Source organism: Cytobacillus firmus, from assembly GCF_023657595.1.
GTDB lineage: Bacteria > Bacillota > Bacilli > Bacillales > Cytobacillaceae > Cytobacillus > Cytobacillus firmus_B.
This window is the reverse complement of record NZ_CP098323.1, coordinates 3164088-3221758: the sequence shown is the minus strand read 5'-3', so window position 1 is coordinate 3221758 and position 57671 is coordinate 3164088. Positions and strand designations below refer to the sequence as shown.

Annotated in this window: 58 protein-coding genes (2 of these 58 cut by a window edge); 48 read left to right on the top strand and 10 right to left on the bottom strand. The window is 42.5% G+C overall.

Going from position 1 to position 57671, the window contains the following annotated elements:
- The 3 genes from NAF01_RS16270 to NAF01_RS16260 all read left to right on the top strand — a co-directional run.
- On the top strand, positions 1 to 35 hold the 3' portion of the coding sequence (locus NAF01_RS16270; protein WP_048011365.1) for an aliphatic sulfonate ABC transporter substrate-binding protein. Its footprint begins 958 nt before the window's first position; only the last 35 of its 993 coding nucleotides appear in the window; the start codon falls outside the window, past its left edge; it ends in the stop codon at positions 33 to 35.
- 141 nt (positions 36 to 176) lie between these two features.
- Positions 177 to 758, top strand: a complete 582-nt coding sequence (locus tag NAF01_RS16265) for a LemA family protein (protein ID WP_226617525.1) — start codon at positions 177 to 179, stop codon at positions 756 to 758.
- A complete protein-coding gene (locus NAF01_RS16260) occupies positions 755 to 1504 on the top strand; it encodes a TPM domain-containing protein (RefSeq protein WP_222501391.1) in 750 nt (249 codons plus the stop codon). The genes NAF01_RS16265 and NAF01_RS16260 overlap by 4 nt, the downstream gene beginning before the upstream one ends.
- A gap of 36 nt (positions 1505 to 1540) precedes the next feature.
- Here the strand turns inward: NAF01_RS16260 and NAF01_RS16255 are convergent, their stop codons facing one another.
- On the bottom strand, positions 1541 to 2137 hold the full coding sequence (locus NAF01_RS16255; protein ID WP_222501393.1) for a class I SAM-dependent methyltransferase: 597 nt from the start codon (positions 2135 to 2137) through the stop codon (positions 1541 to 1543).
- A 129-nt stretch (positions 2138 to 2266) separates the two neighbouring features.
- On the opposite strand from NAF01_RS16255, the gene cdaS reads away from it, so the two are divergent.
- Positions 2267 to 2866 (top strand): sporulation-specific diadenylate cyclase CdaS, encoded by a 600-nt coding sequence (cdaS, locus tag NAF01_RS16250; RefSeq protein ID WP_048011369.1) that lies wholly within the window; start codon positions 2267 to 2269, stop codon positions 2864 to 2866.
- A 33-nt stretch (positions 2867 to 2899) separates the two neighbouring features.
- Here cdaS and NAF01_RS16245 read toward each other — a convergent pair whose 3' ends face one another.
- Entirely contained in the window at positions 2900 to 3055 is a 156-nt protein-coding gene (locus tag NAF01_RS16245; RefSeq protein ID WP_250800799.1) for a hypothetical protein, read from the bottom strand.
- A 99-nt stretch (positions 3056 to 3154) separates the two neighbouring features.
- Here NAF01_RS16245 and NAF01_RS16240 point away from each other — a divergent pair, with 99 nt between their 5' ends.
- Positions 3155 to 3826, top strand: coding sequence for an SOS response-associated peptidase (locus NAF01_RS16240; protein WP_222501395.1), 672 nt, complete (start codon positions 3155 to 3157; stop codon positions 3824 to 3826).
- Positions 3827 to 4113: 287 nt separating this feature from the next.
- Here NAF01_RS16240 and NAF01_RS16235 read toward each other — a convergent pair whose 3' ends face one another.
- Positions 4114 to 4578, bottom strand: coding sequence for a DinB family protein (locus NAF01_RS16235; RefSeq protein ID WP_048012077.1), 465 nt, complete (start codon positions 4576 to 4578; stop codon positions 4114 to 4116).
- A 184-nt stretch (positions 4579 to 4762) separates the two neighbouring features.
- On the opposite strand from NAF01_RS16235, the gene NAF01_RS16230 reads away from it, so the two are divergent.
- Entirely contained in the window at positions 4763 to 6883 is a 2121-nt protein-coding gene (locus NAF01_RS16230) for a peptidoglycan D,D-transpeptidase FtsI family protein (RefSeq protein ID WP_250800798.1), read from the top strand.
- A 39-nt stretch (positions 6884 to 6922) separates the two neighbouring features.
- Here NAF01_RS16230 and NAF01_RS16225 read toward each other — a convergent pair whose 3' ends face one another.
- Positions 6923 to 7102 carry a hypothetical protein gene (locus tag NAF01_RS16225; RefSeq protein WP_250800797.1) on the bottom strand — a complete coding sequence of 60 codons (180 nt, stop codon included), beginning with the start codon at positions 7100 to 7102 and terminating at the stop codon, positions 6923 to 6925.
- 225 nt (positions 7103 to 7327) lie between these two features.
- On the opposite strand from NAF01_RS16225, the gene NAF01_RS16220 reads away from it, so the two are divergent.
- The gene (locus NAF01_RS16220; protein ID WP_048012064.1) at positions 7328 to 7609 is read left to right on the top strand and encodes a hypothetical protein; all 282 of its coding nucleotides are present in this window, start codon (positions 7328 to 7330) and stop codon (positions 7607 to 7609) included.
- A 176-nt stretch (positions 7610 to 7785) separates the two neighbouring features.
- Here the strand turns inward: NAF01_RS16220 and NAF01_RS16215 are convergent, their stop codons facing one another.
- A complete protein-coding gene (locus tag NAF01_RS16215) occupies positions 7786 to 8298 on the bottom strand; it encodes a DUF3231 family protein (RefSeq protein ID WP_048012065.1) in 513 nt (170 codons plus the stop codon).
- Between the two features lie 156 nt (positions 8299 to 8454).
- Here NAF01_RS16215 and NAF01_RS16210 point away from each other — a divergent pair, with 156 nt between their 5' ends.
- From NAF01_RS16210 to NAF01_RS16145, 13 genes are all read left to right on the top strand, one after another.
- Positions 8455 to 8769, top strand: a complete 315-nt coding sequence (locus tag NAF01_RS16210; protein WP_048012066.1) for a hypothetical protein — start codon at positions 8455 to 8457, stop codon at positions 8767 to 8769.
- 512 nt (positions 8770 to 9281) lie between these two features.
- Positions 9282 to 10364, top strand: coding sequence for a hypothetical protein (locus tag NAF01_RS16200; RefSeq protein ID WP_226617529.1), 1083 nt, complete (start codon positions 9282 to 9284; stop codon positions 10362 to 10364).
- The gene (locus NAF01_RS16195; RefSeq protein WP_226617530.1) at positions 10351 to 12519 is read left to right on the top strand and encodes a molybdopterin oxidoreductase family protein; all 2169 of its coding nucleotides are present in this window, start codon (positions 10351 to 10353) and stop codon (positions 12517 to 12519) included. The genes NAF01_RS16200 and NAF01_RS16195 overlap by 14 nt, the downstream gene beginning before the upstream one ends.
- Complete coding sequence (locus NAF01_RS16190) at positions 12520 to 13080, top strand: 4Fe-4S dicluster domain-containing protein (protein ID WP_048012011.1); 561 nt, start codon at positions 12520 to 12522, stop codon at positions 13078 to 13080.
- A 12-nt stretch (positions 13081 to 13092) separates the two neighbouring features.
- Positions 13093 to 13617 carry a Rieske (2Fe-2S) protein gene (locus NAF01_RS16185; protein WP_197216964.1) on the top strand — a complete coding sequence of 175 codons (525 nt, stop codon included), beginning with the start codon at positions 13093 to 13095 and terminating at the stop codon, positions 13615 to 13617.
- A complete protein-coding gene (locus NAF01_RS16180; protein WP_048012057.1) occupies positions 13607 to 13798 on the top strand; it encodes a hypothetical protein in 192 nt (63 codons plus the stop codon). Before NAF01_RS16185 ends, NAF01_RS16180 begins: the two co-directional genes overlap by 11 nt.
- A gap of 5 nt (positions 13799 to 13803) precedes the next feature.
- Positions 13804 to 14115 carry a hypothetical protein gene (locus NAF01_RS16175; protein WP_048012056.1) on the top strand — a complete coding sequence of 104 codons (312 nt, stop codon included), beginning with the start codon at positions 13804 to 13806 and terminating at the stop codon, positions 14113 to 14115.
- Entirely contained in the window at positions 14102 to 14377 is a 276-nt protein-coding gene (locus NAF01_RS16170; RefSeq protein WP_048012055.1) for a hypothetical protein, read from the top strand. Before NAF01_RS16175 ends, NAF01_RS16170 begins: the two co-directional genes overlap by 14 nt.
- Positions 14378 to 14382: 5 nt before the next feature.
- A complete protein-coding gene (locus NAF01_RS16165; protein ID WP_048012058.1) occupies positions 14383 to 15891 on the top strand; it encodes a nitrate/nitrite transporter in 1509 nt (502 codons plus the stop codon).
- 35 nt (positions 15892 to 15926) lie between these two features.
- Positions 15927 to 16577, top strand: coding sequence for a sensor histidine kinase (locus tag NAF01_RS16160; protein WP_048012054.1), 651 nt, complete (start codon positions 15927 to 15929; stop codon positions 16575 to 16577).
- A 286-nt stretch (positions 16578 to 16863) separates the two neighbouring features.
- The gene (locus tag NAF01_RS16155; protein ID WP_048011333.1) at positions 16864 to 17517 is read left to right on the top strand and encodes a response regulator; all 654 of its coding nucleotides are present in this window, start codon (positions 16864 to 16866) and stop codon (positions 17515 to 17517) included.
- Complete coding sequence (locus NAF01_RS16150) at positions 17507 to 17959, top strand: GAF domain-containing protein (protein ID WP_048011334.1); 453 nt, start codon at positions 17507 to 17509, stop codon at positions 17957 to 17959. The genes NAF01_RS16155 and NAF01_RS16150 overlap by 11 nt, the downstream gene beginning before the upstream one ends.
- Positions 17960 to 17983: 24 nt before the next feature.
- Complete coding sequence (locus NAF01_RS16145) at positions 17984 to 19711, top strand: PAS domain-containing sensor histidine kinase (RefSeq protein WP_048011335.1); 1728 nt, start codon at positions 17984 to 17986, stop codon at positions 19709 to 19711.
- A 42-nt stretch (positions 19712 to 19753) separates the two neighbouring features.
- Here the strand turns inward: NAF01_RS16145 and NAF01_RS16140 are convergent, their stop codons facing one another.
- The 4 genes from NAF01_RS16140 to fbpA form a co-directional block, all read right to left on the bottom strand.
- The gene (locus NAF01_RS16140; RefSeq protein ID WP_156185208.1) at positions 19754 to 20950 is read right to left on the bottom strand and encodes a chromate transporter; all 1197 of its coding nucleotides are present in this window, start codon (positions 20948 to 20950) and stop codon (positions 19754 to 19756) included.
- A gap of 5 nt (positions 20951 to 20955) precedes the next feature.
- Positions 20956 to 21264 carry a PadR family transcriptional regulator gene (locus tag NAF01_RS16135; RefSeq protein ID WP_048011337.1) on the bottom strand — a complete coding sequence of 103 codons (309 nt, stop codon included), beginning with the start codon at positions 21262 to 21264 and terminating at the stop codon, positions 20956 to 20958.
- Positions 21265 to 21416: 152 nt separating this feature from the next.
- Positions 21417 to 21554 (bottom strand): hypothetical protein, encoded by a 138-nt coding sequence (locus NAF01_RS16130; protein ID WP_197087755.1) that lies wholly within the window; start codon positions 21552 to 21554, stop codon positions 21417 to 21419.
- A gap of 13 nt (positions 21555 to 21567) precedes the next feature.
- Positions 21568 to 21732: a Fur-regulated basic protein FbpA gene (gene fbpA / locus NAF01_RS16125; protein WP_082139028.1), complete on the bottom strand. Its 165-nt coding sequence runs from the start codon at positions 21730 to 21732 to the stop codon at positions 21568 to 21570.
- A 181-nt stretch (positions 21733 to 21913) separates the two neighbouring features.
- Here fbpA and NAF01_RS16120 point away from each other — a divergent pair, with 181 nt between their 5' ends.
- From NAF01_RS16120 to NAF01_RS16035, 18 genes are all read left to right on the top strand, one after another.
- Positions 21914 to 22237, top strand: coding sequence for a MerR family transcriptional regulator (locus NAF01_RS16120; protein WP_197216955.1), 324 nt, complete (start codon positions 21914 to 21916; stop codon positions 22235 to 22237).
- Positions 22238 to 22439: 202 nt separating this feature from the next.
- A complete protein-coding gene (locus tag NAF01_RS16115) occupies positions 22440 to 23192 on the top strand; it encodes a threonine/serine exporter family protein (protein WP_048012038.1) in 753 nt (250 codons plus the stop codon).
- A 24-nt stretch (positions 23193 to 23216) separates the two neighbouring features.
- A complete protein-coding gene (locus NAF01_RS16110; RefSeq protein ID WP_048012039.1) occupies positions 23217 to 23660 on the top strand; it encodes a threonine/serine exporter family protein in 444 nt (147 codons plus the stop codon).
- A gap of 146 nt (positions 23661 to 23806) precedes the next feature.
- The gene (locus tag NAF01_RS16105; RefSeq protein WP_197216952.1) at positions 23807 to 25522 is read left to right on the top strand and encodes an ABC transporter ATP-binding protein; all 1716 of its coding nucleotides are present in this window, start codon (positions 23807 to 23809) and stop codon (positions 25520 to 25522) included.
- A 226-nt stretch (positions 25523 to 25748) separates the two neighbouring features.
- On the top strand, positions 25749 to 27488 hold the full coding sequence (locus NAF01_RS16100) for a serine hydrolase domain-containing protein (protein WP_250800796.1): 1740 nt from the start codon (positions 25749 to 25751) through the stop codon (positions 27486 to 27488).
- Positions 27489 to 27548: 60 nt separating this feature from the next.
- The gene (locus NAF01_RS16095) at positions 27549 to 29663 is read left to right on the top strand and encodes a glycoside hydrolase family 3 protein (RefSeq protein ID WP_226618158.1); all 2115 of its coding nucleotides are present in this window, start codon (positions 27549 to 27551) and stop codon (positions 29661 to 29663) included.
- Between the two features lie 290 nt (positions 29664 to 29953).
- Entirely contained in the window at positions 29954 to 31213 is a 1260-nt protein-coding gene (locus NAF01_RS16090; protein ID WP_048012050.1) for an exo-beta-N-acetylmuramidase NamZ family protein, read from the top strand.
- Between the two features lie 143 nt (positions 31214 to 31356).
- Complete coding sequence (gene nagE / locus NAF01_RS16085; RefSeq protein WP_226617535.1) at positions 31357 to 32733, top strand: N-acetylglucosamine-specific PTS transporter subunit IIBC; 1377 nt, start codon at positions 31357 to 31359, stop codon at positions 32731 to 32733.
- Positions 32734 to 33040: 307 nt separating this feature from the next.
- Complete coding sequence (locus tag NAF01_RS16080) at positions 33041 to 33181, top strand: hypothetical protein (RefSeq protein ID WP_156185226.1); 141 nt, start codon at positions 33041 to 33043, stop codon at positions 33179 to 33181.
- Positions 33182 to 33343: 162 nt separating this feature from the next.
- Complete coding sequence (locus tag NAF01_RS16075) at positions 33344 to 33778, top strand: hypothetical protein (protein ID WP_226617536.1); 435 nt, start codon at positions 33344 to 33346, stop codon at positions 33776 to 33778.
- A gap of 109 nt (positions 33779 to 33887) precedes the next feature.
- Positions 33888 to 34229, top strand: coding sequence for a nuclear transport factor 2 family protein (locus NAF01_RS16070; protein ID WP_226617537.1), 342 nt, complete (start codon positions 33888 to 33890; stop codon positions 34227 to 34229).
- Between the two features lie 126 nt (positions 34230 to 34355).
- Positions 34356 to 35231, top strand: coding sequence for a carbon-nitrogen hydrolase family protein (locus NAF01_RS16065; protein WP_163144428.1), 876 nt, complete (start codon positions 34356 to 34358; stop codon positions 35229 to 35231).
- 3 nt (positions 35232 to 35234) lie between these two features.
- Positions 35235 to 35912 (top strand): GNAT family N-acetyltransferase, encoded by a 678-nt coding sequence (locus NAF01_RS16060; RefSeq protein WP_226617538.1) that lies wholly within the window; start codon positions 35235 to 35237, stop codon positions 35910 to 35912.
- A 458-nt stretch (positions 35913 to 36370) separates the two neighbouring features.
- On the top strand, positions 36371 to 37729 hold the full coding sequence (locus tag NAF01_RS16055; RefSeq protein ID WP_226617539.1) for an LVIVD repeat-containing protein: 1359 nt from the start codon (positions 36371 to 36373) through the stop codon (positions 37727 to 37729).
- Positions 37730 to 37987: 258 nt separating this feature from the next.
- Positions 37988 to 40954: a formate dehydrogenase subunit alpha gene (fdhF, locus tag NAF01_RS16050; RefSeq protein ID WP_226617540.1), complete on the top strand. Its 2967-nt coding sequence runs from the start codon at positions 37988 to 37990 to the stop codon at positions 40952 to 40954.
- Positions 40947 to 41513, top strand: coding sequence for a helical membrane plugin domain-containing protein (locus NAF01_RS16045; protein WP_222499753.1), 567 nt, complete (start codon positions 40947 to 40949; stop codon positions 41511 to 41513). The genes fdhF and NAF01_RS16045 overlap by 8 nt, the downstream gene beginning before the upstream one ends.
- Before the next feature lie 225 nt (positions 41514 to 41738).
- Positions 41739 to 42644: an HD-GYP domain-containing protein gene (locus NAF01_RS16040; RefSeq protein WP_250800795.1), complete on the top strand. Its 906-nt coding sequence runs from the start codon at positions 41739 to 41741 to the stop codon at positions 42642 to 42644.
- Between the two features lie 13 nt (positions 42645 to 42657).
- On the top strand, positions 42658 to 42978 hold the full coding sequence (locus NAF01_RS16035) for a hypothetical protein (protein WP_048012068.1): 321 nt from the start codon (positions 42658 to 42660) through the stop codon (positions 42976 to 42978).
- A gap of 159 nt (positions 42979 to 43137) precedes the next feature.
- On the opposite strand, the gene fdhD is transcribed toward NAF01_RS16035, so the two are convergent.
- Positions 43138 to 43935 carry a formate dehydrogenase accessory sulfurtransferase FdhD gene (fdhD, locus tag NAF01_RS16030; protein WP_048012069.1) on the bottom strand — a complete coding sequence of 266 codons (798 nt, stop codon included), beginning with the start codon at positions 43933 to 43935 and terminating at the stop codon, positions 43138 to 43140.
- Positions 43936 to 44111: 176 nt separating this feature from the next.
- Between fdhD and NAF01_RS16025 the strand changes: the two genes are divergently transcribed.
- From NAF01_RS16025 to NAF01_RS15980, 10 genes are all read left to right on the top strand, one after another.
- The gene (locus NAF01_RS16025) at positions 44112 to 44471 is read left to right on the top strand and encodes a Na-translocating system protein MpsC family protein (protein ID WP_035329572.1); all 360 of its coding nucleotides are present in this window, start codon (positions 44112 to 44114) and stop codon (positions 44469 to 44471) included.
- A gap of 316 nt (positions 44472 to 44787) precedes the next feature.
- The gene (locus tag NAF01_RS16020) at positions 44788 to 46095 is read left to right on the top strand and encodes a coiled-coil domain-containing protein (RefSeq protein ID WP_250800794.1); all 1308 of its coding nucleotides are present in this window, start codon (positions 44788 to 44790) and stop codon (positions 46093 to 46095) included.
- A 691-nt stretch (positions 46096 to 46786) separates the two neighbouring features.
- Positions 46787 to 47479, top strand: coding sequence for a FadR/GntR family transcriptional regulator (locus tag NAF01_RS16015; protein ID WP_048011045.1), 693 nt, complete (start codon positions 46787 to 46789; stop codon positions 47477 to 47479).
- A gap of 62 nt (positions 47480 to 47541) precedes the next feature.
- Entirely contained in the window at positions 47542 to 48864 is a 1323-nt protein-coding gene (locus tag NAF01_RS16010) for an FAD-binding oxidoreductase (RefSeq protein WP_197249369.1), read from the top strand.
- Positions 48865 to 50223, top strand: a complete 1359-nt coding sequence (locus NAF01_RS16005; protein WP_163144403.1) for a (Fe-S)-binding protein — start codon at positions 48865 to 48867, stop codon at positions 50221 to 50223.
- Positions 50220 to 51680 (top strand): FAD-linked oxidase C-terminal domain-containing protein, encoded by a 1461-nt coding sequence (locus NAF01_RS16000; protein WP_250800793.1) that lies wholly within the window; start codon positions 50220 to 50222, stop codon positions 51678 to 51680. The genes NAF01_RS16005 and NAF01_RS16000 overlap by 4 nt, the downstream gene beginning before the upstream one ends.
- A gap of 183 nt (positions 51681 to 51863) precedes the next feature.
- Positions 51864 to 54041 carry a malate synthase G gene (locus NAF01_RS15995; RefSeq protein ID WP_222499742.1) on the top strand — a complete coding sequence of 726 codons (2178 nt, stop codon included), beginning with the start codon at positions 51864 to 51866 and terminating at the stop codon, positions 54039 to 54041.
- Positions 54042 to 54410: 369 nt separating this feature from the next.
- Entirely contained in the window at positions 54411 to 55190 is a 780-nt protein-coding gene (locus NAF01_RS15990; RefSeq protein WP_222499740.1) for a fumarylacetoacetate hydrolase family protein, read from the top strand.
- 44 nt (positions 55191 to 55234) lie between these two features.
- Positions 55235 to 56011: an IclR family transcriptional regulator gene (locus tag NAF01_RS15985; protein ID WP_048011067.1), complete on the top strand. Its 777-nt coding sequence runs from the start codon at positions 55235 to 55237 to the stop codon at positions 56009 to 56011.
- A 253-nt stretch (positions 56012 to 56264) separates the two neighbouring features.
- A protein-coding gene (locus NAF01_RS15980) for an L-lactate permease (protein WP_048011051.1) crosses the window boundary here: on the top strand, positions 56265 to 57671 show its 5' portion. Its footprint extends 384 nt past the window's final position; the window shows 1407 of its 1791 coding nt (coding positions 1-1407); its start codon is at positions 56265 to 56267; its stop codon lies off the right edge, out of view.

Sequence of the window (57671 nt, the reverse complement as noted above, 5' to 3'; positions counted from 1 at the left end):
TCAGTGAACTGATTGCAAAGAACTTTATTAAATAAGCATATTTGAACCGGAGCCCATATGGGTTCCGGTTTTTCTTGTGGTATAGGGGAAAGGAATCTCCTGGTTTAACTTTCACCCAAAAAAGGAAAAATACCATGCAAGCGACAAAAACTACATAGAAACAGGAGTGGCTAAAAATGAAAAAAAAAGGTATGGGAGTTATAATTGCCGTGATTGCGGCAGTAGTCATAGCAGGTATGATGCTGATGTCCAGCTATAACGGATTTGTCAGTGCTGAGGAAAATGTGGATCAGGCATATTCTCAAATTGAAAACCAGCTGCAGCGAAGACTGGATTTGATTCCTAATCTGGTAAATACGGTAAAGGGGTATGCTGCACATGAGAAGGAGACCATTCAGGCGGTATCTGATGCACGTGCCAGATTGGCGGGAGCCCGTTCGCCTGAAGAGGAAGCAGCAGCAAACGCAGAACTGTCAAGCGCTCTGAGCAGGCTGCTTGTAGTAGTTGAGAACTATCCCAACCTGAAAGCGGATAAGCAGTTCACCCAATTAATGGACGAGCTTGCCGGTACGGAAAACCGGATTTCGGTTGCCCGAAAGGATTATAATGACCAGGTTTCTGTATATAACAAAAAAGTAAAAAGGTTTCCGGGTGCAATTGTAGCCGGGATTACAGGCTTTGATGAGAAAGAATATTTCAGGGCGGATCCTTTGGCGAATGAAGCACCTGAAGTTGACTTTGGAGGCAATGGAGAATGATCAGCCGCAGGGTCTTTTTGACCCTTCTTTTAGTAAATTTAATAATGGGGGCATTCATAGTCCATGCAGATGAATCCATACCCCAGCCTGCTGGAGATATTTATGTCAAGGATTTTGCAGGTGTTCTAAATGAACGGGAAAAATCTGAGCTGATTAAACTGGGGAGACAATTGGAGGATCAGACAACTGCACAGGTGGCAGTGTTACTTGTTGATACAATTGGGGACAGGCCGATTGAAGAATATGCAAATGAAGCTTTTCGGTCATACGGCATAGGCAGCGCTGCTGAGAATAATGGTGTCTTACTAGTTGTGGCCATGCAGGATCGGAAGGTGCGCATTGAGGTTGGATATGGGCTTGAAGGCCGGATTCCTGATGGAAAAGCCGGCAGGATTCTGGATCAGGTTACTATACCATATCTCCAGGAAGGCCATTCGGGTAGAGCGGTAATTGAAACCTACAAGGTGCTTGTACAGGAAGCTGCCGGAGAAGAAGTGAATTTAGGGAATAGCGGCGATTATGCAGATCCAGGGACAAAGGATGGAGGCGTTGGCATCCCGTCCTGGCTGCTGATTATCATTGCTGTCGGTTTGCTGTTTCTTGATATTAAATTCTTTGGAGGAGCCTTTACATATGCCATACTTTCCATTCTCTCAAGAGGGGGAGGCGGAGGCAGAGGAGGCGGCGGTCCGCGAGGAGGCGGAGGCGGCTCATCAGGCGGTGGAGGAGCCAGCCGGGGCTGGTGAAACGAAGAAGAGCGGGGGCATCCCTGCTCTTTTCTATTACTTAATTCCAGTTACACAAACAGTTAATACGGGCCGGGCCTCTTTATATGAGATGAAAATGGAATGGAATCCTGCAGCCTCCATATCAGCTTTGATTACCTGCCCCAGATTTTTGGTTATGGTTTCATCTGCTCCTTCTTCTCTCGGCTGAACCGTGATGGCAATTACTCCGTCTTTCTCAAGCATCCCATGCAGATGCTGAAGGGATTCTCTTGGTTTTGTCCAGAGTGGATAATTGTTGACTGAAAAGATTTTATTATACTTTTTATCCGGAAAGTAGTCGTGGATATCTTTTACGAACAATCGAACCTTTCCCTGCTGGATATAGTCATCATTCAGTTTGGCTGCAGCAGCTTTCATATCTTCTGATACATCGACGCCATCCGTTTCTGAATGGCGCCAGTGATCCATTATATGCTTTATGCTGTATCCTGGGCCAAAGCCAACCTCTAAAATTGAGTCTCTGCGATTTATCTGTAATTGTTCAATAGTCCATTTGTTAATCTTGCGGTTTTCAAAGTACATAATTTTCCCCGCAAGCTTTCCCAGTAATCCTTCTGGCTTCTCAAATTGTTTTCCTAAAATATCGAACATGTCTCTCACCTCGGTGTTTAATACTTATATTTAGTCTCTTTATAGAGGTTCTAAACCTATTCCGTAAAATGGATAAATAATTTTTTACTGGAAAAGGTACTATTATGAATTAAGATTGGAGGAAGTCCGGTGATTTATGGAGAAGAACAATACCGAAAAGATTTAAATCGGTATATTGGAAATATTGATGATCAAATTCACTCGCTTTCCAAAACTCTTGAGGAATTCAGCTGCTGTATTTTATCTGATTTCGAAACCTTGCAGAAAACTGTTGCAGAAGCCCACACCATTGCTTCGACTTATTATCTGCAGTCATATTTAGCTCCTTTTACGAAGGAGTATTCAAGTGTATCACTCGCTGCCCAGCATCTATCTGAAAAAAGGCATGGTGGGCTGATTGTTGTAGAAAGAAGACAGCCGGTTGAAGAATATATACATAACGGGACGCCGATAGGAGCAAAAGTAAGCAACACATTGATTGAAACGATCTTTTATCCGGGAAACCCGCTGCATGATGGAGGTACATTAATAAGGGAAGACATCATAGTTTCTGCAGGAAGCATTCTCCCCCTTACAAATAAAACCATTGAAGGAAAGAAACTTGGGACAAGGCATAGAGCGGCAATTGGCATCACGGAAAATTCAGACGCGGCTGCCATAGTCGTATCAGAGGAAACAGGCCGCATTTCTTTTGCAGTAGATGGCCAGCTGTATACAATCCGCACTTAAAAATCCCCCTGATATTGGGGGATTTCATGTTAGTTATTTCTTATTAATTTGCTTTCCGCTTTTTTTCTGGCTTTGTGATTTATTGTTGCTCGCCTGAAACTCGCTTCCCAGTTCAACATCGTTTCGCTTATCCTGTTTTTCAATTTGGGCTCTCGTTTGATTTGGATTTTGTCTGCCTTGTTTTGTCATATTTCATTCCTCCCTTGAAAATAGCTGACAGTCTTAATATGCGCTATAACCGGGAATAGATGAACAATATATTGAAATTTACTGAAAGAGGTGATTATCGTGTGCGGCAGGTTTACTTTAACTGAAACAATTCATAAACTTCAGCTGCTGTTTGGGTTTGAATATGCAGAAGGTGAGGTAATGCCCAGATATAATATTGCCCCCAGCCAAAATATCTTAACAGTCACTGGTGACGGCAAGCAGCGGATTGGCAGGCAGATGAAGTGGGGGCTGGTCCCTTTCTGGGCGAAGGACGAAAAAATAGGATATAAAATGATAAATGCCAGAGCAGAAAGCATCGACTCGAAGCCAAGCTTTAAAGCTCCCTTTAGAAGCAAAAGATGCTTAATCCTTGCCGATGGATTTTATGAATGGAAGAAAACCGATGAAGGCAAGCAGCCTTACAGGTTTATTATGAAAGATGAACAGCCTTTCGCTTTTGCAGGAATTTGGGATATCTGGAATAAAGGCAAAGCTCCTTTGTTAACCTGTACAATCATAACAACGGGGCCTAATGAAGTAACAGAGGAAGTTCATGACAGAATGCCGGTTATCCTAAAGGAGAATGATTTTGAGGATTGGCTTAATCCCCGCTTTCATGATACTGAATATCTGAAGTCTTTACTTGAACCTTACCCGGCTGAAAAAATGGATAAATATCCGGTATCAGCCAAAGTAAATTCACCCAAAAATGAACTGGCAGAATTAATTTCTCCACTTAATAGTTTATAAAGTGAAACTTCAATCAGTGGGGGGGTTCCTTATCCCCCACTGATTGTTAGTCGCGTTCTAGTGTCGCTAAGATCTCCGCTAGCGCTTCGATCAATCGACACTACGAACCCGATTGGTTCAACTAAGCCTCTGCCTGTGCATCGGCTAGTTTCACTGTATCTCACCAATCGGGCCTTTACGGGCAGTTTGACCCCCGCTTATCCACCTTTGATTCCTCTGAGTCTTAAAGTGGGGGTCTTACTGCCCGTTAGACTGCGATAAAACGGACGCGTGATGCGTCCGTCTCCTTACCCTCTGCTCACAAACATCGGAAGCTCCGTATGGCCCATTTCCCGTACATAAACAAACAGGTTCCCTTTATGGTGAATTTCATGATCCATTGCAATCTGCAGCAGCTGGCTGCCGCTCAGTTCCATTCCGAAAATTCCCGTCATATCAATTTTTCTTTCCAATTCCTCACTGGTTAAGGATGAAATCACTTCAATTGTTTTCGCTGTGAATTTTTCAGCAGCCTCAGTTAGGCTGGGGGCAACTTCATCGAACTTTTCGCCAAACACTGCCGGGCTGCCGTCTTTTGCTGTTTTGGCAAACATATAAAAGGAAGTGAGCATATGGGTAACCAGTTTGCCCGCCGGCATGCTTGTTTCAGCTGGTTTATAATCAATATTTTCTTCATCAATCTTCCTGATCAGCTCATTAGTCACCTTTCTATGTGATAAAAAATAGGTTAAGTACTTTTGTGCTCTTTCCAAATTAATTCCCTCCTAAAAAGATAATCAGAATTAAATTTCAACTAAACTTGTGTAAATCCCTTTATATTACAAAAAGTTTATAGCTGGCAGGAATTTTGCGAAATTCGTGGAATTATTTAACAGGGGAAGATTTGGAAGAATCTCTAGATTACAGACGTTTTGTTCACAGGGGGGAGATTCAAATATGGGGAAAAAGAAGAAAAAGAAAAGCCATGTGCCTTTTAGGGTCAATTTATTGTTTTTCTCTGTTTTTGTGTTATTTTCATCATTAATCTTAAGGCTTGGTGTAGTTCAGATTGTAAATGGCGAGACATACAAAAAAGAAGTCGACAGGACGGAAGATGTCATCGTATCGAACCCGGTTCCAAGGGGAAGGATGCTTGACCGGAACCATCAGGTTATCGTGGATAATATCCCGAAGAGTGCGATTACATATACCAACCGGAATGCCAAACAGGACGAAATGCTTCAAGTGGCAGAGCGGCTGGCTGTTTTGATTGATAAAAAGACCGATAAAGTGACCGAACGGGATAAGAAGGATCATTGGATCTTGAAAAACCCGGAAGCTGCCGGGGAAAAAATAACTGATAAGGAATGGAAGCTTTTTAAAGAAAAAAAACTGGATGATAAGGAAATCTATAAGCTGCAGCTAAAAAGAATCACAGAAGAAGACCTGAAGCAGCTGAGCAAGCAGGACCTCGAAGTGCTGGCCATTTTCCGTGAATTTACGAGCGGCTATGCGATGACACCGCAAATTGTTAAGAATGAAGGGGTATCACAAAAAGAATATGCGGCGGTCAGCGAGAATCTTCAATATCTTCCAGGTGTCAATACAACCACTGACTGGGACCGGACTTATGCTTTTGACAGTACGCTGCAAACAGTGCTTGGGAAGGTTACGGATTCCGGTGAAGGACTGCCGCAGGAAAGGCTGGATTATTTCCTGTCCAGAGATTACAGCAGAAATGAACGTGTAGGAAAGAGCTATCTGGAAATGCAATATGAAGATGTTCTGCATGGCCAAAAATCAAAGGAAAAGCTTATTACGAAAAAAGGGGAAATTCTCGGGAGTGAATTGGTTTCTGAAGGCCAAAGAGGTAAAGATCTTGTCCTGACAATTGATATGGATCTTCAGAAGGCTGTGGAAAAAGTTTTGGAAGAGGAAATTTGGGCTGCCAAGCAGACCCGGGGAACTTATTTAATGGATCGTGCGTTTGTCGTCCTAATGGATCCGCATACAGGTGAAGTCCTGACAATGGCAGGAAAGATGATTGGCAAAGATGATAATGGCAAAACCGTTCTGCAGGATTATGCGCTGGGTACCATTTCATCTTCTTACAATGTGGGATCCTCTGTAAAAGGGGCAACTGTTCTAACTGGCTATAAAACGGGTGCAATTACACCCGGAACGACCTTTTTGGATGCACCGATGAAAATTGCAGGAACCCCGCAGTTGAAAAAATCATGGTTTAACTTTCAGGCAATCATGAACGAAACAAGGGCACTGCGTATCTCCTCAAACGTATATATGTTTAAAACAGCCATTGAAATTGCGGATGCACGTTATGCTTATGATCAGCCTCTTGGATTTAAAAATCCTAATGCATTTGAAGATATGAGAGAATCTTTCGGCCAATTTGGCCTTGGTGTCAGAACTGGCATTGATTTGCCGAATGAGGCAATAGGCTATGAAGGACCTCTCCGATTGCCGGGATTCCTGTTAGACCTTGCAATCGGACAGTATGATACCTATACTCCAATGCAAATGGCCCAATATATATCAACGATAGCCAATGGAGGATATCGCATTCAGCCGAGGCTTTTAAAAGAAATCCGTGAGCCGGCAACGGAGCAGGAGGAACTTGGCCCAATCTGGAAAGATATCCAGCCGACTGTCTTAAATACGATAGATGTAAGCGAAAGAGAGCTAAGCACTGTTAAAGAGGGACTAAGACAGGTGATGCAGCATCCTGAAGGAACTGCATATAGAAGGTTCGCAGACGCACCATATTCCCCTGCAGGAAAAACTGGTACAGCGGAAGCATTTTATGACGGCCCGCTCAAAAAAAAGGGTGATAAATTAATAGATGTTATGAACTTGAGCCTTGTTGCCTATGCGCCCCATAATAATCCTGAAATTGCCATGTCAGTCATTGTTCCATGGGCATACCAGGGAAGAAGCGGGCATACAGCAAATTATGAAATTGGCAGAAAAGTATTAGATGCCTATTTCGAGCTGAAAAAGAAGCGGATGTCCGGTACAGAACAGCAGACGCCTGCCGAAAAAGATTCAGAAGAGACCTGATATTTTTTGGCCTAAGACGGCTGGACAAAAAGCCTTTCCTTATTGGGAATGGCTTTTTTTATACCTGAATTTATTTTTAAAGTGTTTGAATTTTTCCTTAATCAAAATCGGTTTATCATTTTTTCCAAAGACTTTGCGATTAACCATGAATTGAATCGTTTCTTCCAGAATAGCAAGGATTATAATAGGGATGAAGATTACCAGAAACCAAAACCACATTGCTTCTGCTCCTTTCGTCTGATCGCATACAATTTATTTATATTCAGTAATGTACAGATAATGATGCGAATGGAAAAATAAGCCATTCATTATCCTGGCTTAACCATTTCCTGGTTGTTTTGTTAAATAACCTATTTATACTAAAATAAACTTCTGCTTCTTTAAGGTACTGTGTAGTTTAATGAAAGAGCATTCGGGAAAATAAGGTAAAAAGGAGGTCTTGACATGAAAACAATCAATGTAGAGCTTCAATATGATGACCAGGAATTAACTAATAATCAGACAAAAGCATTTGATCAATTGAAGAGCCATCTCGAAGGAACAGGATTTAAAGTGGTAACGATTATGGAAAATGATCAATATCTTAAGGAGAATTCCGGCCTTCCTAATCAAAAGAAAAACAAAGTGCTGCCATCCCAGCCTGAAGGAGCAGAACCTGATATTAATTCCAGCGGTGCGGGAGGCATGGTCTCCCCTGATTCCAGTGAAAGCAAATATTCTGAGTAAGTCATGAGCTTTAGTCCTTTGCGGACTAAGGCAATTGGATTGATTGGGGGAGAATTTTTAATGAGGTTTGGGGTCGTAAAAGCAGAAAACTGCTTTCATATCCTTACGAAACAATAAGAGAGCAGACAATGTACTCTGCTCTCTTTTCCATACAGCGATGTTTTATATGCAGCCCATTAGCAATTATCTGATTTGTGAAGGTGAAGCGGCGGTGGTATGAGCCATCCTTTTTCTTTGTTCATTCGAAGAACCTTTAAGCCTAAAGCAGCTTTCTGAGTATGAAATTGGCCAAACATGCCTGCAATATCTTCACGGATACATTGGCCCATAATTGTACTGCAGCCAACCAATCCTGCAGCCAGGTCTCCTGCTAATTTTGCAGCTACTTCAGGATCCATAAATCTGGCACCGGCAGGAATATCGTTAACACAAGCATCAGGTCTGTCAGGCGGTGCGGGAGGAAGACCAATCCCGTTTTCCTTCAACATCGCTTCGATCTGTTCTTCCTCCTGCTTGCAGAGGCGAATAGCTTCCTGAAGCATTTTCTTTAAGTCCTCATCTCCAGAGTGGCTTACCATTGTCTGGTATGCAGAGGCCATTCCTTTTCCTGCGAGCAAGTAAGACCATGTGCTAAAAACTTCACCATAATGCATAGGCTCGTCCTTTGGATTTCCGCTTAATATACCCATAGTATACCTCCTGATAAAATTCATTAGTGTGCCACCTTCCTTAAAATGCACAGGTATATCATGCCCATCAGGAGCATGAAAATGTAATGAATATTAAATGGTTAAACTTCGTCTATTTGTGGTAAATATCGTATAAAAGCAGAGGAGATGAAAATTATGGACCAAACAAAAAATACCTATTATATAGATATTGAAAATGCGCAGATTTACACCGAACCGGTAGAAGCTGCCGAATGGCAGTTTAAAATATTTGCGACTGACGAAGAATTGGCTCAGTTAAATGAATACATTAACGAGAATTATGATGCAGATCTTAAAACATTTGCCCGAGCCCATGTACCGTTCCTGGAGTACCACAAAGAATCGAAAAATGATGAGTACGATGCATCCATGGAAGGCATATATAAAATGATTTATGATCTGGGTGATGACGAAGCCCGGAAACATATAGAAGGAATGGGAATACTGTAATCGAAAATATGCAGCTGGTCTTTAAGCGGACTGGCTGTTTTTAAATAAAATAATCCATAAAAAGAACCGTCTATTCTGCTTTCATCAGAATGACGGTTTTTATATTTGTTCCTGTATAGTTGTTCTTTTTTAGTTTTTGTTTTCCTTGTTCGCATGTCGCTAAACACAAATGGGCTCCGATTGCATTCAGGGTTTCTTTTTCCCTCACGCACTGCTTTTTCCCTTACCTTCTTAGCAGATGATTTTGCCATATTACCAGCTCCTTTTGTTAGGATTGTATCATTAATTCCTAGATAATTCCATCCCCGGCAGACAGGTTTACTGCCGTTCAAAAAGACCGTGAATGTTTTTTTTTTGTCAGCAGCTTTGTACTTTGAGTATCTGTCATTTCTAGAATTTTTTAAGATAGGGGAATTTCCCCCTCCGAATGGGGAAGTTCCCCGATATGGAAAAACTCCTCCCGCTTATACAATAAGGTTAAGGTAATTGTTTGTGAATGAGGAGGAGTTATTATGCAGGCAAAAGCTGCAGTCAATCAAAAATCAGGGAACACATTAAACAATGCGTTTGCATCACATTTTGCCAAGTCAATGTTTTTATCTGTAACAGCATTAGCTATTCTTTCTTTTATTGGCACAAGAATGTTTACACATGTTGACTTGAACCTGTACGGATATATGGTCGGAACGATCGTGTTTATTGGAGGGTTCTTCTATAGATTCATCGCCTGGGGCGAAAGGCCGCCAACAAAGCTTATCCTGAAAAAAGGATTAAAACTGTTATTTAGAAAGTCAACGCCAAAGACATCTGTTGAGCATCTGGCAACCTACAATTTTATCTGGAATAGGGGAATTTACCGATGGACTCAGCACGTACTGATCGGCTGGGGCTGTATCTTATCCTGCTTCGTTACATTCCCTCTCGTTTTCGGCTGGATGTATTTTACGATGGATGACAATGGCCATTACAACATAATTGCAATGGGCATGAAGGTAATGACTGTCCCGGCGGATGGCATTATCGCCAACCTTTCTTACAACGCACTGAATATTACAGCAGTAATGGTAATCGCCGGTGTTTGCATGGCGCTATATCGCCGCCTGAAAAATATGCAGGCAAGAGCGGAGCAGAAATTCCTGTATGATTTCATGCCTTTATATATGCTGCTGCTAGTTAGCATCACAGGGCTGGCTTTAACCTTTATGAATATCTTTTTACACGGGGCGGGACAGCCGGCAATGTCACTGATCCATCAATGGTCAGTTATCATTACACTGATTTACCTGCCATTTGGAAAGCTTGCACATATTCCTTTCCGGCCAATGAGTGTTCTGGCAAGAAACTACCGGGAACATTATGCCGAACAGGGCATGAAGGAATGCACGGTCTGCGGAGATCAGTTCGTTTCAGTTGAACAATCAAAAGATGTCGTCGATGTACTCGGCGTGAACGCTATTGAATTTAAAGCAAAGGAAGGTCATCATCTTGCAGAAATGTGCCTCCCTTGCCGAAGAAAGTACCGGATTGCACAATTTTCCGGATTCCCTACTCATGAAGTGAAGGTCAAGGAGGCAAACCAGAATGCAAAGGGATAAGTTTTTTAAAGAAATTGAGAATCTAAACCATCCGAATGAAAAATTAATAAAAACACACTGCAGCTATTGCGGTATGCAATGCGGAATGAATTTGAGGGTTAATACACAGACAAACAAAATCATAGGGGTTGAACCCCGTTATGACTGGCCGGTTACTGTCGGGAAAATGTGTCCGAAAGGGGTTACCGCCTACCAGCAGACTAACCACAAAGACCGCCTGCTGAAGCCGCTGATCCGGGATGATGCTTCTTTAAAAGGAACGGCAGAAGGGTTCCGGGAAGCAAGCTGGGATGAGGCATATGATTTGATCGCAAAGAAATTCAAAGAGCTTCAGACAGAATACGGAAAAGATTCACTCTCCGTCTTCAGCGGAGTTTCCATGACAAATGAAAAATGTTATCTGACAGGCAAGTTTGCCCGGGTTGCTCTGGGAACGCGCTATATAGACTATAACGGCCGTTTCTGTATGTCCAGCGCTGCCGGCGGATTCCTTCGTTCTTTCGGGGTAGATAGAGGTTCAACATTGCCTTGGACAGATATTCATGAAACGGATTGCCTGTTTATCGCCGGAAGCAATACAGCTGAATGCCATCCAACCTCCATGTTCCGTATTTGGAACGTTCAGGAAAGAGGCGGTTATATCATTGTGGTGGATCCCCGTGAAACGCCAATTGCAAGAAGGGCTGATCTTCATCTTGATCTGCAGCCTGGAACAGACCTTGCACTCGCCAACGGAATTGTAAATCAATTGATTGAAATGGGCTATATAGATGAAGAATTCATTAACAAACATACAAACGGTTTTGAAGAAACAAAGGAACTTATAAAAGATTTTACACCTGAATATACAAGCATGCTGACTGGTGTGGCGCCTGAAAAAATTATTCGCGCTGCTGAAATATACGGAAAAGCTCCAAATGCGGTAGTTATGTTTGCAAGAGGTGTGGAACAGCAGCATAAGGGTGTTGATAATGTTTCCGCCTACACAAACATGGCTCTTGTAACAGGAAAAATCGGCCGCCCTAAAGCCGGAGTAGCTACATTCACCGGACAGGGCAATGGACAGGGCGGAAGAGAGCACGGGCAAAAGTCAGATTTGCTTCCAGGCTACCGGAAAATTACAAATCCAAAACATGTTGAAGAAGTATGCAATGTATGGGGCATTACACCTGAAGAAATGCCGCAGCCTGGTGTATCTGCTTATGAAATGATTGAACTGATGGAGCAAAAGACGATTCGCGGTTTATACCTTCTATGTTCGAATCCGGCTGTATCAGCACCAAATCAAAATTTTGTGAGGAAAGCATTTAAAGCCTTGGATTTCATGGTCTGCTCCGATTTCTATCTTTCTGAATCGGCAGAGTTTGCAGATGTGATCCTGCCGGCAGTTACCTGGTCAGAGGATGAAGGGACAGTAACAAATATTGAAGGACGTATTATAAAAATCAACAAAGCACAGGAGCCTGTTGGTGAATCAAAGCCGGACTGGCAGATTCAAGTGGAGCTGGCTGAGCGGTTAGGCAGAGGAAAATATTTTTCTCACCTGAAAACAGCCAGAGATGTTGCAGATGAGTTCAGGCTGGCAACTAAGGGCGGCTATGCTGATTATTATGGTGCCACATGGGATAAGATCGATAAGCAGGATGGAGTTTTCTGGCCTTGTAAAGACGAAAAAGATGAAGGTACACCACATATGTTCCTTGATAAAAAGTTTTACCATCCAGATGGCAAAGCGAAGATATGCGCCCTGCCATACCGTCCGCCAGCGGAAGAACCGTGTGAAAAATATCCGCTCCGTTTAACAACTGGCCGTGTGGTTTACCATTATCTATCAGGAAATCAGACTAGGAGAATTCCTTTCCTTCACGATATGTGTCCTGAACCATATGTGGAAATCCATCCGGAAACAGCATCAACATATAATATGGAACATGAAGAAAGAGTCCGTCTGTTTACAAGAAGAGGCGAGGCTATCTATAAAGTCAAAATTACGGAAGCCATCCGCAAGGATACAGTCTTTGTTCCATACCATTTTGGACATGAAGACTCTATTAATCTATTAACGATTGCAGCGTTAGATCCAATCTCCCGTATGCCTGAATTCAAGGCATGTGCTGCACAGCTGGAAAAAGTCGAATTAAAGAAGGTGCAATAAATGAAAAAGAGGCTGTATTTGGAACTTGAAAACTGTATAGGATGCCGTTCTTGTCTGGCAGCATGTACACAATGCGGGGGGCACGAGGAGCGCAACAGAAACTATGTGTATGATGTAAATCCTCTTGTGAACCGGCAGACGATGCCTCTCATGTGCCTTCACTGTGAAAACCCGGCATGTGCGCGAAGCTGTCCTGCCCAGGCCATTCAGATTCATGAGACAGGCGCTGTGCTGTCTGCACTTGTCGAAAAGTGTATTGGCTGCCAGAACTGTACAATTGCCTGCCCATATGGCATACCAAAGTTTGATCACGAGGAGAACTTAATGTATAAATGCGATCTATGCATTGATCGTACAAAAGATGGAATTCCTCCTATGTGTGCGAGTGTGTGTCCATCCAATACACTTCAATGGCTGACAGATGAAGAAATAGAAAACAAGAAGAAGCAATTTAACCTTGATAACGGCAAATGGGTTACAAGCATGCCATATCTTGAAGGTGAAACAAACGTAAAAGTAAATCTGCCGGGAATCCTGCAGGGGATTACAAAGCTGTTTTAGGAGGGGTTAGGGATGTCTGATAAGAATAACAAGATTCCCTTTAATGAAGATAACTATACGCACAATATCGAACGGAATAACGAAAGAAAACTGGATAGACGGGGATTCATGAAAACTTTGGTTGGTGCGGCCGGTGTATTTGCGGTTTCCTCCCTTCCCTGGGGGGCGGTAGCTGCCAAAGAATTGATGGGGCTTGGCGAAAAGGAATATCCTCATAAGAAAATAACCGAAGTAAGCAAGCTGCCAATCGGCGATGCTGTGGAATTCAAGTTTCCCGGAGATCATGATGATGCAATATTAATCCGCTTATCAGAGAAAAAATATGTTGCCTATCAGAACGCGTGTACACATCTGCGCTGCCCGGTATTTTGGGTGAAGGAGCAGGGTGAAATGATTTGCCCTTGCCACCACGGCAAGTTCGATGTGGAAACTGGTGCGCCGACTGCGGGACCGCCAAGAAGGCCGCTTCCGGAAATACAGGTTAAGGTGGAGAATGGCGCAATTTATGCGGTGAGGGTGAAGCGTTATGAATCGTAGATACCTTGGAGTCATTATTTTGGCAGCGATATTAATGATGAATATTGTCTTTACTCAATATATGGTCCACCAATATTATTACGAAAACTATGAAAATGTACTGATTTTCGGCGGGCTGAATATTGTTCTTTTTCCCCTGGCTGTATTCGCTTATAAAAAGACGATTAACATGAGGGCGTGATTCATATGAACAGTGAAACATATCTTGATTTTTGTTTTGTCAGAGAACGATCTGGGGATTTTGCTCCGGAAGTAGACCAGATTCTCTCCGATCTCTTTAAGGGAGTCCGCCTGAACTGGTACTTGGATGAAAAGTCACATGAAGGCATGGACATTGTTGTAGCAGAGGTAAAAGGCATGAGCAAATGGCAATCGGAAGAGGAAACCATTGAATTTATAGAAGAAAATGCAGGAGAATCTTTCTGGAAATATCTGCAGGGATACCAGATGTATGTTTATCCTGCCAAAAGAGGGTGCGGAAGCTGTGGAACTCATTAAAAAAGAGGATCTGGACGGATTTGTCCGGGAGAAGGTTCAGGTGGCAATCTTAGATGAAGATGGAAGTGACAAAGCACCATTTGTTCCTAAGATAATTGAAAAAACCGGACTTTGTCCTGATGGAACACACTTGCGGATTTATTTTGATCATATGAACTTTTTTGCGGTCCCGCTGACCTCTTCTGCAGAAGCATCTGAGACCCAGTGGGCGGCAATTGATCAGGAAGCCGGATTAAAATATGTAATTAAGAAGAGAGCGTGAACAAAGTGATAAAAAAAATACAGCTTCCATTGCAGACGTTAAACTTAGTGGCCGGATTTATGGTTTGGGTGCTGATATCCTCCCTTATGCCGTTTATAAAGGAAGACATCAATATTCCATCCGATAAGCTTGCCCTTGTAACAGCTGTTCCGGTCATCCTCGGATCGCTGCTTCGGATACCTTTGGGGTATTATGCTAATCAGTTTGGCGCAAGAGTAATCTTTATGCTGAGTTTTATTCTTCTATTATTTCCAGTCTATTATATCAGCATAGCAGATTCGATTACTGATTTGCTTATCGGGGGATTATTCCTCGGCCTTGGAGGAGCGGTATTCTCTGTTGGGGTTACATCCCTTCCGAAGTATTACCCAAAGGAGCGCCATGGGTTTGTAAATGGCATTTACGGGGCAGGCAATCTTGGAACAGCCATCACTGCCTTTGCAGCACCAGTTGTTGCCACGAAATTTGGATGGTCTCTAACTGTACAAATTTACCTTGTTCTGCTGGGGATTTTCATTGCGGCTAACTTCTTACTGGGTGATAAAAAAGAAGTTAAGGTACAGACTCCGCTTCTTGAGCAAATAAAAGGAGTCTATAAAAATGAAAAACTATGGCTATTGAGCTTATTCTATTTTATTACCTTTGGATCATTTGTGGCGTTTACTATTTATTTGCCAAACTTCCTTGTAGCTCACTTTGAACTTGATAAAGTTGATGCAGGATTAAGAACAGCAGGCTTCATTGTTCTTGCAACTGCCATGAGACCAATAGGCGGCTGGCTGGCTGACCGTTTTCACTCTTTAATTTTGCTGATGTTTGTTTTTGGAGTCTACACCATTTCTGCGGTGATACTATCACTATCTCCTTCAATCACATGGTATACATTCGGATGCTTAAGCATTGCTCTATCAGCAGGAATTGGAAACGGGGTCATATTTAAGCTTGTGCCAATGTACTTCCAGAAGCAGGCCGGTATCGTAAATGGAATTGTGTCTGCGATGGGCGGTCTGGGCGGATTTTTCCCTCCGCTGCTTTTGACTCTCCTATTTAACATTACAGGGCATTATGCAATTGGTTTTATGGCATTGTCTCAGGTCGCGCTTGCCAGCCTGATTCTGGTTGTTTGGATGTATTACCAGGGAAGGATGGAAATTGCGAGCCAGGTTATTGATCATACAATTGAAGGTATTCTGGTTACAGATAAGAACGGAAAAATTATTTCTGTAAACCCTGCTTTCACAGAAATTACCGGTTATAAACAAGAGGAAGTAGTCGGAAAAAATCCGAGTATCCTTAAATCAGGAAAGCAGTCTAAAGGCTTCTACCAGGACTTGTGGACTTCAATAGAAAACAATGGGTTCTGGCAAGGGGAAATATGGAATTCCCGCAAGGATGGGGAAGAATACCTCCAGTGGCTTACCATTAGTGCAATTAAAAATGATGCCGGTGATGTAGTCCAATATGCAGGCATGTTCAGCGATATTTCCAGCCACCGGGTGAAAAAAGCAAAATAAAAGCAAAAAAGTAATTTCAAAAGAGGAGGGATGAAATGGAAACCCAGCCAGCAAAGAAAAATATCAGCTCATATATTATTCAATCTCAGGAAGATGAGATCAAGCGCATCGCCCTGGAGCTTCATGAAGGGGTAGGGCAAACGCTTTACAGCTTGTATACAGGCATGCAGTTCATTCAGACAGCTGTCGATCAGCCGGAGATGAAAGACTATATTGGGGATATGGCACAAATGATGGAAAAAACAATTCAGGAAATCAGGCTTCTGGCTGTGGAATTGCATCCCCCTGCTTTAGGAACCCTCGGTCTCTTGCCTGCTATGAAAAGTTATCTGAAATTATACACTTCCACATATGGAATCATCGTTGATCTTCAAAATGAGGGAAAGGAAGTGCAAATCAGGGAACGGGAAAGGATTACTCTGTTCCGTGTTTGCCAGGAAGCCCTGGCTAATATAGCAAGGTATGCTGACACAATGAGTGCAGGCATTATTCTTCGGTGGGAACCGGGAAAGCTTTCAATTACTATTCAAGATAAGGGGAAGGGCTTTGATGTAGATGCCGCGATGAAAAATTCAGCCGGCATTGCGGCCATGATGGAGAGAATGCTGTTAATCAACGGCAGATGCGTCATCAGCTCAAAAATCGGTGAAGGGACTTCAATAGATATCACCCTTCCGTTATACTAAGATTATACTTAACAAGGGATCTGCATATAGCGGCTCCCTTGTTGCCTATTATAGATTTTTATCGCAGTCTTACTGCCCGTAAAGGCCCGATTGGTGAGATACAGTGAAACTTGCCGACGCGCAGGCAGAGGCTTAGTTGAACTAATCGGGTTCGTAGTGTCGATTGATCGAAGCGCTAGCGGAGATCTTAGCGACACTAGAACGCGACTAACAATCAGTGGGGGATAAAGCCCCCACTGATTGAAGTTTCACTTTATATACGGACAAATGCTAAGGGGGAGCGGGCTTGATCAATATTTTACTTTGCGACGACCACGCGGTGGTCAGGATGGGATTGAAAATGCTTTTAAATAACCATGATGACATGCAGGTGGTTGGTGAAGCTTCTGAAGGCAATGAGGGGATTCAGCAGGCACTGGAATTAAAGCCTGATGTGGTTGTCATGGATTTAAGCATGCCCCATGGGAAAGATGGCATGTCGGCAACCTCAGAATTAAAAAAATTAATGCCTGAAATAGCAATCCTTATTTTAACCATGCATGATGATGAAGAGTACTTATTCAGGGCGATTCAAGCGGGCGCTTCCGGGTGTATTTTAAAGAGTGCACCCCATGATGAACTGCTCGCAGCAATCCGGTCTGTTGCAAGCGGGAATGCGTATTTGCATCCTTCTGCAACCAAAAGGCTGATGGAAGAATATATCGGAAGTGTGAAGCAGGGGAACACCGATACATTCAACCTTCTTTCCGACAGGGAGAAAGAAGTTCTTACATTAATAGCCAAAGGGTTTTCCAATAAGGAAATTGCTGAACAGCTTGTGATCAGTGTCAAGACAGTTGAAACACATAAAGGTAATTTAATGGAAAAGCTTCAGATGAAAACCAGGCCGGAGCTCGTTTCTTACGCCTTAAAGAAAGGGCTGCTTGGCTATGGAATATAAGGGGTGCAGTCCCAGAGAAAGCGTCCAAATCGATCAGGCTTGTGAGAAGGTGCTGACTAAGCTTGAATGTGATTTTGTTGGATTGGCACTGCAGAATACGGATGGCCCGGATGTAAAATGGCATTATGCCGCAGGAAACAGCAACGAGAAATATAAGCGGATAACAGTAAGGTACGGCAAAGGCATCGCAGGGAAAGTGATTTCAACTGGAAGGCCGATGTATGTGGACAACTTTCCCGAAAATATTGCCGGGAAAGCATTGGAATACCCGATTATGCTTGCTGAAGGCCTGAAACAAGCATATGCTGTTCCCATTCATTTTAAAGGAATCCCCAAGGGGGTCCTCTTGATCGGGAACCGGTCGGGACAGCCTATAAATGAGAACAGGCAAAGTACAGCAAGGGATGCAGCCAGGACACTTGAAAAAAAGCTGAATGGTTAAAATAATGCAACTGGAGGAACGTAAATGGACAGGAATAATCAGCTGGCGAATAAGAGAGAGATTGCTCCTGATTCCAGTGATGCAACGATTCTTGTAAATAGATTTGGGAACATCTCTTATGCGAACGGGCAGGCACAAGAGCAATTTGGATATAGCGAACAGGAGCTGCAGGGGAAGAGCCTGGAGGAATTGCTTCCTGAGATCACTCTGCTTGAAACAGAAGAGGGCAAAGTGGTTCACCAGTATGGACAGCACCGTAATGGTGGTGTATTTTCCATTTTTTACAGAATTAATTCTTTCAAGCTGGCAGAAGAAAGCTTTTATCTAATCGTTTTTCACTCAGTCAAAGACCGTTCCCGCTTAAAAAAGCAGCAGTCATATCCGTTAAATGAATTAGTTGACCTGCAATTTGCCCTGGATGAATCAACCATTGTCGCCTTTACAGACAGAAAAGGGAAAATCACCTATGTGAATGAAAAGTTCTGTGAGGTATCGAAATATTCGGCAGAAGAGCTGATAGGCAAGGACCATAGAATTATAAACTCCTCATACCATTCCAAGGATTTTATGGAAAATCTTTGGACTACTATTTCGAGCGGGGAAGTCTGGCGCGGAGAAATTAAAAACAAAGCCAAAGACGGTACTTATTATTGGGTAGATACTACGATCGTTCCTTTTATTGATGAAAAAGGGAAGCCGTATAAATACCTGGCCATCCGGAAGGAAATAACTGAATATAAGCGTGTTGTCGAGGAGCTGAAAAATTCCGTAAACGAGCTGATCGATTTAAAGTTTGCCCTGGATTCTTCATCCATTGTGGCCATTACAGATCAGAAAGGCACGATTACGTATGTGAATGATCAATTCTGCAGCATCTCAAAATATTCAAGGGAAGAATTGCTGGGACAGGATCATAGAATTATAAACTCAGGGTACCATTCCAGAGATTTTTTCAGAGATTTATGGAGGACCATTACTTCCGGGAGGGTATGGAAAGGCGAGATCAAGAACAGAGCTAAGGATGGAACTTATTATTGGGTGGATACCACGATCGTCCCATTCCTTAATGAAAAAGGGAAACCCTATCAGCACCTTGCTATTCGACATGAAGTCACACAGCGAAAAAATGCAGAAGAAGAGCTGCAGAAAATGATGACAAGAATAATAGATGTTCAAGAGGATGAGCGGAAAAGGCTGTCACGGGAACTTCACGACGGAATAGGACAAAATTTATACAGCCATCTGATTACCATTAATAGGCTTCAGGCTGAAATAAGCCATCCGCTGCTTGATCAAATGCAGGATGAGGCTACTGAAATCATTGAAGAGCTGCGGGATCTTTCATGGGAGCTTCGTCCCTCAGTGCTTGATGACCTGGGTCTGATACCTGCGATCCGATCCTACCTGGTCCGTTTTTCAGAACATCATAATATCAATGTTCATTTTGATTGTTACCTGGCTTCCCGCCTTAGTTCAAATAAAGAAATCACCATCTATAGAATCATTCAGGAAGCACTGACAAATATAAGGAAATATGCTGAGACAGATGAAGCAGCAGTTACAATCAGGCAAATGGAAACAGAAATCCGCATTGTCATTGAAGATAAAGGCAGAGGGTTCAATGTTAATGAAGTTTCAAGAGGAGTCGGCCTTTTTAGCATGGAAGAGCGGGCAAAAGCTGCAGGCGGTTCTATAAATGTTTATTCAGAAGAAAATAAAGGCACAAAAATTATACTTGAAATTCCGTTATAGAAAAAAGCTGCCGAGTGGTTGGCAGCTTTTTTCGATGCGTTTCTAAAATACATATCCTAATAAAGTTCCGCCGATTGCTCCTGTCACAACAATGATCCAAGGCGGCAGTTTCCAATAAACAAGCATGCTGAATAATACTGCGGCAAAGGCAAAATCCGCCGGCTCCAGGATACTGCTGGTCCATATGGGATGATAAAAGGCAGAGATTAAAATGCCGACAACTGCCGCATTCACACCCATTAATGCGCCCTTGATGTTAGGATTGCGGCGAAGTGTGTCCCAAAATGGGAGTGTTCCTAAGATCAGCAGAAAAGCAGGGAGGAAGATTGCAGCCGTTGCAAGCAAACCGCCCTGCCAGCCGTTCATCACTGCTCCAAGATAAGCAGCGAAAGTAAATAACGGCCCCGGCACTGCCTGAGCTGCACCGTATCCTGCCAAAAAGGCTTCTTCACTTAGCCAGCCTGTTGGGACGAATTCTCGTTCCAGCAAAGGAAGGACAACATGACCGCCGCCGAAAACCAGAGATCCTGAACGATAAAAGCTGTCAAATAAAGCAACCCACTCCACTGCGGTTAGCTCCCTTAAAATAGGAAGCCCTATTAAAAGGCTAAAAAACAACACTAAACAGCCAATGGCAAAGCCTTTGGAGATTGGGAACTCCATCGGTGCATTATCGTTATCTGCATGCTTTTTATAGATTAAAAATCCGATAAAACCAGAGACAAGGATGACCGCAACCTGCGTAATGGCTGTCTGCCATAAAAGTGTTGCAATAATTGCAAGCAGTGCCAGCGTTTTTCGGGGAAGGTCAGGTACAAGCTTTTGTGCCATTCCCAGGACAGCGTGAGCCACTACGGCCACCGCGACAATTTTAAGGCCGTGAATCCAGCCGGCTTCTGCCGGATTAATGCCTTGAAGAAGAATGGCGAAAATGATCAGAGCGATGACCGATGGCAAGGTGAAACCAAGGAAAGCCATTATGCCGCCGGCTGCTCCAGCCCTCATGACACCAATGCCAATTCCGACCTGGCTGCTTGCAGGACCGGGAAGGAACTGACAAAGTGCAACTAAGTCTGCGTAGCTTTTCTCATCCATCCATTTTCTTCTGCGGACATACTCATCGTGGAAATACCCGAGATGAGCTACAGGTCCCCCGAAAGAGGTTAGTCCAAGCCTTGTTGAAACCATTAATATTTCCAGTAAAGTTTTAAGGCCAGTTTTGTTTTTTTTCATATGCATCTCCTTTAATCCTTAATTTCTTTAAAAAGCTCATAAGCTTTTTTTCTCGCTTCTTCCAAAACCATAATCCCTTTTTCGGTTGCGGTATAATACTTTCTGATTCTGCCATCGACATTTTTCTTTTCCTGTTGAAGGAGCCCGTCTGACTCCATTGAATGTAGGATCGGATACAATGTTCCGGAACTGATGCTGTATCCATGCTCTCTCAGTTCTTCAGCCATCCATGCTCCGAAGACAGGGTGCTCCTTTGCATGATGAAGAATATGGATTTGAATAAACCCCAGAAAAAGTTTTCGCAGTATTTTATCTTCCAAGCAAAAGCCTCCTTTGTTAATTTCGAAAATCGATATCGGATTTCGATAATTGGATGATACCAAAATAAAGGTGACAGGAAAAGGGGAGTATCTAAAATTTACAAAACTTTAACATAGGCATAAAAAAGAACGCTCTTTAAAGCGTTCCATTATCAGCTATTCTGTTCATTTCTTAGAATTTCATAAGCCTGATAGCCGGCTTCTGCCGTTAACTTTTCCCACAGCTGATCACGCAGTATATCGAGTTCAATAATCCTTCTCGCCAGATCTATTGTATTTTTTGATTCCATAATGGCCCCCTGATTAATAACGGAATGAATTGCTGTTTTTTTTAAATATATCCTCAAGTTCCGTTAGGGTCAGCTTTTGTAAAGCAGGTTCAGAATGCTGATATTCGCTCCCTGATTTGACCAGCAGATCAATTAGATATTGGCGTTTTTTCTCAATGGCTTTCCGTAAATATTGCATTACTGTCTCCTCTTTTCTTTAGGTTTTTGTTTATTCTAAAATAAATACAGCTCTTATTCAGTTGTTATGTTAATTTTTCTGACATGGTTTTTGCTGTTTTGTTAGATTTTCTAACAGGAATAATGAAAAAGTTTGAAAGATTAGTATAATAAAAGAAATTGGATATATTGAGGTGACGCGATTGGATAGAGAAACATCTTACAAAACCAGAAAAGTCATTTCGATTGGGACGGTCAGCGAACTGACAGGACTTAGTGAACGGCAGATTCGTTACTACGAAGAGAGGAAATTGGTATTCCCTGAAAGGTCAGAAAGAGGAAGCAGAAAATATTCTTTTCTCGATGTGGAGACGCTCATTGACATAGCCAACAAAAGGGAGGAGGGAGTCCGAACAGAAGAAATCCGCTCTGAATTGAAGCGAAAAAAGAAAAAAGACGATAAAGCATCACGGGCAAAAATGATTCAGGGTCAGATTAATGCGCAGTTTGGGATACCGAAGAAATAAATGAGAAAGTGATTATTCTGCAGGCAATAATCGCTTTTTTTTATTCAATTTCTATTCAGGCTTATAAGGTATGCTCCGATCTTAGCGAACATTTTTATATTAAATATTAGACAAAAGGTCTTTCTTTCGTTTACCATTTCCGTTAAGATGTAACCCTATATAAGAGAGTTTTCAATTTTAGTTTTATAAAGCAGGTGGAAAAATGGGGAAAGAATACCCGCCAACAATAGAAGTAATTGAGATATGCTTGCTTGCGGGGAAAATCATGCTCCAGGGCGGGGCAGAAACGTATCGGGTAGAAGACACCATGACAAGGATTGCTGCTTCCCTGGGCATACCGCACTCACATAGCTATGTAACGCCAACCGGTATCATATTTTCAACAGATGGAACTGAACCGGCAAAGCTGATTCGGATCTCAGAACGTTCAACGGATTTGTACAAAGTGACATTGGTGAACGGAGTTTCGCGCAGAATCAGCAGCGGTGAACTGGATGGAAAGGAAGCATTGGCAAGGCTGAAGGAAATTGAAAGTGCCGACTATACCTTTCCTGTATATCAGCAGATTCTTGCAGCCTCAATTGCAAGCGGCTGTTTTTTAATTATGTTCCTTGGAAGCTGGACTGATTTTATTCCAGCCATGATTGCAGGCGGTCTTGGTTTTGTATCATTTTTATACGTACATAGAGTTGTCCAGATCAAATTTTTCTCTGAATTTATTGCTTCATTATTAATCGGCCTTATCGCCTATTTCTTTGTGTACTCAGGAGTGGGCACAGAGCTTGATAAGATCATCATAGGGTCAGTCATGCCGCTCGTTCCAGGGCTATTGATAACAAATGCAGTCAGGGATTTAATGGCCGGGCACCTTGTTTCCGGACTGTCAAAAGGCGCTGAAGCATTTTTGACAGCTTTTGCCATTGGTGCCGGGATTGCTCTGGTCTTCACTTTTTAAATGCAATAGCGGAGGAATATGCCTATGTTTTTGTTGACTCATATGATTACAAGCTTTATTGCATCAGCAGGGTTCGGAGTGCTTTTCAATGCCCCGAAAAAATCACTGCTGAAATGCGGCTTTGTCGGGATGGTCGGCTGGTTCGTTTATATTTGGCTTGTCAATTGGCAGTATGATGCTGTCATTTCTTCATTAATTGCTGCTTTTACGATCGCCGTGATCAGCCAGATTTTTGCCAAAATGTATAAAACACCTATTATTATTTTTAGTGTAGCCGGCATCATTCCACTAGTCCCGGGTGGGATTGCTTATGATGCGATGCGGAATTTTGTTGAAAATGATTACAATACGGCCATTCAGCTCGCTGCAAAAGCATTCATGATTTCCGGAGCCATCGCAGTAGGACTTGTCATTTCAGAAGTAATCAATCAAATGATCCGTAAAGTTCAGTTCAAATCAAGGATTTGAATTTCAGCTGATGCTTTAACACCAGCCTTATAAAGCGGTACAGTCAGACTCGTTCAGGAAATAAAAGGAACGGGTTTTTCTTGTAATATATTCCTGGTGAATTTATAATCAAATATATTTGATTTTTTCAGAAAAAGGAGAATAAAATGATCCGACGGTTTTTTAGCTACTATAAGCCGCATAAGCGCTTGTTCATTCTTGATTTTAGTTCAGCAGTATTCGTTGCAATCCTTGAATTGGGCTTTCCGCTTGCGGTTCAGTGGTTTATCGACAGCCTGCTTCCAAGCGGGAATTGGTCCATGATTGTCTCTGTCAGTGCCGGCCTGCTTGCTCTTTATGTGACGAGCACACTTCTTCAGTTTGTGGTTAACTATTGGGGCCACAAGCTTGGCATCAACATCGAAACAGATATGCGGCAGCAGCTTTTTCAGCATGTGCAAAGGCAGTCTTTCCGCTTTTTCGATAATACCAAAACAGGGCATATCATGAGCAGGGTGACAAACGATCTTATGGATATCGGAGAGCTTGCCCATCATGGACCGGAGGATTTATTTATAGCGGTCATGACGTTTGTGGGTGCATTCTGGATTATGCTGACGATCAATGTCAAGCTGGCTCTTGTAACCATATTTGTTCTTCCGTTTCTTGTATGGCTGATTACGTTCTGCAATATTAAAATGAACAAAGCATGGAAAAAAATGTACGGTGAAATTGCCGATGTCAACGCACAGGTAGAGGATAGTGTATCTGGTGTTCGTGTGGTTCAGTCTTTTACAAATGAAAGCTATGAGATTAAAAGGTTTAAGGAAAACAATGGCAGATTCCGTCTTGCCAAGCTTGCAGCTTACAAGATTATGAGCTTCAGTGCATCCGGAGTCTACATGCTGACCAGATTAGTTACGCTGATTGTTCTTGTATACGGTTCCTGGCTGAGCTTCAGCGGGCAGCTTTCATACGGTGAATTGGTTGGATTTGTGCTTTATGTGAATGTGCTATTAAAGCCGATTGATAAAATCAGCGCCCTGATGGAACTGTATCCAAAGGGAATGGCTGGTTTCAAACGGTTTTTAGAAATCATTGATACTGAACCGGAAATTGAGGATACGAAAGATGCCATAGAGGTTGTATCCTTAAGGGGTGATATCCGTTTTCAGGATGTATCGTTCAGTTATGACGAACATAAATCGGTGCTTGAAGGAATTGATCTTCAAATAAATGCAGGTGAAACAGTTGCTTTTGTCGGACCTTCTGGAGCCGGTAAGACAACGATTTGTTCTTTGATTCCACGCTTTTATGATGTGAATGGCGGAAGTATTAAGATCGATGGCATGGATATCAGGGACATGACGAAAAAATCACTGAGATCGCATATTGGCATTGTCCAGCAGGATGTCTTCCTGTTTACCGGTACCCTGAAGGAGAATATAGCTTACGGAATGCTTGGAGCTACAGATGAGCAGATTGCGGACGCGGCTAAAAAAGCACACCTGCAGGATTTCATTGGATCTCTTCCAAATGGCTGGGAAACACAAATTGGGGAACGGGGATTAAAACTGTCAGGCGGACAAAAACAACGAATCGCCATTGCGAGAATGTTCCTTAAAAATCCCCCGATCTTAATCCTGGATGAAGCAACCTCTGCGTTGGATACTGAAACCGAACAAATTATTCAAACGGCATTGAACGAGCTTGCCGTAAACCGCACCACACTAGTCATTGCCCACAGGCTTGCAACCATCCGCAATGCGGACAGAGTAGTCGTTGTCACAGAAGACGGCATTGCTGAAGAAGGCACACATGATGAACTGATCGAAAAGAACGGAATCTTTGCAGGTCTTCATAATGTACAGTTTCAAAGATAAGCAGAATCCATCTGGATTCTGCTTTCTTTTATTACTTCAAAATTTAAAAATTATCTAATAGGTTGCAATTAATTTTCAGAATAGTCAAAAAGAACTATTGGTTTTTCTGTATTATTTGGAAGTTATTAACTAGAACAGGACTTATGTGGTATAGACAACTATACTCTAACTCTATTAATCTTACAATATGTAAACCCTTTCATTAAGAAGAGGAGGTTAAAGGCTGATGAAAATTCATAAAAATAAAGGAGCCACTATGAAAAATAAAACCATGCTTGTTGCGCTATCTGCCGCACTTAGCACATCACTCTTTATTCCGGCAGCAAATCCTGCATCTGCGCAAAGCTCTGAAGGAGTTAAGCCAACGATGGAAATGAAAAAAAATAAAGATGTGAAACACAAATTTCACCCTATTTTTTCGTGGGATCGTCCTGGGCCGATTTCTCCTATTCTTCATCCTGGTTCTGCAGCGGGAGCTGGGATGGTTCAGCAGCCGCTGGATGAAATCGATCCATTAATGGAGGAGATGATTTCAGAAGGCGTCATGCCGGGTGCTGTCACTTTTGTGGCAAGGCGTGGCCATATCGTCAAGCATGATGCATATGGATATTCCTACCGCTACACGGATGATAAATTTACTGAAGCTCAGAACCCGATTGAAATGACCGAAAATACCATCTTTGATCTGGCTTCAATCAGTAAAATCTTCACCACAACTGCCGCAATGATATTGTATGATGAAGGACGCTTTCAGCTGGATGATCCTGTTGCTGAATATATTCCCGAGTTTGCCGAAAACGGAAAGGAAAATGTAACGATACGCCAGCTGATGACACATACTTCAGGCTTTACTGCATGGATTCCGTTATATTCGCAAGGGAGCAGCAGAGAGGAACGGATGCAAATCGTTTTTAAACATCCATTGGCCAATGAGCCGGGCGAAGCGTATACATACAGCGATTTGAATATGATTACGCTCGGTGCAATAATCGAACGCCTTTCAGGACAAAGCCTGGATGAGTTTGTGGAAAAACGCATAACCAAACCCCTCGGTATGAAGGATACGATGTATAATCCGCCTGAATCTTTGAAGCATAGGATTGCAGCCACGGAATATCAGCCTGCTATCAACAGGGGGCTTGTGTGGGGAGAGGTTCACGATGAAAATGCCTGGTCGCTTGATGGAGTTGCCGGACATGCGGGTGTCTTTTCCACTGCCTCCGATCTTGCCAAGCTTGCTCATATGTATGTAAATGACGGGCGGTATGGCGGCAAGCGGATATTAAAAGAAGAGACGGTGAAAATGCTGATTCAAAATCAAATCCCTCAATTTCCAGGTGATGATCATGGCCTGGGCTGGGAGCTTGGCCAGGGATGGTTCATGGATGCCTTATCAGAGGGGACTTCGCTTGGGCATACAGGGTACACTGGAACATCCATTGTCATAAACCGAAATAATGGCACGATTGCAATTCTCTTAACAAACCGTGTGCATCCTTCAAGAAATACGGTTACAACGAATATTGCAAGGCGTGCATTTGCAAGACAGGTGGCGGATTCAATTCCTGTAGCCATTCCGGGAAAAGGGCCGGCGTGGTTCTCAGGGTATGGGGATAAAGTTCAGTATGAGTTAACCGCTAAAATAGATCTAAAAGAAGAGGCGGTCCTGTCGTTCGATACCTGGTACAGAACTGAAACAAATGCAGATATGGGTTTTGTTGAGTTCTCAGAAGATGGCGTTAATTGGAAACAGGCAGCACAGCCATATACAGGCAGCAGCATCGACTGGAAAAAGGAAAAGCTGACGATTCCGGCAGGAACATCCCACATCCGATTCCGTTACGTGACAGATAGTACAGTAAACGGCAGAGGCTGGTATGTTGATAATGTAAAACTCCAGCTTTCAGATGGACAAAAAGTGACGCCAGCCCTTTCAGGAAACGGTTGGGAAAAAAGAAATTACTAGTATTCGATTTTTTAGTAAAAAGTAAGCTCATATGAAAAAGCAGTAAGGACGGTGGAAGAAATGGGTAAAGTCAGCAAAGTTATGTTTATTTTCCTTCTCACAATTACACTTGCCGTTTCACAATTATGGATGGGAGGAACCTTGAAAAATGCAGCGGCAGAAAGTACAGCAAAGGATTTAATTCTCCTTGAGAATATACCCCAGGCCAGCACGGAAATCAGTGGAGATGCATTCCAATTAAAAGCGCTTCATGTATATAAAGAAGGGCATTTCATGAGAGTATCTGAAGGGCTGAAATGGAATTCCAGCAATAAAACTGCTGCAGCAGTTGATCAGTCAGGGAATATTACTTTAAGAGGGAAGCCGGGAAAAACCTTTATCAGTGTAACAGACGGAGTATATAAGGACCGTATCGCACTTCAAATAAAACCTGACCATAAAAAGGGCAGCAAAGGCAAGCCTGCTTTTAAAGTGAAAATTATAAAAGAGCATGGGAAACGGTATGACCTCATCAGCCGGGCAGTGAAAAATATGTCCATTGAAGAGAAGGTAGGCCAGATGCTGATGCCGGATTTCCGCACCTGGAAGGGACAAAATGTCACTAAAATGCTGCCGGAAATAGAAAAGCTGGTAAAAGATTATCATCTTGGCGGAGTAATATTATTCCGGGAAAATGTGGTGACAACCGCACAGACTGCCACATTGGTTTCAGATTATCAGAAAGCTGCCGATAAATTCGGCTTATTGATGACGATTGACCAGGAAGGCGGAATTGTTACACGTCTTCAATCAGGAACTGACATGCCAGGCAATATGGCGTTAGGGGCTGCCCGTTCTGAAGAAATTTCCCGCAAGGTCGGAAAGGCGATTGGGGAGGAGCTTTCATCACTCGGTATTAATATGAACTTTGCACCTGTCATGGATGTAAATAATAATCCCGACAATCCTGTAATTGGCGTTCGTTCATTTGGGGAGGACCCGCAGCTTGTTGCTGACTTGGGTGTTGCTTATACTGAAGGATTGCAATCAGCAGGTGTTGCTGCTACTGCAAAGCATTTTCCCGGACATGGAGATACAGCAGTAGACTCACATCTTGGATTGCCTGAAGTGCCTCATGATAAAGAACGTCTAAAGGAAGTTGAATTGTATCCTTTCCAAAAGGGAATGGAAGCAGGAGTGGATGCCATCATGACTGCCCATGTTACCTTCCCTAAGATTGATGACACGAAAGCAATTTCGAAAAAAACAGGTGAAGAAATCGCCGTCCCGGCCACTCTTTCCCATAAAGTGCTGACAGAACTTATGCGTGAAGAAATGGGATATGAAGGGGTCATTACAACAGATGCAATGAATATGAATGCCATCGCTGAACATTTTGGACCAGTTGACGCAGCCGTTCGTGCTGTCAAAGCTGGAACTGATATTGTGTTAATGCCTGTTGGCCTTCAAGAAGTTGCAGAAGGGCTATTGAATGCTGTGGAGAATGGAGAAATCTCGGAAAAACGCATTGAATCATCAGTTGAGCGGATTTTAACACTGAAATTAAAGCGGGGAATTGTGAAAGAAGAGACACCGCAGCCGATTGATGAAAAAATTGCAAAAGCTCTTAACGTAGTTGGATCAGAAGAACATAAACAAATAGAAAAAGAAGCAGCAGAACGTTCTATCACATTGGTGAAAAATGAAGGAGATGCACTGCCATTACAAGTATCTCCTGAGGATAAGATGGTCGTTGTCGGTAATACGTATATTACAGACTTAAAGAACGCAATGAGCAAGTTTCATGCAAACACAACGGTCATACAGACCTCAAGCTATGTATTAACGGAAGAGCAGAAGGAACAAATCAGGAATGCCAGTGCGGTTATTGTGGGCTCCTATACGTTTAATGTATCAGGACGATCACCAGATAGCGCCCAGATGAAGATGGTTAATTCCATCATTGCTGAATCAGAAGTTCCAGTTATTTCGGTTGGCATCCGTAACCCATATGACATCATGGCCTATCCGGAAGTTGATGCTTACATTGCACAATATGGCTTCAGAACGGCGAGCTTTGATGCAGCAGCAGGTGTTATCTTTGGCCAGATTAATCCTTCAGGAAAACTGCCTGTAACAATTCCAGGTACAGATGGCACTGTACTATATGAATTTGGGCATGGATTGAGCTATTAAGAAAAAACTGAAATTTTTAAAAGGCTGTTTTCTTATATTTAATTTGCTGAGTTGATTGGAGCGGAGGGCACTTGACTCCTGCGGGAAGAGAGGGAAGTGTGAGACCCCGCAGGCGAAGCCGAGGAGGCTCGCATTCCTCCCCGCGGAAAGCAAGTGCCTGGAGCGGAAATCAACGGGCTGAATTCAAAACAAAAAACAACAATCTTTGGGAAAAGTGCCTTTAGAAAGGAAGGATACATGCAGATTTGGTTCTTGTATGTATCTCATCCTTAAACAGGGAGGGGAAAATAATGAAGAAATGGTTTATGGGTTTTTTGACAATGATTCTCGTACTCTCTTCTTTAACTGTTGTGTTAGCAGATAACGGCAATGGCAGAGGAAAAGGCAAGAAAAAGAAATTCGAGCTTGGTGTTGAGGTCCTTTTAGATGAAAAGAAGGACCTCATAGAAGGAAAAAAAGTTGGCTTAATTACAAACCCGACTGGGGTCGACTCGAATTTAAACAGCATTGTTGATATTCTGCATAATGATCCGGACGTGGAGTTAACTGCGTTATATGGTCCGGAGCATGGAGTCCGCGGGAGTGCGCAAGCGGGAGAATATGTTGAGTATTATATCGATGAAAAGACAGGGCTTCCTGTTTACAGCTTATATGGAAAAACCAAAAAGCCTACCCCTGAAATGCTTGAAAATATTGACGTGCTTCTGTTTGATATCCAAGATGTCGGAACACGTTTCTACACGTATATTTACACAATGGCTTATGCGATGGAAGCAGCAAAAGAAAACAATATCCCTTTCATCGTGCTGGACAGGCCTAATCCTCAAGGTGGCACAAAGGTTGAAGGACCGGTGCTTGATATGGAGTATTCCTCCTTTGTGGGGAATTACCCGATTCCGCTTCGCCATGGGATGACTGTAGGTGAACTGGCCGAATTGTTTAATGAAGAGTTTGAAATAGGTGCAGATTTAACTGTTGTAAAGATGAATGGATGGAAGCGCAATATGTATTACGATGACACCAAACTTCCGTTTGTCATGCCATCTCCTAATATGCCAACACTCGAAACAGCGTTAGTATATCCGGGAGCGGCATTGATTGAAGGAACGAATGTTTCTGAGGGGCGCGGCACAACAAAGCCGTTTGAACTTATTGGTGCTCCATTTATCAACGCCGATGATTTGGCTGGACATTTGAACGGTCTAGATCTTCCCGGGGTAACTTTTAGAGCTGCTTCATTTACACCAAGCTTCTCCAAGCATGCAGGACAGCTTTCCCACGGGATTCAGATTCATGTTACACATCGCGATGCATTCAAGCCTGTCGAGACCGGACTTCACATTGTGAAGGCGATCCATGATATGTATCCGGAAGACTTCGAATTCCGTGCAGAGAACAGTGCTGGAATTTCATTCTTTGACAACCTGATGGGCAATGGCTGGGTACGTGAAGCCATTGAGGAAGGAAAAACTGTTGAAGAAATCTCCTCCAAATGGGAAAAGAAATTAAAACAATTCAAAATGACACGCGAAGAATATTTACTCTATTAAATTTGCAGGAAAGAACCTGGCGGAATAATGGGCCAGGTTCTTTTTTTATGACCTGTAGGGTCGGCCCAATACTGGTGCCTTGTACTGAATTAAAATGCCTGTTCATATTATGTAATAATCCATGGAGAAAGAGGTGTGTGAAAATGCTGGGGTTTTTACAGAAGATTGGCAAGTCTTTAATGCTGCCGATTGCAGTTATGCCTGCTGCTGCACTTTTGCTGAGGCTGGGACAGGATGACCTTTTAGGAATTCCATTTATATCTGCAGCCGGGAATGCTGTTTTCGGACATTTGGCTCTCTTGTTTGCCATTGGAATTGCCATCGGTTTTTCTAAGGATGGCAGCGGGGCAGCTGCCCTTGCTGGTGCAGTGGGTTATTTTGTACTGACTGAAGGTGCCGCGGCGATAAACGAAACGGTCAATATGGGTGTTTTTGGCGGAATCATTTCCGGTATTATTGCAGGGCTATTATACAATAAATATCATGATATTAAGCTGCCGGAATGGCTTGGTTTCTTTGGGGGAAAACGGTTTGTGCCGATCATCACTTCACTCGTTATGATAGTCATTGCCTTTTTGTTCGGGTATGTGTGGCCGCCGGTACAGGCAGGCATTAACAGTGTCGGCGATTGGATAATCGGTGCAGGTGCAGCGGGTGTTGGGGTCTTCGGATTCCTAAACCGTTTATTAATTCCGGTTGGTCTCCATCATATACTGAACACACTTGTCTGGTTTGAGTTCGGCGAGTTTACCAATGCAGCAGGGGATGTCATCAAAGGAGATTTATGGCGCTTTCTTGCAAAGGATCCATCTGCTGGAATCTTTATGACAGGATTCTTTCCTATTATGATGTTTGGGCTGCCTGGTGCAGCTCTTGCCATGGTTGCGGCTGCAAAGAAGGAAAGAAGGAAAGCAGTGGCAGGGGCGATGGCCGGACTCGCATTTACTTCCTTCCTGACAGGTATTACAGAGCCGATTGAATTCCTGTTTATGTTCTTATCGCCGGTTCTATATTTAATTCATGCTGCTTTGACAGGTCTGGCTATGTCCATTACCTATGTCCTGGATATTCATCATGGTTTCGGTTTCTCAGCAGGCGCCCTCGATTATATTCTGAACTTCGGCATTGCCCAGAAGCCGGTTCTGCTGGCCGGGATAGGTCTCCTATATGCCCTTCTGTATTTTGTGGTTTTTTATTTCCTGATCAAGAAACTGGATTTGAAAACACCTGGAAGAGAAGATGAGGTTGAAGGTGAATTTGAAGGAAATTCCACTTTAAAGGGCAATTATGCTGAAGCAGCAGTTGCTTATCTGGAGGCTTTGGGCGGTAAAGAAAACCTTGAAGAAATCGATAATTGTGTAACCCGCCTTCGTTTAAGGGTAAAAGATATGTCTCTTGTCGATGAAGGGGGATTAAAACAGCTGGGAGCAAAAGGGGTAATTAAGCTAAGCAAGAATAGTCTGCAGGTTATTGTTGGAACTAATGTTGAATTTCTGGCAGATGAATTGAAAAAGAAGTAAATGATAAGCTGGCTCTCCGTCATGGGGGCCAGTTTTTCTCACGGATAGTTTACATGGATACCTCTATTTTCCCTGCTTCCTCACATATTGAATAATTAGGGACCTTTAATAGTTTTATCACACCAAAATAACTTTGCGTTAAAAACCTAAAAAATCTGAATGATGGTCCTTTTCATGAAGTTATCCCCAATGGACAAGCGCCTTTTTTTTTAGTATGGGATAGTAGTTTATGCATGTCCAAATTTTAAACATAACATGTCTACGTAAGGGTTCCCTTGCTATATGATATTAAAGGGGGGATATCATCATGGTAGAACCATTAACGGTGTTAATTGTCATTCTTTTAGCCGTTGTATTACTATTGGCAAGTATTCTTGTACCATCAGCAGAAGGTGCCATCGTAGAGGCTATTTGCAGTCTATTGGGATGCTCTGCATCTGACGCTTAAATCAAATTACAAAAACCCTGGTATCCTTCCAGGGTTTTTCGTATGCAGAAAATCATCAAATATTTTTGAACCTGTATGTTTGTCCATTTCATATATATTGCAGTTTCATAGAATAGTGAATGAAAACGAAGTAGGACGGAATAGATATGGAGGAAAATAAACATGAACAATTCATTAGAAAAACCGGAAAATAATAAAAATCGGTATAACTCTGAGGCTGTAGAGAAACTTGCAGCTAACTTACTGAAGGATGAAAAAAATATCAATTTCGGATCTTTATTTAAAATGGCCAATAAGATATTAAAGGATGATTCCCTTATGGGACTGGTCGAAGAAATCTCCCAAAAGCCGTCTGAAGATAAAGATGGAGCAGCAATCGAAGAGGCTCAACACACCGAAAATAGAGAACTTCTTTCCTTGCAGAAAGAAATGAAAGCAATAAAGTCCGAGTTGAAAGCAACTCGAAAAGAGGTGGCGGAATTAAAGAAACAAAACGCTTCCCTTTTAAGTCTATATTTAAAAGTACTCAATGCAGCAAACAATGATTTTAAAAAAGGTATTGATGTTATTACAGGAATAAGCAAATTGTTAAAATAGCGACTTGATGCATTACTTTTTAGGTGTAATGCTTTTTTGTTATACAAACCTAGACTGGCATGCCATAAATCTTTAGGATAGAAAGAAAACATGGAAAGATGGTGACCATTTGGATGTAATAACAGAAAGGCTTGCTCAGCAGCAGCTAGATGCTTATAACCAGCATAACATTGATGAATTTCTGGGAGTATACAGTGATAGTGTTATAGTAATGACATTCCCAGGGGACGAAGTTATATATAGGGGAAAAGAAAAAATGAGGGAGAGGTACAGTCAGCTTTTTAGAAACAATCCGAATCAGCACGCTGAGCTGATTTCCAGAATGGTGAAAGAAAATATAGTTATTGATTATGAGTATGTAACTGGAAGAGCGGACGGCCAATCTATTTATGCGATAGCTATGTATGAAATTAAAGAGAAAAAAATTCAAAAAGTCTGGTTTGTAAAATAAAATAGTGTTAATTAAAAAATTTCGTTTTCCGATAAAAAAGTATTGTGCTCTGCAGGAAAATCATTGATAATCTTTTAAAGATAGAGTGATACTCATCTATACATTTTTCTGATGAGGGGGAGTACATTGAAAATTCGTGTATCCGCGGTGCAGTATCATCTGCACACCATTCGTTCATTTGAAGAGTTTGCCAGCCAATGTGAGCATTATATTAAAACTGCCCAGGAGTTTGGGTCTGAGTTTGTTTTATTTCCTGAATTTTTCACCACACAGCTTTTATCAATAGGAAGCGAGCAGGGAACAAGTCTGACCATTAATGAGCTGCCTGGTTTTACTGAACAATATAAAAACCTATTTTCCAATTTTGCTAAACAAACAAACATGCATATAATCGGCGGTACACACGTAATTAACAGAGATGGACGCCTATATAATGTGGCACATTTATTTTATCCGGATGGGCGGATTGAAGAGCAGGCAAAACTGCATATCACGCCTACTGAAGTCCATGAGTGGAATATGTCACCTGGTGAAGGCCTTCGTGTATTCGATACAGATAAAGGCAGAATAGCCATTCTGACGTGCTATGACATTGAGTTTCCGGAAATCGTCCGTATGGCTAAAGCCCAGGGAGCAGATGTTATTTTCTGCCCTTCCTGTACAGACGACCGTCATGGGTTCCACCGTGTCCGCTATACAAGCCATGCAAGAGCGATTGAGAATCAGGTGTATGTTGTGGTTACAGGGACTATTGGCTCCCTGCCTACTGTCGATTTTATGCGTGCCAATTTCGGGCAGGCAGCCGTCATTACACCGAATGATATTCCATTTCCGCCTAAGGGGATTATGGTGGAAGGCGAGCTGAATGACGATATGATTGTGACTGCCGATCTTGACCTTAGCCTTTTATATGAAGTCCGTGAGCGCGGTTCGGTTACGACCTGGCGGGATCGCAGAACAGATTTGTATGTAGACTGGGAAAAAGAAAATATCGAAGGATAACATATGGCATATCGAAGCGAATTTTTTGTGTTTGACGGGGATAAGCCGGTGCCGGCTGTAATCAGAAATTATACGAAAGAAGATTTCGATCAGTTAATAGACATTCAGGCAGAATGCTTTCCGCCGCCATTTCCTTCAAATTTATGGTGGAATCGTGAGCAGCTGGCAAATCATGTAGAACTCTTTCCGGAGGGTGCACTCTGTATTGAGGCTGATGGAGTATTGGCAGGGTCCTTAACCGGGCTGATTGCTGATTTTGATCCTTCACACCCACAGCATACATGGGAAGAAATAACTGACAGCGGCTATATACGCAATCATAAACCTCAAGGGAATACATTATATATTGTCGATATAAGTGTACGGCCTGGTTTCCGTAATCTAGGTCTTGGCAAACTTTTGATGCAGTCTATGTATCAGACTGTCATAAACTTAGGACTTGATCGATTGCTAGGTGGAGGACGGATGCCCGGCTATCATAAATGCGCCCATGAATTGTCCGCCGAAGACTATCTCCAGCAACTGATCGAGGGGAAAAAGAAGGATCCGGTCATTACATTTTTGCTGAGGTGCGGCAGGACACCTCTTTGTGTTGCAGAAAATTATTTAGAAGATGAAGAGTCCCTTAATTATGGCGCCTTGATGGAATGGAAGAATCCTTTTAAAGATATGCGTTTATAATTCGGCAAGAAGCCCTTTTTTTTAAGGGCTTTTTAATTTGAAGTTTAGCGGGCACACTGAAAAGGTAAAGGATATCATAATGATGTTCAAACCGAAATGAGGGATCCGTTCATGGTTGTAAAAAGAATAATTAAAGCTTTTATAGTAAAACAAGGTGCAACTATAGTAAAAAAGTATGTTGTTCCGGCAGTAAAAAGAAAGCTGAAAAGCAGGAAATAGATTTTTGCAGGCATCTTCCATTGGGAGGTGTTTTTTTTGGGACAAAAGAAATATATAATCCCTTGTAATCTAGTGATATAGGAGGGAGCATTATTTGTCTTATTATGTAGAAATAATAGGAAAAATTGTAGATATTCAAAATTCTGAATTTTCTTTAATATAGAAACTGCAGTATTTCGGGACGCTTAAATTCTAATGTGTACCGATTACATAGGCACCACAAATAAGGAGGAATTAATTTGAAGAAGAAAATCCTGATTAAAACAGCATTGGCAGGAGCGCTTGTACTCTCAGCCGGAGGCACGACAGCTCTTGCGCATGATGAATTCAGCGGAGGTATAGAAAAAGGCGATAGTCTGGCTGGTGTTGAATTAGCGGTCCCATTGCTAGAAGGCAGCAAGAATACAGGTAATCTTCAAGAAGTGGCTGCTGTTCCTCTGAAAGAAGTTAAAGAGGGGGTACAAAATTCATCGGGTGATGTTTATGCGCATAAAGGCTTTGCTTATGTAGGCACACATACAAAAAATGGCGGAGAAGGCGGTGTCCGTGTATTTGATATGAAAGATCCTTCAAATCCAGTAGAAGTGTCGTCATTCGCTCACCTTCCAGGGACCTGGCAGGAAAAAGTGATTGTGAAAACGGTGAATACAAAGCATTTCAAAGGAGACTTAGCTGCAGTCAGCGTTCAAAAGGTCGACCGCACCAACCCTGATGCAAAGGGAGGATTTGTATTATATGATGTAACAAATCCAAGAGAACCGAAAGAGCTGGGTTTCTGGGAAGATACATCGGGTGCGAGAGGAACACATGAACTTTACCTTACAGTCCAGGGGAATAATGTTTATGTGCTGACTGCAAATTGCTATGCAGATCTATACTCTCATGGGGAGAAGATGGATGTTAATATTGTAGACGTTTCAAAACCATCGTCACCTGAAACCATTTATGAATTTAATCCGCGCAATTATATTCCTGAAGTAAGTGATGAGAATTATGACGGGTATAATTGGACTGATGAAGAAGGAGTTAAAAGGGCAGCATTTGCACATAGCGTCAAAACAGATGGAACCGGGAAAACAGCCTTCCTCTCCTACTGGGATTTAGGAACAATCATGCTTGATATCAGTGATGCCAAAAATCCGGTATACCTTGGCAGAACTGATTTTGCCAACGATGTTCAGGGAGCTGCCCATTCAATGGATTTAGCTAAAGGCGGGAATGTCCTTATTGAAACAAGGGAGGTATTCGGACCTACTAGAGAGGGCTTTGAGAGTGCCTATGGGTACACCATGATTTATGATATTAAAGATAAAACGAATCCAAAGCTGCTAAGTACCTTTAGAACGGATTTCACTGAGAAGATTCCTGGTGGTGCGACAGTTCACGATCCTAAGGTCCAGGGGAACACATTGTACCTCTCCCATTATGCTGGCGGAGTAAGGACAGTAGACATTACTGATCCATCTAATCCCGAGGAAATTGGTGTCTATATTCCAAGCAAATCTAATATTTGGGGTGTATTCGTAGATCGCAATTATGTGCTTGCATCTGATATGGGTTCCGGCCTTAAAGTTCTGCAGAAGAATGGCAGCCACTAATAACTGAGAAACGGGAGTTCTCTCCATGCTGTGATGAAGCCTGATTCTTATACTGAAAGTAAAATGAAAGAGGTTCTTAGATCTCACTTGTTATCATTATGTTAAAAATGAATCCGATAAAAACAGCTGAAAATTTCAGCTGTTTTTTCTGTTGTCTTTTTTTAAGAATGCAAGGGCAAGTCAGCCAATATCATTTACTAAACGTTTAACTTTTTTCAGCAAGGGTACTGAAAACCAAGAAACTGATTCATTGAAAGGATGATAGATTTGCCGCCATCACTAAATATAAAGATAAATGGGATAGAAATGAAGGCAGAACAGGATCAAACCGTTTTGCAGTTATTAAATGACAGCTCGATCGAAATTCCTCAGGTCTGCTTCCATCCCAGCCTGGGAGCAATAGAAACCTGTGATACCTGCATTGTTTCCGTGAATGGAGAACTTGTGCGGTCATGCTCCACGAAAATTAAAGATGGAGACATAATCGATACGGTGGAACCTGATGTAAAACAGGCACAGACTATTGCCATGGATAAAATTCTCTTTAATCATGAGCTGTATTGTACGGTTTGTGACTATAACAACGGGGGATGTGAAGTACATAATACGGTTAAGGCGATGAAAATCAATCATCAAAGCATCCCGTTTGATCATAAGCCATATGAAAAGGATGAATCTCACCCATTTTACAGATATGATCCGGATCAGTGCATTCTTTGCGGCAGATGTGTGGAAGCCTGTCAGGATGTCCAGGTTACTGAAACCCTAACAATTGATTGGGAGAGACAGAGACCAAGAGTTATATGGGATAATGATGTGCCCATTAACGAGTCCTCCTGTGTTTCCTGTGGACACTGCTCCACTGTTTGTCCGTGTAATGCCATGATGGAAAAGGGGATGGAAGGCGAAGCAGGGTTTCTGACTGGCATAGCCAAAAACACCCTTCGTCCAATGATCGAAATCACTAAAAATGTTGAAACAGGATATGGCTCCATTCTGGCGATATCCGATATGGAAGCTGCTATGCGGGAAGAGAAAATTAAAAAGACCAAAACCGTCTGCACATATTGCGGGGTCGGCTGCAGCTTTGACGTATGGACAAAAGGCCGCGAAATATTGAAGGTTGAACCTCAGGCAGAAGCGCCCGCCAATGGCATTTCTACATGTGTAAAAGGGAAATTTGGCTGGGACTTTGTAAATAGTGAGGAACGTTTAACCAAACCGCTAATCAGGGAAGGCGATTCATTTCGTGAAGCAGAATGGGACGAAGCTCTAAATCTGATTGCCCGGAAATTTACAGAAATCAAAGAAAAGCATGGCCCGGATGCGCTAAGCTTTATTACTTCTTCTAAATGCACCAATGAAGAATCGTATCTCATGCAGAAGCTTGGCAGGGCAGTTGTAGGAACGAACAATATTGATAACTGTTCAAGGTATTGCCAGACTCCGGCAACGGTAGGCTTATTCCGAACTGTTGGATATGGCGGTGATGCAGGTTCTATAGAAGATATTAAAAACGCCGAATTAGTGCTGATAATCGGCTCTAATACATCGGAATCCCACCCGGTTCTTTCCACCAGGGTGAAACGATCCCAGAAGCTTAACGGCCAGAAAGTAATCGTGGCTGACTTGAGGGAACACGAAATGGCAGAGCGTTCGGATCTGTTTGTGCGTCCTAGAGCCGGTACTGATATGGTATGGCTTTCTGCCATTACGAAATACATTATCGATCAGGGCTGGGCGGATGAGAAGTTTCTTCAGGAAAAAGTGAACGGACTGGAGGAATTTGTATCAAATCTGGAGAAATATACGCTGGAATTTGCAGAAGAAACAACCGGTATCTCCAGAGACAATCTAATCAAAATGGCTGAAATGATTCATGAAGCCGAAAGTGTTTCTGCATTATGGGCAATGGGTGTCACGCAGCATCTAGGAGGCAGTGATACAAGCACAGCCATTTCAAATCTCCTGCTAGTAACCGGCAATTACGCTAAGTCTGGTGCAGGTGCATATCCATTAAGGGGCCATAATAATGTACAGGGGGCAGGAGATTTCGGAAGCAGTCCTGATAATTTGCCTGGTTACCAAAAGGTGTCAGATCCTGATGTGAGAAGGAAGTTCGAAAATGCCTGGGGTGTAAAGCTTCCTGAAAAAGCCGGAATGAATAATCACGAGATGGTAGAGGGAGTTCATGAGGGGCAGCTGAAAGCGATGTACCTGAAGGGCGAAGATATGGGGCTTGTGGATTCCAACATCAATTATGTGCAGGCAGCATTTGAGAAGCTTGATTTCTTTGTCGTCCAGGATATTTTTCTATCCCGTACAGCTGAGTTTGCAGATGTTGTTCTCCCGGCAAGCCCAAGTCTGGAAAAGGAAGGGACATTTACGAACACAGAAAGAAGAATCCAGCGTCTGTACAAGGCGTTTGAGCCCCTTGGAGATTCAAAGCCGGATTGGCAGATTATTACTGAAGTTGCGAATCGCTTAGGAGCAGACTGGACGTATACACATCCTAGCGAAGTAATGGCCGAAGCAGCAAAGCTTATGCCTCTATACGCTGGCGTTACCTATGATAGATTGGAAGGATACAATAGTCTGCAATGGCCTGTCGCTGAGGACGGAACTGACACTCCACTCCTCTATACGGATGGCTTCCCGTTCCCGGATGGCAAGGCAAGACTTTTTCCGGTAGATTGGACTCCTGCTCTTGAATTCCCGGCGGAATATGATATCCATGTCAATAATGGCCGTCTCCTGGAGCATTTCCATGAAGGGAATATGACATATAAGTCAAAAGGAATCAGCTCTAAAACACCGGAAGTGTTCCTTGAGGTATCACCGGAGCTGGCAAAGGAGCGAGGCTTGAAAGACGGCACGCTTGTTCGACTGACTTCACCGTATGGCAATGTTAAAGTTAAATGCCATATAACCGACAGGGTAAAAGGAAAGGAAGTTTACCTTCCTATGAATGATAGAGGAGACGCGGCCATAAATTTATTAACAAGCAGCTATGCCGACAAGGATACTGATACACCGGCATATAAGGAAACAAAGGTAAAGCTTGAAATTCTGAGAGAAGAAGGCAGCAATCCACTTCCTAGAATTAATCACCGCTATGGCAATCCGCAGCCGCAAATAGGTGTAAATGTCCAAAAGAAATGGGCAAGGAAAGATTATATTTTCCCGGGAGAATTGGTGAAAAAGGAGCGGAAGCAGCATGGCTAAAGCGATTAATAACATCAAGCGTTTTGAATTGTCACCCGAGGATAAACGAAAAAAAGACCTGGAAGAAGTGGAGAATGCCCTCATAGAAAATAAGGAACCTATACTTGAGCTTCTGACAGCGGTCGGACATATGCATGATCGGGGAGTTCTCTCATTATTGAATGGCCTGTTTGGACAGGGAGATAAAGTTTTGAATGTCCTTGTTAAAGCATTAGACAAACCGGAAGCTACAAATACAATAAAAAACCTGCTTCTTATGGTTGGAACCCTCGGTACTATAAATGTCCAGCAGCTTGAACCCTTGCTGTTAAAATTAAATTCAGGTATTGCAAGAGTGGCGGAATACAAAGATACTGATGAAAAAACAAGCTATTTTGATCTTGTTAAGGCATTGAAAGATCCGGAAGTCAATCGGGCAGTTACCCTCCTGATCACCTTTTTAAAAGGAATGGGCGAAGATACAAGCGCCATGGAAAGGAACACCCAGCTTCCAGAAGATCAGAAATTGCACAAAATGGAAAATAACGAAAGTGATGTTCCTCCAAACAAGAGAGAATGAAAGCAAGCCAGTGACCGCTAATCAGGTCACTGGCTTTTTATTATATAACATAATAAAAATAGGTATATAGACTCAAATTTTTACAATATTATCTTATAAACCAAAAATATAGCAGAATTTTGTGGAAAAATGGAAAACCATATACTAGAATTGCAATAAGGATAGATAAATAGGTATACCCAATACATACATCATTTGAGAAGGTATTAGAAAGAGGGTAATGAAGTGGGCATCATAAATGAAGGTAGTTTCATTGAAACAGTCCACATGAAAGGGTTGCAAATCTCCCTGATTGCTTCGGGGGATGGGACAGAGGTTATTTATCATAGGCTGGAGCCAGATGCAAGGTGGGGACTGGAACCGTTAGAAGGCGGTGAAACGCTGGAATATCTTCATATGCTTTCCGGTGAACTGCTATTAAAAGATTCTAATGGAGAAAAAACGCTAAGACCCGGTGATTCGTTCCAAAGATGTCCTGTAACTGAACATCATATTTTTCAATCAATAGGTCAATCTGAATTTTTATATGTAACCTCTAATCCAGTATTTCATTACTATAGCAAAGTGACAAATGAATTAAGAGATTTGGTCATATCAATTGAAGAAAAAGATGGATATACAAGTGACCATTGCGATCGAATTACAAAAATGTCAATGCTCATGGCTGACGCGCTTGATTTAAATTCCCGGCAAATTTTAAAACTTAATCTTGCTGCATTCTTGCATGATATAGGAAAAGTAAAGGTGCCCGTTGAGATTCTTCAAAAACCGGGTAAATTAACCTCTGATGAGTGGGATTTAATGAAACAGCATTCGACGTTTGGACGCGAAATATTGCAAGAAACAGGTCTGCCGAGTTTAATAGAAGCAGGCGAAGTGGTAGAGCAGCATCATGAAAGATTTGATGGAACAGGATATCCCAAAGGACTTAAAGGGGATGAAATTGCAATCGAGGCTGCCATTATTTCTGTTGTAGACTCATTTGATGCAATGACTACTGATCGTGTTTATCAGAAAGGCAGAAGTGTACTTGAAGCAATAGATGAACTTATACAAAATCGGGGTACCATGTACAATCCAGAGATCGTTGATACATTTATTAAAATAAAAGAAAAATTAGTGAAAATTTAAAGGGGGAATAATAATGAAGAAAGCAGCAATTGTTCTATTAAGTTTGATGTTAGTACTTGTTTTCAACGCGAAGACGTCAGAGGCTGCATATTTACCTGAATATGATAAATATGTAGAAGTATCGTATCAAGAAGCTAGGTATATAGCTGATTTAATGGGGTTACAGGGCTATGAATTAGGTGAAGAAACAGCAAGATTGTCATTTGAATTGCAGGAAGGATTAATAGCAAAGATCGAGAAAGTCCTCAGAACGGAAATTGACCATTATTACATCTGGTTAACCGTGGATGGCGAAACGGTTCTGGGTATAGATCCTCCACATCCAATGTTTTAAGAGAGGGCAAGTCAAAGAACAGCTTTGACTTGCCTTTTTTTTAAAGGATTTCTAACACATATATACGCTTAATACATTTGTATATTCAAATTTTCAGCATAAATGTGAACTGAATTTAGATCCTTTTTAAATGAAAAAGAGGGTGTCAGCCCCCTCTTTTTAATCTTCCTCCCCTGAAACGATCCTTTCAGAATGAGAATAAACATTAAAAGCCTGACCTCGAATAAAGCCAACCGCTGTAATATTTAGGTCTTCAGCCAGCTTGATGGCTAAATCAGTCGGTGCTGATTTTGATAGGATGATGCCAACTCCAATTTTGGCTGCTTTTAGCAGGACTTCCGAAGAGATTCTGCCGCTGAATGCAATGACTTTATCTCTTACAGAAATCCTGTTTTCAATGCAATAACCAAGGATTTTATCCAGTGCATTATGCCGGCCAATGTCTGTTCTGCTGACAATCATTTCATCTGCAGAAAATAAGGCGGCATTATGTACTCCTCCGGTTTCTTGAAAAATCAGACTGCCATCCTGAAGCTGTTTCATAAAAGAGATGCACTGGCTGGGAGACAAGGTCAGCTTTGATGTAGAAGTTCTGGCTGTCCTGGCATCATTGTGAAAATAAAATTGCCTGCTCTTTCCGCAGCATGAACCAATAAACCGCTTGGAGTGGAATTCATGGCTTGCTGTAGAAGTTTGGGTATGCAGCTCTACATATGCAAAACCTTTGCTTTCATCTATTTGAATATCCTTGATTTCTTCAAATCTCCTGATAAAGCCTTCAGAAGCCAAAAAGCCGATTGTTAATTCCCGAATATTCTCTGGGCTGCAGACCATTGTTGCGAACTCTTCTCCATTTAGGTGAATGGTGAGAGGGTGTTCAGAAACAATTGAATCATCTGCTTCCTGCAAAACTCCATTCTGAAATCTGACAATTTTTCTGCTGCTTTGAATATCCATTAATTTTCCCCCTAAAACCTTTCGACTGACAAAATATTAGCATAAAATTTCAGTTAACAAGAAATTTAGATTGTTTAGTTTGACAATAATTGTATTAATTGATTAACTTATTAAAGTGTATACAGACTTGTATAAATGAGATTATACATGAAATTAGAGTTTATGAGGGCTGGAATATGAACAAATATGAAGCTGAATTCAGTAACTTAGTGCGCTCCTTCCGGAAAAAGCATATGGGCAAAGGACCAAGCAAGGTTAGGACCACGTTCTGCAAAAATTGGGCTATTTGTGAAATGGAAGGGAATTTATCTCCTGTAGAAAAGTTTATAGCGAGTGCAGACGAAGGGAAACAAATGCTTCGGGCTGCCAGAACAGAAATGGTCAAGGAAATGTATAAAAAGAATCGGCCGGCAGAAATGGAAGATTTTTTGCAGGCAAGGCTAATAGACCTTTTTGTGGACATTGATATAGAACGGGATTTTGGAATGTCAGTATTTGTATTCGATCAGGACATTCAAAGCAAGTTTATGGAATAAAAAGACTGAAATCTGGAAGATATATTCTGGATTCCAGTCTTTTTTATTTTTTTGGTATCCTTCTTACAACTCACGTTGGATACCTTCATATGTGTAAAATAAGGAATTATGTCACATTAGAATGGCGAAAAAAGGGGTTTAATGTCACGTTTGAAATATTTTTGTAATATTACTCTAACAAGTCTGTCAAATAAGGATGGTATAATCCTCCATGGAAAGACAAATTTACTAGAGACAAAACTGAAAAGATATACATAGATAAATAGTTTGATATACGGCTGTTTAATAGACCGAGTACATATTAGAAAGCAGGGTAATGACTTTGAAAAAAAGACTCCTCGTTTTAAATACGACAATTATTCTTGGGCTTGGAAGTGCTTTTTCAATCCCGGGAGTAAATGCTGAATCAATTAATAAGCTCGAGAATCAAAAAAGCCAAATCCAGCAGCAACGCTCTAATTTGCAGGCTACATTGGCTGAAGCTGATAAGGAATTGGTAAGTGTACTTGAAGAAATTGCAGAGTTAAATGCTAAAATTACTAAAGTTGAAAAAGCAATTGAAGATAATAATAAATTAATAGCAGAAACGGAAACTAATATTACTGATACAAAAGCCGAAGTAGAAAAATTGAAGGAAGAAATGGCGATCATCGAGGATAGAATTGAAAAGAGAAGTGCTATACTGAAGCAGCGTGCACAATCTTTCCAGGAAAGCGGCGGATCGGTTGCATACCTGGATGTTCTTCTTGGTGCTTCCAGTTTCAGTGATTTCGTTGACCGTGTCGGAGCAGTAACTACATTTGTTCAGGCAGACAAGCAATTACTGGAAGAACAGGAACAGGATAAAAAAGCTTTTGAAGAAAAGAAGGCTTCAGTAGAAGAAGAGCTTGCGGGATTAACAAGCATGATGACTGAGTTAAAGGGCATGCAGGCTACTATGGAAGAGCAAAAACAGCAAAATAGCTCATTAATCCAGCAATTAAAAGAAAAGGAAAACTCTATTGCTGATAAAAAGGCAAAGCTGCAGAGTGAAGATGTTAAATATGCATCATTGATTGCTCAAATCGAACAAAGCATTGCGGCCCAGACAGCACCGGCAGCTCAATCTGTACCGGCAGCCCAGTCAGTGGCTTCAGCACCATCAGACTCAGCTGCAGTGAATAAGCAAAAACCTGCTGCCCAAAAAACAAAAGGTTCCAGCACGTCTGCTCCAAAGCCAAGCGTTAATGGCGGAAGCGCAATCAGCATTGTTACGACTGCAGGCAATAAATATATCGGTAATTCTGTTTATGTGTTTGGCGGCGGCAGAAATGCTTATGATATCGCAAATGGAAGATTTGATTGCTCAGGCTTTGTACACTGGTCATTCTCCCAGGCAGGAATCAGTGTCGGAGCTAGCACAGATTCTCTTAAATTTGCCGGACGCCAGGTTTCAGCAAGCGAGATGAGAGCGGGAGATCTTGTTTTCTTTGATACCTACAAAAGGGATGGCCATGTAGGCATTTACCTCGGCGGCGGTAAATTTATCGGTTCCCAAAGCTCTACGGGAGTTGCGATTGCAAATATGTCAAGCGGCTATTGGAAAACTAAGTTTAACGGCCGTGTTGTACGCATTATAGAATAGTGAAATGAACCTGACTTCCATGTGAAATTTGGAAGTCAGGTTTTTTTTGATCCTATCTGAGTTAGAGGTAGAAACAGGTTCGGACTCAAGTTATCGAATTTGCAGCTCCTGAGTCCGAAGTAGAACCAAGTTCAGACTTAAATTTCAAGATTTGACCTGTCAGAGTCAGAAGTTACTCTAAGTTCGGACTCAGTTTACAAGATTTCCACTATCTGAGTCAGAAGTTACTCCAGGTTCGGACTCAGTTTACAAGATTTCCTCCATCTGAGTCAGAAGTTACGCCAAGTTCGGACTCAGTCTCCTATATTCCCTCTATTTGAGTCAGAAGTTACGCCAGGTTCGGACTCAGTTTACAAGATTTCCTCTATCTGAGTCAGAAGTTACTCCAAGTTCGGACTCAGTTTACAAGATTTCCTCCATCTGAGTCAGAAGTTACTCCAAGTTCGCACTCAATCTCCTATATTCCCTCTATTTGAGTCAGAAGCTACGCCAGGTTCGGCCCTCATCTCCTAGATTTCCTCCACATGAGTCGGAATTTGCCCCCAGCGCCCAAACAAAAACCCTATCCATATCGCAAATTTTTAATAAATTCAAAATATTTTATTGATTATTACAATTAAGCATGATTAAATAGTAAATAACAAACAACTTATCAGATATGTGATGTCTGCAAAGAAAGGGGGGCGTTAGGATGAATGTGAAAAAGATTTCAACACGCAAAATTTCTGAGATTGCTGCTGAGCAAATTGAAGATATGATTGCCAAAGGATCCTTTAAACCTGGGGATAAGCTTCCTTCAGTAAGAGAGCTGTGCGAATTATTCGGCGTAGGACGGTCAGCTGTAAGAGACGCCCTAACCTCTTTGCAGGGCAAAGGAATTGTGCAGGTTAAGCAGGGAGAAGGCACTTATATAACCAGGTTTGATTCTTCTAAGCTGTTTATCAATCCGCATTTGCATCCGGACATAAAAGACATCCAGGAGTTGTTCCAGGCAAGAAAAATGGTGGAAACAGGGCTTGCTGAAATGGCAGCTGCAAATCGGTCGGATAAAGATTTGGCAATGATGAAGACGCTGATTTCCGATGCAGCCATACATGGATGGGAGGAGGATTACCAGTTTCATATGGCGATTGCCCGTGCAGCAGGTAATGATATCCTTATCCAATTTGTGCAGTTCATTTCTGAAACATTAAAAAAGTCCATGATTGATTTTCACCATTACCTCGAAACACGGGCTGACATTGCGAGGAAAATTGAAGAGCAGCATTTGGAGATCTATTTGTCTATTAAAAATCAGCAGCCGGATCAGGCACATAAGAACATGGTTGACCATTTAGAATTGGTTGAGAAACTATTGCAGATGAGTATCCTTCAGGAGCAATGATGTTTTTTTGATTAATATTAGAAACACTGTTTGTTATTACGAAACAAAAGGCGGTGGATAGTTTGATTGCAGCAGAATCAATAAGTGAGTTAAAGGCTTCTTTAAGGGAAGACCAGATTAGTAAAAATGAAGCTTCAAGCCCATTTGGCAATTCCGGAGATATGGTTGTTTTTCCGGAAACAGAAGAGGAAATTGCAGCTGTACTTAAGCATTCAGATTCGAATGGTTTAACCATCAACATTATGGGCGGAGGCACAAAGCGGGGGTTCGGTGGCTTAACCGAAAAAACGGATTTTCTTCTATCGCTTGAAAAATATACAGGGATTGTGGAACATACGCCCGGAGATATGACGTTAACAGTAAAAGCCGGAACTCGCTTTAAAGATCTTCAGGATTATCTGGCACAGCATAATCAAAAAATATCACTCGATCCTTATTGGCCTGAAAATGCCACAATAGGCGGGATCATTGCAGCAAATGAAAGCGGACCCAAAAGATTGGGCTACGGTTCAGCCCGTGATGCAGTCATTGGTTTAAGGACTGTTTACCCTGATGGAAAAGTAATCCGATCCGGTGGAAGAGTCGTAAAAAATGTGGCCGGCTATGATATGAATAAACTATTTATTGGGGCGATGGGCACACTTGGTGTCATTTCTGAGGTCACCTTAAAGCTTCGCCCTATACCTAAGTGCGAGAGCCTGGTTCTTGTTTCGTTTCCACAAGGAAACCTGGAGGGAATTAAAGCTTTTGCTGTGAAGGTTTTGGACTCTATGATTGAACCTGTCTCACTTGAACTCCTGAATCCGGCACTTTCTGATAAGCTAGCCGGAATAAACGCCTACACTATAGCGATGGGTTTTGAAGATGTGGAAAGCTCTGTCCGCTATCAGGAAGAATTCGTGAGGAATATGCTGCCTGATGATGCGGAATTGTTTATAAATCCAAAAGAAAAAGCCGATTTGTTTTGGCACCGGTTTTACAGGCACATCCCCAATGGATTGGATGGGGAATTGCCAATCCAAACCGAAGCCACTCTTAAAATTGGAACTGTAAATCTTGAAGCGTTGAACTTGTTAAAGGAAACGGAACTGCTGAAGGACCGATTTAATGTAAGTATCGAGTCACATGGAGGACTTGGGCATGGGTTGAGTCAAGTGACCATTAGAGGAGCAGAGTCAGATGTCGCCAATGCCGCTGTACACGTAAGGCAGTCCGCTGAAAGAGCAGGAGGATATGCGATTGCAAAACACCTGCCATTTGAGCTTCGGAAAAAAGTGGATGTTTGGGGAAGTAAACCTTCTTATTTCTTTTTGCTCCATGGGATTAAAACAAAGGTTGACCCAAATATAACATTAAGCCCAAACAGATTCATAGGAGGGATTTAAATGAGTGTCCGGGAACTCGATTTAAAGCAAGAACCGCCATGTACTTCAGGATTGGGAAATTATTTATGGAGCGATCCGCCCGATGAAAAGAAATGGGCTGACTGTGTCCATTGCGGCATGTGTTTGGAATCTTGCCCGACATATGAACAGACAGGCCAGGAACAGCATTCTCCAAGGGGCCGGGTTCACTTAATTAAATCAGTCGCAGAAGGAAAGCTTCAAGTAAATGAGCAATTCATGGACCCGGTGTTTCAATGTCTGGATTGCCGCGCCTGTACAACTGCATGCCCGGCTGATGTCGATGTGGGCGGTTTGATTGAGGAAGCACGGGGCCAGATTCGTCAGGCAATGCCATTAACAGGTGTAAAAGGAGCCATCAGCAAATTTTTTCTTCATGATCTATTCCCGCACCAGAATCGCTTAAATACGCTCGGCAGCCTTCTGAGATTCTATCAAAAGAGCGGCATGCAAAAAGCTGTCCGGAAAACTAAATTAATCAATGTCATGCCGCAGCACCTCGTAGATATGGAATCCATCATGCCTGAAGTGAAAGAGCCTGTTAAAAAGAAATATAAAGACGTAAAAGTAATAAAAGCAACAGGGGAGACAAAGCAGGAAGTTGCCATGCTGACCGGCTGTGTAATGGATGTCATGTTCAGTGATATTAATGAATCCACCATCAACGTACTGACCAGGAATGGAAATGATGTTGTCATTCCACAAAACCAGACTTGCTGCGGGGCCCTGCATGTTCACGCTGGAGACCGTGATATGGGCAGGAAGCTGGCAAAGCAGAATATGGAGGCATTCAAGGACTTTGATAAAGTGATTGTTAATGCTGCCGGGTGTGGGTGCATGATGAAGGAATATGCAGAATTATTTAAGGAAGACCCGGAAATGCATGCAAAAGCGGAAGAGTTTTCTGAAAAGGTAGAGGATATTTCAAAATTTCTTCATGAAACAGGCTATGAAAAGCCAAAGGCTGAGATGAACACTAGAATTACTTATCATGATGCCTGTCATTTAGCGCATGGACAGGGGATCCGGCAGCAGCCGCGCGATATTCTCCTTGATATTCCCGGTGTAGACATGGTTCATATGCCTAATTCAGACCGCTGCTGCGGAAGTGCAGGTATCTACAATATTACCAATCCTGAAATGGCCAATGCGGTCCTTGAAAGCAAAATGGAGAATGTTCCCGATGATGTGGAAATGATCTCGATGGGTAATCCTGGCTGTATGCTGCAGATGGCAATGGGAGTTCAAAAATACGGCAGAAACCAGAAAATCGTCCATACAGTCCAGCTTCTGGACTGGGCTTATCAAAAGGAAGACCGTATGCGGGAGGGAGAAGAGTGAAAGCAAAAGACCGGGTTAAATCAAAGGACAAACACATCTTAAATTTGGCTGATATCGTTGGCGGTGCCCGTTCCATTCTTTACCTGAAAGAAGATCTTGTTGCCTATGACTGTGACGGCTTTACGATTCATAAACATCTGCCGAAGGCCGTCGTTTTTCCTAAAAACACACAAGAAGTGGCGGAGATTGTTAAATATTGCTCTGAAAACGATCTTCCCTTCCTGGCAAGGGGAGCAGGGACAGGGCTAAGCGGCGGAGCCATACCGCTTAATGGAGAAATCATTATCAGTATGGTCAGGATGAAAAAGCTTATTAGCGTAGATCTGGAAAATCGCCGTGCCGTTGTAGAGCCTGGATTTGTCAATCTGAAACTCACCAATTCCATATCCGATAAAGGATATTATTACGCACCAGATCCATCAAGCCAATATTGCTGTACCATTGGGGGCAATGTGGCAGAAAATGCCGGCGGTGCACATTGTCTGAAATACGGAGTCACGACAAACCATATTCTTGGACTTGAAGTTGTCATGCCTAATGGCGATATAGTTGAAATAGGTAAAGACGGTATTCCGGATGCTCCAGGATATGATTTGCTTGGTCTGATCACAGGTTCTGAAGGAACCCTTGGCATTGTGACAAAGATAACAGTCAGAGTTCTGAAAAATCCTGAAGGAAAACAGACCGTACTTGCCTACTTTGATCGGGTTGATGATGGTAGCCAGGCTGTATCGGACATAATTTCTGCTGGTATAGTGCCGGCAGCCCTTGAAATGATGGATAAAACCGCGATTGAAGGGGTGGAAGCTGCTGCTTTTCCGGTAGGCCATCCAAAAGATATCGAAGCAGTGCTCCTGATTGAAGTGGATGGGATTGCTGCGGGAATTCAGGAACAGATTGACCAGATCCTCGAGGTATGCCGAAAGAGGAATGTCCGTGAAGTCCGGGCGGCCGGAAGTGAAGAGGAAAGAGCCAGATGGTGGGCGAACCGGAAGACGGGCTTTGGTGCAATGGGAGCCATCTCTCCTGATTATCTGGTTCAGGATGGGGTTATTCCCCGAAGCAGGTTGCCTGAGGTTTTAAGCAGAATCAATCAGATCAGCAGTGAATCGGGTTTGAGGATTGCGAATATTTTTCATGCAGGAGACGGAAATCTTCACCCCCTTGTTCTTTTTGATGCACGGGTACCAGGAGAATCAGAGAAAGCGCTTGAAGCTGGAAGCCAATGTCTGAAGGTATGCGCGGATGTTGGAGGGACCATTACTGGAGAACATGGCGTCGGCATTGAGAAGCGGGAAGAAATGCGCTTTGTTTTCACAGAAGAGGAAATTGCTGCCCAGACAGAGATCCGGGAAGTCTTTAATCCCCATAATCTTTTAAATGCAGGAAAGCTGTTCCCATCGCCAGGCAGATGTGCGGAAGTTAAAAAAGAGATGAAGGCCCAGGCAATTTCATAAAAAATTGCCAGCCTTTCCTGGTGAAAGGCTGGCATTGAAATCAGAGAAGAATAAAATTGTGTGAAAATTATTGAAAATACTTTTGAAAACATGCTATTATTTTTTTAAGAGAAAGTTAGAAACGCTGTTTCGTAATAAGAAACAAATGAAATTAAAAGCAGCAATCAAAGGAGGAAATGAATAATGGAGAACTATGTGAAAACAGGAAGTCTGCAGGTTGCAAGGGAGCTCTATGAATTTATCAATTCCGAGGCTTTGCCGGGAAGCTTCGTTGGTCAGGAGCAATTCTGGTCCGGTTTGGAAGCGCTTATAAATGATCTGACCCCTAAGAATAAAGCATTGCTTGCAAAGCGTGATGAAATTCAGCATAAGCTGAACACATGGCACAGGGAAAACAAGGATTTTGATTTTAATAGCTATAAGTCATTTTTGGAAGAGATCGGCTATCTTGAGCCAAAAGCCGAGGATTTTAAAATTACTACAGAAAATGTGGATGAAGAAGTAGCTGTGAAGGCCGGACCGCAATTGGTCGTTCCAGTTAATAACGGGAGATATGCGATCAATGCAGCAAATGCCCGGTGGGGAAGCTTGTACGATGCACTTTATGGAACCGATGCAATCAGTGAAGAAAATGGGGCAAATAGGGACGGCGGATATAATCCTGTAAGGGGAGAAAAGGTTATTGCATTTGCCAGGGAATTCCTTGACCAAACTGTTCCTCTCTCAAGCGGTTCGCATAAAGACGCTGTACAATACAAGGTTGATGAAGGGAAACTGGCAGTTGTGCTGGGCAATGGGGAAACTGTAAAACTAAAAGAAGAAGCAAAGTTTGCCGGATACCAGGGAGAGCAGAATCAGCCTTCTGCGGTACTCTTAAAGAATAATGGCCTTTATTTTGAGATTCAGTTTGACAGAAGCCACCCAATTGGAAAAACGGATGATGCCGGGGTGAAGGATGTTTTACTTGAAGCTGCAATTACCACAATTATGGACTGTGAGGATTCAGTAACCGCAGTTGATGCTGAAGACAAGGTCCTTGTATATCGCAACTGGCTCGGTTTAATGAAAGGTGACCTTTCCGCAGCCTTCACAAAGGGCTCTAAATCAATGACACGTAAATTGAATCCTGACCGTTCATATGTGTCTGCTGAAGGGAAGGAGTTTTCATTACCTGGACGCTCATTAATGTTTGTCAGGAATGTCGGACATTTAATGTCCATTAACGCTATTTTGGATGCAGAAGGAAATGAAGTGCAGGAAGGGATCCTCGATACGGTAGTTACTTCCCTGATCGGGAAGCATACATTGCTTGGAAATGGACCATACCAAAACACATCTGAGGGATCCATTTATATCGTTAAGCCAAAAATGCACGGTTCCAAAGAGGTTGCTTTTGCAAACGAGTTATTTGACCGGACGGAAGATCTGCTTGGACTGGAGCGGAACACACTGAAAATTGGTGTAATGGATGAGGAGCGCCGTACATCCTTGAATCTTGCAGCCTGCATCCGTGAAGTAAAGGAGCGCATTGTTTTCATAAACACCGGATTCCTTGACCGTACAGGGGATGAGATGCACACTTCCATGGAAGCTGGCCCGATGATCCGCAAGAATGATATGAAAGCAACAGCCTGGCTAAAAGGCTATGAAAAATCCAATGTCAATACAGGCCTTGAAACAGGCTTCCAGGGACGTGCGCAAATTGGAAAAGGCATGTGGGCTATGCCTGATATGATGGCAGATATGATGGAGCAAAAGATCGGCCATTTGAACGCCGGCGCCAATACTGCCTGGGTACCGTCTCCAACTGCAGCCACCCTTCATGCATTGCATTACCATCAGGTAGAAGTTCAGAAGGTGCAAAACAAGCTGCTGGAGGAAGTTACAGACCTTCGTGACGAAATTCTGCAGATACCGGTTGCAGAAAATCCGCAATGGACTCAAGAGGAGATCCAGGAAGAGCTGGAAAACAACGCACAGGGTATCCTCGGATATGTGGTACGCTGGGTTGAGCAGGGCATCGGCTGTTCCAAAGTTCCTGATATCAATAATATTGGTTTAATGGAGGACCGTGCGACATTAAGGATTTCGAGCCAGCATGTTGCAAATTGGCTTCACCATGGCATCTGCACGAAGGAACAAGTGCTTGAGACACTTAAGAAAATGGCTAAGGTAGTAGATGAACAAAACAGTGGAGATACCGCATACCGCCCAATGGCAGCTGATTTCGATCAATCGGTTGCATTCCAGGCAGCATGTGACCTTGTTTTCGAAGGCTATGATCAGCCAAACGGCTATACAGAACCAATCCTGCACCGCCGCCGTCTTGAAGCGAAATCCAAGTATGCAGTAAAACAGTAATAGTGTAGAACAGGGCATGAATGTGCCCTGTTTTTCTAAGACTGATTTCGCAAGGTTTGTTCCTTTATATATATTGTTGCAGAGTTGATTGGAGCGGAAGGTGCGAGATCCTCAAAAATGCATTCGCATTTTCTTGGTGCGGTGTTTATTCAAGGAAGCTTATTCAAAGTCCTGCGGGAGCAGCGGGACAGGTGAGAACCCGCAGACGCGCAGCGTTGAGGAGGCTCAGCGCCCGCCCCGCGGTTCGCTGAGGCTCCTGGAGCGGAAATCAACGGACAACATTGTTGGTGTTAAATACAACATTTTATACGAAAAGAGCCTTTTCTAAAGATCTGCAGGCTTAAAGTTACCGAGGGGAGAGGAAGAAAAATGAAGTTTACAAGATATGAAGTTAATGGAGCAGTACATGAAGGAGTATTAGAAGAGGGTATTTATAAAGAAATTAAAGGGGATATTTTTGGAGATTGGGAGTATACAGGCCAGAGCTTTTCGCAGAATGAAGCAAAACAGCTTGCACCCCTGGTTCCTAATCAGATCATTGGAATTGGAGCCAACTATGTGTCCGAAAAATCGGATTTGCCTGAGACACTCCCTGAAATTCCTGTATTCTTCTTCAAGCCTGTATCTTCTGTTATTGGACCAGATGAGGAGATTATCATTCCTGAAGGCATTGAAGAGGTGAAATTCGAATCAGAACTGGCTGTCGTCATTGGCAGAGAAGCAAAAAATGTAGCAGAGTCAGATGTGCTTGATTATGTTTTCGGCTACACAGTGGGGAATGATGTTACTGCTCCGCAATTTTTCCATAATGATGGACATTGGACAATTGGCAAATCCTTTGACAGTTTTACTCCGCTGGGTCCCGTAATCGAAACTGAACTGGATCCGTTTGAGGTAAAGGTTGAAGCAAAATTAAACGGCACAGAAAAGCAGAACAGCAGCACAGATCTCATGATTATTCCAATTCGTAAAATGATTTCATACCTGTCTAATGTCATGACACTGAAGCCGGGTGACGTAATCCTTACAGGAAGTCCTGTTGGAGCTGAGATGGTCAGGTCAGGTGATGTTATCGAATGTGAAATCAAAGAGATTGGAACACTGCGCAATACATTTGCAGTGGCACGTGAAAGCGCAAAAACGGTATAATTCAAGTAAATTGAATTATGGCATTTGCACCTGGGGTGAATATTGTGGAAAGAGAAAATATGGTCAAGTCCGTCAGCAGGGCGCTGGATATAATTACATTGATCAGCCTGAAAAAAACCGGTCTTGGCGTAACGGAAATTGCCAATCAGATAGACATCAACAAAAGCTCTGTTTACCGTATTCTATCTACTCTGGTTCAGTACGGATATATAGAGCAGGACGCCGAAACCGGCAAGTACAAATTAGGGTATAAATTCCTCGAGATCAGTTCAAAGCTGCTTGAATCAATCGATTTGCGTGCAGAAGCAAGGCCTTTTCTGCAGGAGCTTGAAAATGAAACAAATGAAGTCATTCATTTAGTCGTTTACGATCAGGGAGAGGTTGTGTACATCGAGAAGCTTGAGGGCAATGAAACATTAAGAATGCATTCGAAAGTCGGGAAACGCGCTCCCATGCATTGCACATCTGTCGGCAAGGCCATTCTGGCACACCTGCCTTCAAGCATTGTGTCCGATATTCTTGAAAGAAAAGGGATGCCGGTCCATACAGATAAAACCATAACGGATAAAGAAGAATTCATGAAAGAATTGGGTCAGGTAAGGCAAAAAGGATTTGCTCTTGATCTGGAAGAAAATGAATATGGAATTACGTGTGTTGCCGTTCCTATTTTTGACCACCTTGGCAAGGTTATTGCTGCAGTCAGTATTTCAGGACCGACCATGAGAATGACAGATGATCGGCTTGATGCATTAAAATCCAAAATGGTAAAGACAGGACAAGGAATTTCAGCACGTCTTGGTCATGTAAGCCGAATCAATTAGTAATTAGCTCGATATATCTCGATAAAAAGATATATTGAGCTAATTTTTTTGTATATACATACAAATTTTTTTGTGTAAATACATAGATTAAATTTTCCAAATATTATTGAAATTGTGAAAAATGTTTGTATAATGTAAATAAGCCTAGTGCCATGTTGTATAACAAAACCATTATAGTTATATAACATGTTTTGCTATCCGCAACAAAGTGCAATCATTGTTCGTTATTACAAAACAAAGGAGGAAATGTAATTTGAGTACAGGAATGTTAGCTTTACTATCTTTATTGCCAATTATTGCAGTTGCAGTATTTCTTGTCGGATTGAGATGGCCGGCAAGTAAGGCGATGCCAATCTCATACCTTGTAGCAGTAGTTCTTGCTCTATTTGTTTGGAAAGTATCAGGGGCAAAAGTTGCCGCTGCATCCCTCAATGGCCTGGTTGTTGCCGGAACACTTCTTTATATTATTTTCGGCGCTATTCTGCTTCTAAACACCCTTCAGGAAAGCGGCGGTTTAAAAACCATTCGTCAGGGATTCACAGATATATCGCCTGACCGCCGAATACAAGTAATTATCATAGCCTGGCTGTTTGGTTCTTTCATTGAAGGCGCGTCCGGGTTTGGTACTCCAGCCGCTGTAGCAGTCCCGCTATTAGTGGGCCTTGGCTTTCCGGCTATGGCCGCAGTTATTGCCGGGATGGTCATTCAAAGTACACCGGTGTCATTCGGTGCTGTAGGGACACCGATGCTTGTCGGCGTTCAGACCGGTTTATCGGGCAATGCGAGTCTTACCGATAACCTGCTTGGACTGGTAACTCAAATTGCAGGACAAGTAGCCATTCTCCACATGATTGCCGGCACATTGATTCCTTTATTTGTAGTAGCTTTAATGACAAGATTTTTCGGCAAAAATAAATCATTTACTGAAGGAATAAAAATCTGGAAGTTTGCACTATTTGCTGCATTTGCCATGACGATCCCTTATGTTATTGTAGCGAATGTCCTTGGACCTGAATTCCCATCAATGATCGGGGGATTAGCTGGTTTAGCAATTGTTGTTTTTGCAGCTAAAAAAGGCTTTCTTATGCCGCCAAAGGATCAGGTTTGGGATTTTGAAGAGAAATCCAAGTGGGATCCTGAATGGACTGGCAAGCTGGAAATCAAAGCTGTTGCCCATAAGAGCGGAAGCATGAGCATGATGCGTGCCTGGACTCCTTATGTTTTAGTTGGCCTATTCTTAGTATTGTCAAGGTTGAAATCGCTTCCATTTTTAGAGTTGCTTCAGGCGTGGACGGTCAAATTTGAAAACATTTTTGATTCCGGCATCACTTCAAGCTTCCAGCCGCTGTATTTGCCGGGAACGATTTTTATTCTTGTATCTGTTATCACTTATTTTATCCATGGAATGAATTCCAGTTCATACAAAAAAGCCTGGGCAGATTCGGGAAAGACAACTGTAGCTGCTTCAACAGCTTTAATTTTCACGGTTCCGATGGTACAGGTATTTATCAACACCGGCGGGGGAGAAGCGGGCTATAATCAGATGCCGATCGAGCTTGCGAACGGTGCTGCAGCTCTTGCTGGAGAATTCTGGCCGTTCTTTGCCACCTTCATCGGGGGTCTAGGAGCCTTTATTGCAGGAAGTAATACCGTCAGTAAT

Coding starts and splice junctions, on each gene's coding strand:
- NAF01_RS16265 (WP_226617525.1), top strand. CDS start 177: ATGAAAAAAAAAGGTATGGGAGTTATAATTGCCGTGATTGCGGCAGTA.
- NAF01_RS16260 (WP_222501391.1), top strand. CDS start 755: ATGATCAGCCGCAGGGTCTTTTTGACCCTTCTTTTAGTAAATTTAATA.
- NAF01_RS16255 (WP_222501393.1), bottom strand. CDS start 2,137: ATGTTCGATATTTTAGGAAAACAATTTGAGAAGCCAGAAGGATTACTG.
- NAF01_RS16245 (WP_250800799.1), bottom strand. CDS start 3,055: ATGACAAAACAAGGCAGACAAAATCCAAATCAAACGAGAGCCCAAATT.
- NAF01_RS16230 (WP_250800798.1), top strand. CDS start 4,763: ATGGGGAAAAAGAAGAAAAAGAAAAGCCATGTGCCTTTTAGGGTCAAT.
- NAF01_RS16225 (WP_250800797.1), bottom strand. CDS start 7,102: ATGTGGTTTTGGTTTCTGGTAATCTTCATCCCTATTATAATCCTTGCT.
- NAF01_RS16220 (WP_048012064.1), top strand. CDS start 7,328: ATGAAAACAATCAATGTAGAGCTTCAATATGATGACCAGGAATTAACT.
- NAF01_RS16215 (WP_048012065.1), bottom strand. CDS start 8,298: ATGGGTATATTAAGCGGAAATCCAAAGGACGAGCCTATGCATTATGGT.
- NAF01_RS16210 (WP_048012066.1), top strand. CDS start 8,455: ATGGACCAAACAAAAAATACCTATTATATAGATATTGAAAATGCGCAG.
- NAF01_RS16200 (WP_226617529.1), top strand. CDS start 9,282: ATGCAGGCAAAAGCTGCAGTCAATCAAAAATCAGGGAACACATTAAAC.
- NAF01_RS16195 (WP_226617530.1), top strand. CDS start 10,351: ATGCAAAGGGATAAGTTTTTTAAAGAAATTGAGAATCTAAACCATCCG.
- NAF01_RS16190 (WP_048012011.1), top strand. CDS start 12,520: ATGAAAAAGAGGCTGTATTTGGAACTTGAAAACTGTATAGGATGCCGT.
- NAF01_RS16185 (WP_197216964.1), top strand. CDS start 13,093: ATGTCTGATAAGAATAACAAGATTCCCTTTAATGAAGATAACTATACG.
- NAF01_RS16180 (WP_048012057.1), top strand. CDS start 13,607: ATGAATCGTAGATACCTTGGAGTCATTATTTTGGCAGCGATATTAATG.
- NAF01_RS16175 (WP_048012056.1), top strand. CDS start 13,804: ATGAACAGTGAAACATATCTTGATTTTTGTTTTGTCAGAGAACGATCT.
- NAF01_RS16160 (WP_048012054.1), top strand. CDS start 15,927: ATGGAAACCCAGCCAGCAAAGAAAAATATCAGCTCATATATTATTCAA.
- NAF01_RS16150 (WP_048011334.1), top strand. CDS start 17,507: ATGGAATATAAGGGGTGCAGTCCCAGAGAAAGCGTCCAAATCGATCAG.
- NAF01_RS16145 (WP_048011335.1), top strand. CDS start 17,984: ATGGACAGGAATAATCAGCTGGCGAATAAGAGAGAGATTGCTCCTGAT.
- NAF01_RS16140 (WP_156185208.1), bottom strand. CDS start 20,950: ATGCATATGAAAAAAAACAAAACTGGCCTTAAAACTTTACTGGAAATA.
- NAF01_RS16130 (WP_197087755.1), bottom strand. CDS start 21,554: ATGGAATCAAAAAATACAATAGATCTGGCGAGAAGGATTATTGAACTC.
- fbpA (WP_082139028.1), bottom strand. CDS start 21,732: ATGCAATATTTACGGAAAGCCATTGAGAAAAAACGCCAATATCTAATT.
- NAF01_RS16115 (WP_048012038.1), top strand. CDS start 22,440: ATGGGGAAAGAATACCCGCCAACAATAGAAGTAATTGAGATATGCTTG.
- NAF01_RS16110 (WP_048012039.1), top strand. CDS start 23,217: ATGTTTTTGTTGACTCATATGATTACAAGCTTTATTGCATCAGCAGGG.
- NAF01_RS16105 (WP_197216952.1), top strand. CDS start 23,807: ATGATCCGACGGTTTTTTAGCTACTATAAGCCGCATAAGCGCTTGTTC.
- NAF01_RS16100 (WP_250800796.1), top strand. CDS start 25,749: ATGAAAATTCATAAAAATAAAGGAGCCACTATGAAAAATAAAACCATG.
- NAF01_RS16095 (WP_226618158.1), top strand. CDS start 27,549: ATGGGTAAAGTCAGCAAAGTTATGTTTATTTTCCTTCTCACAATTACA.
- NAF01_RS16090 (WP_048012050.1), top strand. CDS start 29,954: ATGAAGAAATGGTTTATGGGTTTTTTGACAATGATTCTCGTACTCTCT.
- nagE (WP_226617535.1), top strand. CDS start 31,357: ATGCTGGGGTTTTTACAGAAGATTGGCAAGTCTTTAATGCTGCCGATT.
- NAF01_RS16080 (WP_156185226.1), top strand. CDS start 33,041: ATGGTAGAACCATTAACGGTGTTAATTGTCATTCTTTTAGCCGTTGTA.
- NAF01_RS16075 (WP_226617536.1), top strand. CDS start 33,344: ATGAACAATTCATTAGAAAAACCGGAAAATAATAAAAATCGGTATAAC.
- NAF01_RS16060 (WP_226617538.1), top strand. CDS start 35,235: ATGGCATATCGAAGCGAATTTTTTGTGTTTGACGGGGATAAGCCGGTG.
- fdhF (WP_226617540.1), top strand. CDS start 37,988: ATGATAGATTTGCCGCCATCACTAAATATAAAGATAAATGGGATAGAA.
- NAF01_RS16045 (WP_222499753.1), top strand. CDS start 40,947: ATGGCTAAAGCGATTAATAACATCAAGCGTTTTGAATTGTCACCCGAG.
- NAF01_RS16035 (WP_048012068.1), top strand. CDS start 42,658: ATGAAGAAAGCAGCAATTGTTCTATTAAGTTTGATGTTAGTACTTGTT.
- fdhD (WP_048012069.1), bottom strand. CDS start 43,935: ATGGATATTCAAAGCAGCAGAAAAATTGTCAGATTTCAGAATGGAGTT.
- NAF01_RS16025 (WP_035329572.1), top strand. CDS start 44,112: ATGAACAAATATGAAGCTGAATTCAGTAACTTAGTGCGCTCCTTCCGG.
- NAF01_RS16020 (WP_250800794.1), top strand. CDS start 44,788: ATGACTTTGAAAAAAAGACTCCTCGTTTTAAATACGACAATTATTCTT.
- NAF01_RS16015 (WP_048011045.1), top strand. CDS start 46,787: ATGAATGTGAAAAAGATTTCAACACGCAAAATTTCTGAGATTGCTGCT.
- NAF01_RS16005 (WP_163144403.1), top strand. CDS start 48,865: ATGAGTGTCCGGGAACTCGATTTAAAGCAAGAACCGCCATGTACTTCA.
- NAF01_RS15995 (WP_222499742.1), top strand. CDS start 51,864: ATGGAGAACTATGTGAAAACAGGAAGTCTGCAGGTTGCAAGGGAGCTC.
- NAF01_RS15990 (WP_222499740.1), top strand. CDS start 54,411: ATGAAGTTTACAAGATATGAAGTTAATGGAGCAGTACATGAAGGAGTA.